General features: G+C 56.1%; 54 protein-coding genes (1 of these 54 running past the window's edge). 17 read left to right on the plus strand and 37 right to left on the minus strand.

Annotated features, from left to right (window positions below):
- Positions 1-955, plus strand: the 3' portion of a protein-coding gene (gene tyrS, locus GM298_RS13950; protein ID WP_025758350.1) for a tyrosine--tRNA ligase. Its footprint begins 320 nt before the window's first position; 955 of the gene's 1275 nt are visible here — the last part of the coding sequence; its start codon lies off the left edge, out of view; the stop codon is at positions 953-955.
- Between the two features lie 66 nt (positions 956-1021).
- Entirely contained in the window at positions 1022-1882 is an 861-nt protein-coding gene (gene pdxY, locus GM298_RS13955; RefSeq protein ID WP_266154285.1) for a pyridoxal kinase PdxY, read from the plus strand.
- A gap of 103 nt (positions 1883-1985) precedes the next feature.
- On the opposite strand, the gene gstA is transcribed toward pdxY, so the two are convergent.
- From gstA to blr, 12 genes are all read right to left on the minus strand, one after another.
- Complete coding sequence (gene gstA, locus GM298_RS13960; protein WP_025758353.1) at positions 1986-2591, minus strand: glutathione transferase GstA; 606 nt, start codon at positions 2589-2591, stop codon at positions 1986-1988.
- A gap of 98 nt (positions 2592-2689) precedes the next feature.
- Positions 2690-4198: a dipeptide/tripeptide permease DtpA gene (gene dtpA / locus GM298_RS13965; RefSeq protein ID WP_025758355.1), complete on the minus strand. Its 1509-nt coding sequence runs from the start codon at positions 4196-4198 to the stop codon at positions 2690-2692.
- A gap of 592 nt (positions 4199-4790) precedes the next feature.
- Complete coding sequence (nth, locus tag GM298_RS13970; RefSeq protein WP_008500570.1) at positions 4791-5426, minus strand: endonuclease III; 636 nt, start codon at positions 5424-5426, stop codon at positions 4791-4793.
- On the minus strand, positions 5423-6109 hold the full coding sequence (locus GM298_RS13975; protein WP_025758357.1) for an electron transport complex subunit E: 687 nt from the start codon (positions 6107-6109) through the stop codon (positions 5423-5425). Before GM298_RS13975 ends, nth begins: the two co-directional genes overlap by 4 nt.
- Positions 6110-6111: 2 nt before the next feature.
- Entirely contained in the window at positions 6112-6732 is a 621-nt protein-coding gene (rsxG, locus tag GM298_RS13980) for an electron transport complex subunit RsxG (protein ID WP_047958396.1), read from the minus strand.
- Positions 6733-6742: 10 nt separating this feature from the next.
- A complete protein-coding gene (gene rsxD, locus GM298_RS13985) occupies positions 6743-7795 on the minus strand; it encodes an electron transport complex subunit RsxD (protein ID WP_025758360.1) in 1053 nt (350 codons plus the stop codon).
- Positions 7796-9817, minus strand: coding sequence for an electron transport complex subunit RsxC (gene rsxC, locus GM298_RS13990; RefSeq protein ID WP_266154289.1), 2022 nt, complete (start codon positions 9815-9817; stop codon positions 7796-7798). It lies immediately after the preceding gene.
- Positions 9810-10388, minus strand: coding sequence for an electron transport complex subunit RsxB (gene rsxB, locus GM298_RS13995; RefSeq protein ID WP_025758363.1), 579 nt, complete (start codon positions 10386-10388; stop codon positions 9810-9812). The genes rsxC and rsxB overlap by 8 nt, the downstream gene beginning before the upstream one ends.
- Entirely contained in the window at positions 10388-10969 is a 582-nt protein-coding gene (gene rsxA / locus GM298_RS14000; protein WP_008500564.1) for an electron transport complex subunit RsxA, read from the minus strand. The genes rsxB and rsxA overlap by 1 nt, the downstream gene beginning before the upstream one ends.
- 76 nt (positions 10970-11045) lie before the next feature.
- A complete protein-coding gene (locus GM298_RS14005; protein WP_025758365.1) occupies positions 11046-11486 on the minus strand; it encodes a DUF2569 domain-containing protein in 441 nt (146 codons plus the stop codon).
- 86 nt (positions 11487-11572) lie between these two features.
- On the minus strand, positions 11573-11788 hold the full coding sequence (gene ydgT, locus GM298_RS14010; RefSeq protein ID WP_006174966.1) for a transcription modulator YdgT: 216 nt from the start codon (positions 11786-11788) through the stop codon (positions 11573-11575).
- 232 nt (positions 11789-12020) lie between these two features.
- Positions 12021-12146, minus strand: a complete 126-nt coding sequence (blr, locus tag GM298_RS14015; RefSeq protein ID WP_168112406.1) for a division septum protein Blr — start codon at positions 12144-12146, stop codon at positions 12021-12023.
- A 243-nt stretch (positions 12147-12389) separates the two neighbouring features.
- On the opposite strand from blr, the gene GM298_RS14020 reads away from it, so the two are divergent.
- Complete coding sequence (locus GM298_RS14020; protein WP_025758366.1) at positions 12390-13430, plus strand: oxidoreductase; 1041 nt, start codon at positions 12390-12392, stop codon at positions 13428-13430.
- A 52-nt stretch (positions 13431-13482) separates the two neighbouring features.
- Here GM298_RS14020 and add read toward each other — a convergent pair whose 3' ends face one another.
- From add to malX, 3 genes are all read right to left on the minus strand, one after another.
- The gene (add, locus tag GM298_RS14025; RefSeq protein WP_266154292.1) at positions 13483-14484 is read right to left on the minus strand and encodes an adenosine deaminase; all 1002 of its coding nucleotides are present in this window, start codon (positions 14482-14484) and stop codon (positions 13483-13485) included.
- 96 nt (positions 14485-14580) lie between these two features.
- On the minus strand, positions 14581-15753 hold the full coding sequence (locus tag GM298_RS14030; protein ID WP_266154293.1) for a MalY/PatB family protein: 1173 nt from the start codon (positions 15751-15753) through the stop codon (positions 14581-14583).
- 48 nt (positions 15754-15801) lie between these two features.
- Positions 15802-17394, minus strand: a complete 1593-nt coding sequence (gene malX, locus GM298_RS14035; RefSeq protein ID WP_095449759.1) for a maltose/glucose-specific PTS transporter subunit IIBC — start codon at positions 17392-17394, stop codon at positions 15802-15804.
- A gap of 177 nt (positions 17395-17571) precedes the next feature.
- Between malX and GM298_RS14040 the strand changes: the two genes are divergently transcribed.
- On the plus strand, positions 17572-18600 hold the full coding sequence (locus GM298_RS14040) for a Mal regulon transcriptional regulator MalI (RefSeq protein ID WP_266154295.1): 1029 nt from the start codon (positions 17572-17574) through the stop codon (positions 18598-18600).
- 125 nt (positions 18601-18725) lie between these two features.
- Here GM298_RS14040 and GM298_RS14045 read toward each other — a convergent pair whose 3' ends face one another.
- Both GM298_RS14045 and manA read right to left on the minus strand, forming a co-directional pair.
- On the minus strand, positions 18726-20258 hold the full coding sequence (locus GM298_RS14045) for a YdgA family protein (protein ID WP_266154296.1): 1533 nt from the start codon (positions 20256-20258) through the stop codon (positions 18726-18728).
- Positions 20259-20357: 99 nt separating this feature from the next.
- A complete protein-coding gene (gene manA, locus GM298_RS14050; protein ID WP_266154297.1) occupies positions 20358-21533 on the minus strand; it encodes a mannose-6-phosphate isomerase in 1176 nt (391 codons plus the stop codon).
- A gap of 197 nt (positions 21534-21730) precedes the next feature.
- Between manA and fumA the strand changes: the two genes are divergently transcribed.
- Together fumA and fumC are read left to right on the plus strand one after the other, a co-directional pair.
- Positions 21731-23377: a class I fumarate hydratase FumA gene (gene fumA / locus GM298_RS14055; protein ID WP_025758374.1), complete on the plus strand. Its 1647-nt coding sequence runs from the start codon at positions 21731-21733 to the stop codon at positions 23375-23377.
- Between the two features lie 183 nt (positions 23378-23560).
- Entirely contained in the window at positions 23561-24955 is a 1395-nt protein-coding gene (gene fumC, locus GM298_RS14060; protein ID WP_266154299.1) for a class II fumarate hydratase, read from the plus strand.
- Here fumC and tus read toward each other — a convergent pair whose 3' ends face one another.
- The 7 genes from tus to ydgH all read right to left on the minus strand — a co-directional run bounded on the left by tus (position 24956) and on the right by ydgH (position 31930).
- Complete coding sequence (tus, locus tag GM298_RS14065; protein ID WP_266154300.1) at positions 24956-25885, minus strand: DNA replication terminus site-binding protein; 930 nt, start codon at positions 25883-25885, stop codon at positions 24956-24958. It abuts the gene before it with no gap.
- 73 nt (positions 25886-25958) lie between these two features.
- Positions 25959-27257 (minus strand): two-component system sensor histidine kinase RstB, encoded by a 1299-nt coding sequence (gene rstB, locus GM298_RS14070; RefSeq protein ID WP_025758378.1) that lies wholly within the window; start codon positions 27255-27257, stop codon positions 25959-25961.
- 75 nt (positions 27258-27332) lie between these two features.
- Positions 27333-27593 carry a hypothetical protein gene (locus tag GM298_RS14075; protein ID WP_045284909.1) on the minus strand — a complete coding sequence of 87 codons (261 nt, stop codon included), beginning with the start codon at positions 27591-27593 and terminating at the stop codon, positions 27333-27335.
- A gap of 252 nt (positions 27594-27845) precedes the next feature.
- Complete coding sequence (gene rstA / locus GM298_RS14080) at positions 27846-28562, minus strand: two-component system response regulator RstA (protein WP_025758561.1); 717 nt, start codon at positions 28560-28562, stop codon at positions 27846-27848.
- Between the two features lie 94 nt (positions 28563-28656).
- On the minus strand, positions 28657-29379 hold the full coding sequence (gene folM, locus GM298_RS14085) for a dihydromonapterin reductase (protein ID WP_259564698.1): 723 nt from the start codon (positions 29377-29379) through the stop codon (positions 28657-28659).
- Between the two features lie 39 nt (positions 29380-29418).
- Positions 29419-30801 carry an amino acid permease gene (locus tag GM298_RS14090; RefSeq protein ID WP_025758565.1) on the minus strand — a complete coding sequence of 461 codons (1383 nt, stop codon included), beginning with the start codon at positions 30799-30801 and terminating at the stop codon, positions 29419-29421.
- Positions 30802-30985: 184 nt separating this feature from the next.
- The gene (ydgH, locus tag GM298_RS14095; RefSeq protein WP_025758566.1) at positions 30986-31930 is read right to left on the minus strand and encodes a DUF1471 family protein YdgH; all 945 of its coding nucleotides are present in this window, start codon (positions 31928-31930) and stop codon (positions 30986-30988) included.
- Positions 31931-32465: 535 nt separating this feature from the next.
- Here ydgH and pntA point away from each other — a divergent pair.
- Together pntA and pntB are read left to right on the plus strand one after the other, a co-directional pair.
- Positions 32466-33995 carry a Re/Si-specific NAD(P)(+) transhydrogenase subunit alpha gene (gene pntA, locus GM298_RS14100; protein WP_045284906.1) on the plus strand — a complete coding sequence of 510 codons (1530 nt, stop codon included), beginning with the start codon at positions 32466-32468 and terminating at the stop codon, positions 33993-33995.
- A gap of 10 nt (positions 33996-34005) precedes the next feature.
- Positions 34006-35394: a Re/Si-specific NAD(P)(+) transhydrogenase subunit beta gene (gene pntB, locus GM298_RS14105; RefSeq protein WP_025758569.1), complete on the plus strand. Its 1389-nt coding sequence runs from the start codon at positions 34006-34008 to the stop codon at positions 35392-35394.
- A gap of 120 nt (positions 35395-35514) precedes the next feature.
- Here pntB and uspE read toward each other — a convergent pair whose 3' ends face one another.
- From uspE to GM298_RS14140, 7 genes are all read right to left on the minus strand, one after another.
- Positions 35515-36465, minus strand: a complete 951-nt coding sequence (uspE, locus tag GM298_RS14110) for a universal stress protein UspE (protein ID WP_032640084.1) — start codon at positions 36463-36465, stop codon at positions 35515-35517.
- Positions 36466-36574: 109 nt separating this feature from the next.
- Entirely contained in the window at positions 36575-36757 is a 183-nt protein-coding gene (locus GM298_RS14115) for a hypothetical protein (protein ID WP_224752873.1), read from the minus strand.
- Between the two features lie 148 nt (positions 36758-36905).
- On the minus strand, positions 36906-37658 hold the full coding sequence (gene fnr, locus GM298_RS14120; RefSeq protein ID WP_006174991.1) for a fumarate/nitrate reduction transcriptional regulator Fnr: 753 nt from the start codon (positions 37656-37658) through the stop codon (positions 36906-36908).
- A 183-nt stretch (positions 37659-37841) separates the two neighbouring features.
- Positions 37842-38357 (minus strand): methylated-DNA--[protein]-cysteine S-methyltransferase, encoded by a 516-nt coding sequence (ogt, locus tag GM298_RS14125; protein ID WP_025758573.1) that lies wholly within the window; start codon positions 38355-38357, stop codon positions 37842-37844.
- Positions 38358-38367: 10 nt separating this feature from the next.
- Positions 38368-39894: a p-aminobenzoyl-glutamate transporter gene (gene abgT / locus GM298_RS14130; protein ID WP_266154304.1), complete on the minus strand. Its 1527-nt coding sequence runs from the start codon at positions 39892-39894 to the stop codon at positions 38368-38370.
- A 41-nt stretch (positions 39895-39935) separates the two neighbouring features.
- A complete protein-coding gene (locus tag GM298_RS14135; protein ID WP_262783840.1) occupies positions 39936-41381 on the minus strand; it encodes a M20 family metallopeptidase in 1446 nt (481 codons plus the stop codon).
- Positions 41381-42691 carry a M20 family metallo-hydrolase gene (locus GM298_RS14140; RefSeq protein WP_266154305.1) on the minus strand — a complete coding sequence of 437 codons (1311 nt, stop codon included), beginning with the start codon at positions 42689-42691 and terminating at the stop codon, positions 41381-41383. Before GM298_RS14140 ends, GM298_RS14135 begins: the two co-directional genes overlap by 1 nt.
- Positions 42692-42866: 175 nt before the next feature.
- Between GM298_RS14140 and GM298_RS14145 the strand changes: the two genes are divergently transcribed.
- Together GM298_RS14145 and smrA are read left to right on the plus strand one after the other, a co-directional pair.
- On the plus strand, positions 42867-43766 hold the full coding sequence (locus tag GM298_RS14145; RefSeq protein ID WP_266154306.1) for a LysR family transcriptional regulator: 900 nt from the start codon (positions 42867-42869) through the stop codon (positions 43764-43766).
- A 368-nt stretch (positions 43767-44134) separates the two neighbouring features.
- Positions 44135-44698, plus strand: a complete 564-nt coding sequence (gene smrA / locus GM298_RS14150) for a DNA endonuclease SmrA (protein WP_025758579.1) — start codon at positions 44135-44137, stop codon at positions 44696-44698.
- 33 nt (positions 44699-44731) lie between these two features.
- Here smrA and tcp read toward each other — a convergent pair whose 3' ends face one another.
- Positions 44732-46393, minus strand: a complete 1662-nt coding sequence (tcp, locus tag GM298_RS14155; protein WP_025758580.1) for a methyl-accepting chemotaxis citrate transducer — start codon at positions 46391-46393, stop codon at positions 44732-44734.
- A gap of 145 nt (positions 46394-46538) precedes the next feature.
- Here tcp and GM298_RS14160 point away from each other — a divergent pair, with 145 nt between their 5' ends.
- From GM298_RS14160 to umuC, 3 genes are all read left to right on the plus strand, one after another.
- On the plus strand, positions 46539-47405 hold the full coding sequence (locus GM298_RS14160) for an aldo/keto reductase family oxidoreductase (protein ID WP_266154307.1): 867 nt from the start codon (positions 46539-46541) through the stop codon (positions 47403-47405).
- Between the two features lie 159 nt (positions 47406-47564).
- Positions 47565-47999, plus strand: a complete 435-nt coding sequence (umuD, locus tag GM298_RS14165) for a translesion error-prone DNA polymerase V autoproteolytic subunit (RefSeq protein ID WP_025758584.1) — start codon at positions 47565-47567, stop codon at positions 47997-47999.
- Complete coding sequence (umuC, locus tag GM298_RS14170) at positions 47983-49245, plus strand: translesion error-prone DNA polymerase V subunit UmuC (protein ID WP_025758586.1); 1263 nt, start codon at positions 47983-47985, stop codon at positions 49243-49245. The genes umuD and umuC overlap by 17 nt, the downstream gene beginning before the upstream one ends.
- A gap of 7 nt (positions 49246-49252) precedes the next feature.
- Here umuC and GM298_RS14175 read toward each other — a convergent pair whose 3' ends face one another.
- Positions 49253-50149, minus strand: coding sequence for a LysR family transcriptional regulator (locus tag GM298_RS14175; RefSeq protein WP_266154308.1), 897 nt, complete (start codon positions 50147-50149; stop codon positions 49253-49255).
- 97 nt (positions 50150-50246) lie between these two features.
- On the opposite strand from GM298_RS14175, the gene GM298_RS14180 reads away from it, so the two are divergent.
- Complete coding sequence (locus tag GM298_RS14180; RefSeq protein WP_266154309.1) at positions 50247-51302, plus strand: SDR family oxidoreductase; 1056 nt, start codon at positions 50247-50249, stop codon at positions 51300-51302.
- A 75-nt stretch (positions 51303-51377) separates the two neighbouring features.
- Positions 51378-51824, plus strand: a complete 447-nt coding sequence (locus GM298_RS14185) for a hypothetical protein (RefSeq protein WP_045284898.1) — start codon at positions 51378-51380, stop codon at positions 51822-51824.
- Between the two features lie 66 nt (positions 51825-51890).
- Here the strand turns inward: GM298_RS14185 and GM298_RS14190 are convergent, their stop codons facing one another.
- Complete coding sequence (locus tag GM298_RS14190) at positions 51891-52871, minus strand: NAD(P)H-dependent flavin oxidoreductase (RefSeq protein ID WP_266154310.1); 981 nt, start codon at positions 52869-52871, stop codon at positions 51891-51893.
- A 135-nt stretch (positions 52872-53006) separates the two neighbouring features.
- Between GM298_RS14190 and GM298_RS14195 the strand changes: the two genes are divergently transcribed.
- On the plus strand, positions 53007-53891 hold the full coding sequence (locus GM298_RS14195) for a LysR family transcriptional regulator (RefSeq protein ID WP_128338850.1): 885 nt from the start codon (positions 53007-53009) through the stop codon (positions 53889-53891).
- Here GM298_RS14195 and GM298_RS14200 read toward each other — a convergent pair.
- Positions 53863-55308, minus strand: a complete 1446-nt coding sequence (locus tag GM298_RS14200) for a PLP-dependent aminotransferase family protein (protein WP_266154311.1) — start codon at positions 55306-55308, stop codon at positions 53863-53865. The genes GM298_RS14195 and GM298_RS14200 overlap by 29 nt on opposite strands.
- 96 nt (positions 55309-55404) lie before the next feature.
- On the opposite strand from GM298_RS14200, the gene GM298_RS14205 reads away from it, so the two are divergent.
- Positions 55405-56172, plus strand: a complete 768-nt coding sequence (locus GM298_RS14205) for an arylamine N-acetyltransferase family protein (protein ID WP_266154312.1) — start codon at positions 55405-55407, stop codon at positions 56170-56172.
- Positions 56173-56223: 51 nt separating this feature from the next.
- Here the strand turns inward: GM298_RS14205 and GM298_RS14210 are convergent, their stop codons facing one another.
- Positions 56224-56502 carry a hypothetical protein gene (locus tag GM298_RS14210; RefSeq protein ID WP_266154313.1) on the minus strand — a complete coding sequence of 93 codons (279 nt, stop codon included), beginning with the start codon at positions 56500-56502 and terminating at the stop codon, positions 56224-56226.
- 53 nt (positions 56503-56555) lie between these two features.
- Entirely contained in the window at positions 56556-56903 is a 348-nt protein-coding gene (gene yajD, locus GM298_RS14215) for an HNH nuclease YajD (RefSeq protein ID WP_003857471.1), read from the minus strand.
- Positions 56904-57051 lie beyond the last annotated feature (148 nt).

Below are 57051 nucleotides of genomic sequence, written 5' to 3' on the forward strand. Positions count from 1 at the left end.
GGTTGCACCGTTCCTCGACTTCGACTGTGGTGATAACGCCGCGATTGCCGCGAACAACTACGACTGGTTTGGCAGCATGAACGTGCTGACTTTCCTGCGTGACATCGGCAAACATTTCTCTGTTAACCAGATGATTAACAAAGAAGCCGTGAAACAGCGTCTGAACCGTGACGACCAGGGTATCTCCTTTACTGAGTTTTCGTACAACCTGCTGCAGGGCTATGACTTTGCCTGCCTGAACAAACTGCACGGCGTTTCCCTGCAGATTGGCGGTTCTGACCAGTGGGGTAACATCACCTCCGGTATCGATCTGACCCGTCGCCTGCATCAGAACCAGGTCTTCGGGCTGACCGTTCCACTGATCACCAAAGCCGACGGTACCAAATTCGGTAAAACGGAAGGCGGCGCGGTATGGCTCGATCCGAAGAAAACCAGCCCGTACAAATTCTACCAGTTCTGGATCAACACAGCGGATGCCGATGTTTACCGCTTCCTCAAGTTCTTCACCTTCATGGACATTGCTGAGATCAATGCACTGGAAGAAGAAGACAAAAACAGCGGTAAAGCGCCACGTGCCCAGTACGTGCTGGCGGATGAAGTGACCAAACTGGTGCACGGTGAAGAGGGTCTGGCCGCGGCAAAACGTATTACTGCCAGCCTGTTCAACGGTACACTGAGCGATCTGAGCGAAGCGGACTTCGAACAGCTGGCCCAGGACGGCGTGCCAATGGTTGAGATGGAGAAAGGGGCTGACCTGATGCAGGCGCTGGTGGACTCTGAGCTGCAGCCTTCACGCGGTCAGGCGCGTAAAACCATCGCCTCTAACGCGATCACCATCAACGGTGAGAAACAGGCCGACCCGGAATACACGTTCGTCGACGGTGACCGTCTGTATGGCCGCTACACGCTGCTGCGTCGCGGTAAGAAAAACTACTGTCTTGTCTGCTGGAAATAAGTCACAGTCTCCAGGGGCGTGGGAAACCACGCCCCTTTTGTTTTTTCAGGGTTTGGTAAGCATAAAATGAAGAACATCCTCGCCATTCAGTCCCACGTTGTTTTTGGACATGCTGGCAACAGCGCAGCGGAATTCCCGATGCGCCGCCTCGGCGTCAACGTCTGGCCCCTCAATACCGTTCAGTTCTCTAACCACACGCAATACGGCAAATGGACCGGCTGCGTGATGCCGCCTTCGCACCTCACCGACGTTGTGCAAGGCATTGCCGATATCGACCAGCTCAAGCGCTGTGACGCCGTACTGAGCGGTTATCTTGGTTCAGCGGAGCAGGGGGAACATATCCTCGGCATCGTGCGTCAGGTGAAAGCGGCAAACCCGGCGGCTAAATACTTCTGCGACCCGGTCATGGGGCATCCGGAGAAGGGCTGTATTGTGGCGCCAGGGGTGGCAGAGTTTCACGTCCGCCATGCGCTGCCCGCCAGCGATATCATTGCGCCAAACCTGGTTGAACTGGAGATCCTCTGCGAGCATCCGGTGAATAGCGTAGAAGAGGCAGTCAGCGCGTCCCGCGAGCTGATAGCCCAGGGGCCTGAAGTTGTGCTGGTAAAACACCTGGCGCGTGCAGGGCTAAGCCAGGACCGTTTTGAGATGCTGCTGGTCACGAAAGATGACGCCTGGCACATCAGCCGTCCGCTGGTGGATTTTGGTCAGCGCCAGCCGGTAGGGGTTGGAGATGTCACCAGCGGTCTGTTGTTGGTGAAATTGCTGCAGGGAGCCGCGCTGCAGGATGCGCTGGAGCATGTTACGGCGGCAGTGTACGAAATTATGATGGCGACGAAAGCGAGGCAGGAGTATGAACTGCAAGTAGTTGCCGCGCAGGATCGTATTGCGAAGCCGGAGCACTATTTCAGCGCGACGCGGCTCTGAACGATGCCGGGAGGCGCTGCGCTTGCACGGGTCTGAGAGGTATTGTGCAATTTATTGGTAGGCCGGGTAAGCGCAGCGCCACCCGGCAAAACAGACCGCTCGGTTAACTCAAACCTTCCGCTTTCAGCGCCGCAGCCACCGCAGGACGCTCCGCCACGCGTTTCATATACGATGCGATATGGTCTAACCCTTCCAGATTCAGCTTAACCGCGCGCGCCCAGCGCAGTACGGTAAAGAGATACGCATCGGCAATGGTGAAACGCGACCCGCCAATCCACTGTTCGTCTTTCAGCGATTCGTTGACGTACTGCAGCTTTTTCTCAAGAAGGGCGCGCAGGGTTGGTTTAAACTCTTCTGGCGTATCCGGGCGGAACAGGGGCGTAAAGCCTTTGTGCAGCTCGGTGGCAATGTAGTTCAGCCATTCCAGCGTCTTGTAGCGCGAAATGGTGCTGACCGGGGCCAGCAGCTGGCGATCGGGCACGCTGTCGGCCAGGAACTGCATAATCGCTACGCCTTCGGTCAGCAGAGTACCGTCATCCAGCAAGAGTGCCGGAACTTGTCCCTTCGGGTTAATGGCCAGAAAATCATCGCCGTTTTCCAGACGTTTTTTCATCAGATCCACACCATCCAGCGTGAAATCTTTGCCGCTCTCGCGCAGCGTGATATGCGAAGCAAGAGAGCACGCGCCCGGTTTGTAGAACAGTTTCATCGGTAACTCCTTTTTGCTGAGGTTTCAGCTATGTTAGTGCGCGAACAGATAAAAAAAAAGCCGCTAATAGATTAGCGGCTCATCGTTTCTCAATCACATTACGCGGTAGCGGTTTTGGTCGCTTCAGCGGTCTTATTGTCGTCCTGAGTCATACGATTCAGTTTCGGTGCGGTCAGCAGCATCAGCGCCGCAATCACCGCCGTCGCGATACCAATCTGCATGAATACGGTACCGTAGACGTTCAGAGAGACCAGTGGGTCCGTGACGTTATCAGGTACCGCCATCAGGTTCGCAATCTTACCTGCGATGATTGCCGCACCCGCGGTAGTCAGGAACCAGCTACCCATGATGAAGCCCATCAGGCGCTGTGGCACCAGTTGAGCAACCATTGCCAGACCCAGACCGGAGATCATCAGCTCACCGATAGACTGCAGCGCGTAGCTCAGGATCAGCCAGTTCACGGACACGATACCTGCGTCGGTGGCAAATTTGGTACCCAGTGGCAGCACCAGGAACGCGCCGGAGCACAGCACCATACCAATCGCAAACTTGTGCGGCATTGGCAGACGGTCACCCATCTTGTTATAGATAGCGGCCAGAATCGGGCTACCAATCATGATCCAGAACGGGTTCAGTGCCTGATACTGCTCCGGCTCAAACGCGATACCCAGAATAGAGTGCTCAACGTTACGAATCGCGAAGAAGTTCAGAGAAGTTGGCATCTGGCTGTACAGAACGAAGAAGATAATCGCTTCCAGCATCAGGATGAATGCCACGATCATCTTACGACGGGCAGCGCCCTGCATGGCAAACGCTTCTTTCGCAAAGATCACCACGATACCCAGTGCTACCACGCCCAGAACCGCACGCGCGATACCCTGGTTGTGCAGCAGCCAGGTGGCGATCGTGGCGAGGATCACCACGCCCACAATGGTCGCCAGCAGTTTGCCCATATGCACAGGTTCGAAGTCTGGTTTTGAACCGTAATCTTTAACCCAGCGCTGGCAGAAAGCAAAGTTCACCACGGTGATCAGCATACCGACCACGGAGAGGGAGAACGCCACGCTCCAGCCGAATTTAGCGGCCAGCCATGGGGTTGCCAGCATGGAGAAGAAGGAACCGATGTTGACGGACATGTAGTACATGGTAAATGCACCGTCCAGACGCGGGTCATCTTTGCTGTAGCAGGTAGAGAGCAGGGAGGATGGGTTCGCTTTGAACAGACCATTACCGACGGCAATCGTCGCCATACCCATATACACCACAGCGGCATCGTGCCCGGACCATGCAACCAGTGCATAGCCAATCGCCAGGACGATGGCGCCCAGCATGATGACACGTTTAGTACCGAGAACTTTATCACCCAGCCAGCCGCCGATAGCGACCAGGCCGTACACCAGAGCACTGAAAGAAGAGAACAGCGTGATGGAATCGGCTTCGGACATACCCAGCTGTTTTACCAGGTAAACCGCCATGATCCCTTGCAGGCCGTAATAACCAAAACGCTCCCATAACTCGATAGAGAAGATGAGATAGAACGCTTTAGGTTGTTTAAAAGCGTTAAGACTCACGCTTTCATCTGTTGGTTTATTGTTTGCAGTCGACACATATACCTCTTTTTTTACATCCCATATTAACGGGGGGGGGTGCATAGCGTGATGGCCTTAGGCCATCCGCCTTATAGTTATATTGGGAGGAGAAACGGCGGGTAATGTTCACTATCCTGACCCGTCTGGCAATATGTTTGTAATAATCTGTTACATATATCTGAGGTGGTATAATCTTCGGTTCATACAAATGTTATTTAGCGTTAAATTTCATACAGTGAGGAAAGGTAGTTTTTTCGACTGGCAATTACCGGCTCTGACGGGCTTTTGGCGATATCTTCTGCTATTTGCCGCTTGATGCAGTGATATAGCCCATATTCTGAAAAATAGCTGGTCTTATGTTCGGTTTAAGGCAAGAGATATCTTATGCCACAAAGGGTTTAGGCGGATTTTAACAACAAAAAATCAACATGAAGTTATCAGGGTGATCGTGATCACAGATGTATAGAAATTTTTGGCTATGAAAAAAGTATTAACCTGTTTGAGCGTTAAAGAACCGAATAAGTGACAGGTGAGGCAAAACAAAAGGCGGACAAAAAACGGCCAAAAGAAGAGCGTTTGATAGCCCTTCTTTTGCTAAGGGATTGAGTGCTCAGGGATAGACTTTTTCTTTGTATTCGCAGAGATCTTCAATAATGCAGGAGCCGCAGCGAGGCTTACGGGCAATACATGTGTAACGGCCGTGCAGGATCAGCCAGTGATGACAATCAACCTTAAATTCGGCAGGTACCACTTTTAACAGCTTCTCTTCGACCTGTTCGACGTTTTTACCCGGAGCAAAGTTGGTCCGGTTCGATACGCGGAAAATATGCGTATCCACGGCGATAGTAGGCCAGCCAAACGCGGTGTTCAGCACCACGTTCGCCGTTTTACGACCGACGCCCGGTAAGGCCTCCAGTGCGGCGCGGTCCTCAGGTACTTCACCACCGTGCTGTTCGAGCAGGATCCGGCAGGTCTTAATCACATTCTCGGCTTTGCTGTTAAACAGGCCGATGGTTTTGATATAGGATTTCACGCCTTCCACACCCAGCTCCAGCATGGCCTTCGGCGTATTGGCGACTGGATAGAGCAGGGCGGTGGCTTTATTGACGCTCACGTCGGTAGCCTGGGCAGAGAGCAGCACGGCGATCAGCAGCTCAAACGGGGAGGTAAAATTCAGCTCCGTCGTCGGGTGCGGGTTCTCGTCCCGCAGACGGGTCAGGATCGCAATGCGCTTTTCTTTATTCATGAGGCCTTCTCGGGTGTCCCTTCCAGAACGCTGCGCTCAGCCGCGCGGCGCTTACGTTTCTCATCAATCAGGTATTTTACCGCCAGCATCATGCCGAGGCCAATAAACGCGCCAGGCGGCAGCATCGCCAGCAGGAATGGCGTATCGGTGTGGAATACTTCAATGCGCAGCGCTTTGGCCCAGCCGCCCAGCAGCGCGTCCGCGCCGTCAAACAGCGTACCGTTGCCAAGGATCTCGCGCAGTGAGCCCAGCACGAACATGGCGCAGGTGGCGCCCATACCAATGGAAAAACCGTCCAGCGCCGACATGGCCGGGCTGTTTTTCACCGCGAAGGCTTCCGCACGCCCGACCACGATACAGTTGGTGACGATCAGGGGAATAAAGATCCCAAGCGACTGGTACAGACCGAACGCGTAAGCGTTAATCAGCATCTGGACGATACTGACCACCGACGCAATGATCATGACGTAGATCGGAATACGGATTTCCGACGGCGTCCAGCGGCGCAGGGCAGAGATGGAGAGGTTGGTCAGGGTCAGCACCAGCGTGGTCGCCAGACCCAGACCGAGCGCGTTGGTGGCGGTGGATGTCACCGCCAGCAGCGGACACATCCCCAGAAGCTGTACCAGCGCGGAGTTGTTCTTCCACAACCCCTGGACAATAACCTCTTTAACCTGGCTCATGATTACTCCTCACAGGCCGGAAGATTGTTGATTTGCGCGGGCAGCGTTTCAGCATACAGCCCGGCTCGTTTTACGGCGTTCACCACGGCGCGCGGCGTGATGGTCGCACCGGTGAACTGGTCAAACTCACCGCCATCTTTCTTCACCGCAAACGCGGTATCCTCTTCGCCATGGATCACTTTACCGGCAAAGTGCAAAATCCAGTCGCTCAGACGGGTTTCAATCTTATCGCCAAGACCCGGCGTTTCATGATGTTCCGTGACGCGGGTGCCCAGTATCGTACCGGAGAAATCGCTACCCACAAGCAGCTGAATGGCACCGGAATAGCCGTCAGGTGCCGTTGCTTCCATCACCGCGCCTACCGGTTTATCCCCTTTGCGGGCAATAAAGAGGCGGTGCGGGCCTTTCCCCAGCTGCGGCGCGTCTACCACAAAGCAGCTTTTTTGCAGGTCATTATCGTAGAAATCTGACGGGATCACCTGATCGAACAACGCTTTTTGCTGCTTCGATGCCTGCTCTTCAATCGTGGTTTTGGTCAGAGCGTTGACCAGCGCCGTCAGCCCTGTCAGGACCGCGGCGAAGACAGCCAGCGTGACGCCGTGTTTTTGCATCGTTTTTAACATGGCGAAACCCTTAGCGATGGCCGTACACGCGTGGACGCGTGTAATAATCTATAAGCGGAACGGTAATATTGGCGAGCAGGACAGCAAACGCCACGCCATCCGGGTAGCCGCCGAAGCTGCGGATGAGCCAGACCAGCAACCCCGCCAGCGCGCCGAAGATCAGACGCCCGCGGTTAGTCGTGGAGGCTGTCACCGGATCCGTCAGGATAAAGAAGGCACCGAGCATGGTCGCACCGGAGAGCAAGTGCATTTGCGGACTGGCCAGTGATTCAGGTGAGAAGACCCACCCCAGCGTGGCGCAGACCGCCAGCGTCACCAGGAAGCTGACCGGAATATGCCAGCGAATGGCTTTCTGCTGCAGCAGGAACAGGCCGCCAAGCAGATACGCCAGGTTGACCCACTGCCAGCCGGCCCCCGCCAGCATGCCGCGATAGATGGCGGATTGCATAATCTGCTCAACGCTGTGGCCGGCATGCAGGGAGGTTTTAAAGGTATCAAGCGGCGTTGCCTGGCTAATCCCGTCCACGCCCATACGCAGCGCGTTCATATCCGCTCCGAGCGCCGTATGGCCGGTAAAGATAACGTGCAGGGCATCCATAAAGCCCGGAACCGTGGCCGCAATGTCGTGCGGCGGCAGCCAGCTGGTCATCTGCACCGGGAAGGAGATCAGCAGCACCACGTAGCCAATCATCGCCGGGTTAAACGGGTTATGGCCCAGTCCGCCATAGAGCTGTTTCGCAATGATCACGGCAAACACGGTGCCGAGCACCACCATCCACCACGGGGCAAACGGCGGGATACTGATGGCCAGCAGCAGGCCGGTCAGCAACGCGGAGTTGTCAGCGAGAATACGGGAGACCGCTGCCTTACGCAGCTTAAGCACCAGGGCTTCTGCCGCTAAGGCGCTGACACAGCCGAGAAGTATCTGGAAGAGGGTTCCCCAGCCGAAAAACCAGCACTGAACGGCAATGCCCGGCAGGGCCGCCAGGCAAACCAGCATCATAATGCGCGATGTCTGACGCTGGTTATGGGTGTAGGGGGAACTTGCGATTCTGAAAACCATTTAATCCTCGTTAACTGCTTGTTGTGCGGCTTTCTTTGCCTGAACGCGCGCAATGGCGGCGGCGACGGCGGCTTTGCGCGGGTCATCGTTAGCGGCCTGCGGTTGCGTTTCCTGCTGCGCCGCCTTACGGGCTTTAGCACGCGCAATGGCCGCTTCGACGGCGGCTTTACGCGGGTCGACCGGAGTTTCCGCTTCTGCCGCAGGCGCCTGCTGCTCCGCTTTACGGGCTTTAGCACGCGCAATGGCCGCTTCGACGGCCGCTTTACGCGGATCGACCGGGTCCTGTTCTACCACCACCGGTTGCTCTCCGGCTTTGCGGGCCCTGGCGCGGGCGATTGCCGCTTCAACGGCCGCTTTGCGCGGATCGACCGCAGCATCCGCCGGGGGCGTTTGTGCTTTTTCTGCCTGACGGGCGCGAGCGGCGGCCTTGCGTGCTTCACGTGCGGCGATCGCTTCGCTGTTATCCGGCTTTTCACCCGCCGGGATCACCACAGGCTGCGCTGCATTGGCTTTTTTCTCGCGAACGCGGGCCAGTGCGGCGTTAATCGCATCCTGGTCTTTCTCTCCAGGCTGAACGGCAGCCTGTTTGTGGCGCTCCTGACGGGCGAGTTTTTCGCGTTCCAGTCGCGCCTGGCGCGCTTCAAAGCGTGCTTTGGCTTCTGCGGCCCGTTTCTCTTCCATGGAGATGGCATAAATTTCAGCCTTCTCCTGACGGAAATACTGCACCAGCGGAATGTTGCTTGGGCAGACCCAGGCGCAGGCACCGCATTCGATGCAGTCGGCCAGGTTATGGGCTTTCGCTTTGTCATGCAGCTGGCCTTTGCTGTACCAGTACAGCTGCTGCGGGAGCAGATCGGCAGGGCAGGCATCGGCACAGGCGCTGCAGCGGATACAGCCTTTCTCTTCCTGCTCCGCACCCATTTCGCTCGTTGAAGGCGCGAGCAGGCAGTTGGTAATTTTCACTACCGGAACGTCCAGCCACGGCAGGGTAAAGCCCATCAGGGGGCCGCCCATGATCACCATCTGGTCGCTACCCGGGCAAAATTCAGCCTGTTCCAGCAGGTGACGCACCGGCGTACCCAGACGCGCCCAGACGTTGCCCGGGCGAGAGACCGACTCCCCGGTCAGCGTCACGACGCGCTCCGTCAGCGGCTCGCCGTCAATCACCGCACGCTTCACGGCGTAAGCGGTGCCGACGTTCTGCATCAGCACGCCGATATCTGAAGAGCGTCCGCCGTGCGGTACCTGCTTGCCGGTGAGAATTTGCGTCAGCTGTTTAGCTCCGCCAGAGGGGTACTTGGTCGGGATCACGCGCAGGCTGATATCATGGCTACCCGCCAGCACGGCGCGCAGCATGGAAATAGCCTGCGGTTTGTTGTCTTCGATACCAATCAGCACTTCCCGCGGCTGCAGAATATGCGCGAGGATGCGGATGCCTTCCACTACCTGCGCGGCGCAGTCCTGCATCAGACGGTCGTCGGCGGTGATATAGGGTTCGCACTCGGCGGCGTTGATAATCAGCGTCTGGATCTTATCGCCACCGCCGCGCAGTTTGACCCCGGTCGGGAAGCCTGCGCCACCCAGACCAGCAACGCCGAACTGATGAATGCGTTCAATAAGCGCTTCACGGCTGCGGGCGCGGTAGTCGCTCCAGCCGTCACGTTCAATCCAGCGGTCTTCACCATCGGCTTCAATAATGACGCTCAGCTCAGAGAGCGCTGACGGATGCGCCACCGTATGGGGCGCAATGGCCACCACCTTACCGGAGGTGGGGGCGTGTACCGGCAGCATACGTCCGCGCCCAAAGGTCAGGGGCTGACCGCGAAGGACGGTATCGCCCTCTTTTACACACAGCTCACCCTCAGCGCCTATGTGCTGCTTCAGCGGCATGACGAAACGGGTCGCCAGCGGAATTTGACGCAGCGGGGTACCGCTGGACTGGGTTTTCATCTCCGGTGGATGGATCCCACCGTCAAAGTCCCAAATCTTCTCTTTTCTGAAAGCAGAAAATAACTTAAGCATGTTGTTCCACAGGAATGATGCGAACCGGAATGGTTTGAAGATCCCATTTCCAGCTTTCGGTAGTCGGTTCAACCGGGCGCAACTCAATACATTGCGTCGGGCAGGGGGCCACGCAGAGGTTACAGCCGGTGCACAGATCCGCCACCACGGTGTGCATGGCGCGGGTTGCGCCAACAATGGCGTCCACCGGGCAGGCCTGAATACATTTGGTGCAGCCGATGCAGTTTGCTTCGTCAATCACGGCCAGCGCACGTACCGGCTCCTGGACGTCCGCATCGCCATCCACAGGCTGCGGGTCAACGTTCAGCAGGGCCGCAATTTTCAGCATCACCGCTTCGCCACCGGGCGCACAGCGGTTAATTTTTTCACCCTGAACCCCTACCGCTTCGGCATAGGGGCGGCAGCCAGGGTAGCCACACTGCCCGCACTGGCTTTGTGGCAAAAGCTCGTCAATTTTCTCAACAACAGGATCGTCCTCTACCGCGAAACGGCGGGAGGCGTAGCCCAGGATAAGGCCAAACACCAGCCCCAGAACGCTGATAGAGGCGATGGCAATCCAGATAGCATTCATTACAACTTCACCAGACCACTAAAGCCCATAAAGGCCAGAGACATTAAACCGGCGGTCACCAGCGCGATCGCGTTACCGCGGAAGGGCGCAGGGATATCCGCTGCGGCCAGGCGCTCGCGAATGGAGGCGAACAGCACCATGACCAGAGAGAAACCGACTGCCGCAGAGAAACCATACAGCGCCGACTGCATAAAGTTGTGGCCAAGATTGATGTTCAGCAGCGCCACGCCGAGCACCGCGCAGTTGGTGGTGATCAGCGGCAGGAAGATACCCAGCAGGCGATAGAGCGCCGGGCTGGTTTTGCGCACCACCATTTCGGTAAACTGCACCACCACTGCGATAACCAGGATAAAGGCCAGCGTGCGAAGATAGGTTAACCCCAGCGGGATGAGGATCCACGTATCAATCCACCACGCGCAGATGGACGCCAGCGTCATCACGAAGGTCGTCGCCAGCCCCATCCCCATTGCCGTTTCCAGCTTTTTGGAAACGCCCATAAACGGGCACAGGCCAAGGAACTTCACCAGAACGAAGTTGTTAACCAGCACGGTGCCGACAAAGAGCAGTAAGTAATCGGTCATTATTTAGCCTGAAATAAAAAAGCCGCCTATTATCGGATAAACCCACGCAGGCGACAACAGGTTATCTGTAAGGTTATTACGGGTTCACAAAGGTGTTTTTCACCCGCGTTGAACGCTTGAAATAGGGCACCAGCAGCGCTGCGGCCAGTAGCGGGAAAAGCAGCTGACGGACGGCCAGGGCATCAGAAACGGGCGAAAACGCAAAGGCCTTCACCGCCAGCAGAACCGAAACCAGCAGCCAGATAATGTAGTGTTTAGGCACGCTTTTGCGGCGCTTAAAGAAGGCGATCGTCAGCCACAGCGTGTAGTACCACATCCCAATCGCGAAAACGAACGACACAAACCACATCGCAATATTAAGCACGCTTTGCGACATCAGCGTCTGAATGGCATGAGGGGTAATCAGTGCGGTGGTATAAAGCAACAGCGCAAGTGATGCGCTTAATAAGGCAACCAGCAGCCATGCCAGTGGGGCGATTAACCAGCCTCCAATGCGTTCTCCAGGCGTTGCGGTCATGAACTCTCCCATAATCTGCGCGAAATGTTGTACAGCCAGTTTGCAGGGCGGAGAGTATATAACATTTCGCGCGGATGGCTACTTTCTTATAAAACGTAACGCCAGACAGACTTCGGTACTTCACCCACGTTGAACAAACGGCCTCCGGACACCAGCTCCGCTCGACGATGATCGGCGGCGCGATACATATTGATGATCTCCTGATTATCCGACAGGGTGTAGTTCAGATGGTCAAACAGTTTTTCCAGGCTCTCAAGCGAATTGATCTTGCGAAATTTTAATAAATAGTCCTGAACTGTCATATTAATAAGTTTCCATATAAAAGATGTGTAATACCCGTTAAGGTAATTTGTTCGAATAATAAACGGATTAATAAAGACGTAAACAGCCCACTCAGGTAACGCGACGAAATTAGGAGTTTTCTTTGCTGAAATTCAGGCATCAGAAGATGCCTGGAAGAGAAGGTTAACCGTGTTCACCAGGGCTGGCAATACGTAACTGACATATTATGTCACTCTTTATTGCCGTAACCGGTTACTTAGGTTGGGCGACAGTGACAGGCTCCGGCGGCTGGTAGTTATCGATATGGCTGGCGACGCCAAGCAAAATGACCGATACCCCAAGAACAATCCATCCCGCTAATTCAATGATTCGATTAATAATTGACGTCATGATTCGTAATTGTACTTTATCCATAAAGACCGGGTGCAAATGTTACAGCGAGCTTTTCCCGACGGCAAGGGCTTTGGGAACGGTTCCCCTAAACAAAATCAGCAGGTTAATACTATGTAACAAAAACAACCGGTACAACCTGCTATTTTAAGTCATATGGCTCATTATTAATCTGTGGTAATGCCAGACTACCCAGTGTGAAATAAGAACGTCATAAAAGAGGATGGCACTATGAGTGATAATATCCGCGTCGGGCTTATTGGATACGGCTACGCGAGCAAAACGTTTCATGCGCCTCTGATAGCCGGAACGCCGGGGATGGCGCTGGCGGCAGTCTCCAGCAGCGATGCCGCTAAAGTTCATGCCGACTGGCCTTCCGTGCCGGTTGTCTCTGAGCCTAAACATCTTTTCAACGATCCGAACATTGATTTAATCGTCATCCCCACGCCGAACGATACCCACTTTCCGCTGGCAAAAGCCGCGCTGGAAGCCGGTAAACACGTGGTGGTGGATAAACCCTTCACCGTGACGTTGTCACAGGCTCGCGAGCTGGATGCGCTGGCGAAGAGTCTGGGCAGGTTGCTGTCGGTTTTCCATAACCGCCGCTGGGACAGCGATTTTCTGACGGTAAAAAGGCTTCTCGGTGAGGGTACGTTAGGGGAGATCCTCTTTTTTGAATCGCACTTTGACCGCTTCCGCCCACAGGTACGCAACCGCTGGCGCGAGCAGGCCGGGCCGGGCAGCGGCATCTGGTACGATTTAGCCCCGCATCTGCTGGATCAGGCCGTGAATCTTTTTGGCCTGCCGGTGAGCATGACGGTCGATCTGGCCCAGCTCAGGCCCGGGGCGCAGACCACGGATTACTTCCACGCCGTGTTAAGTTACCCGCAGCGACGGATAGTGCTGCACGGCACGATGGTCGCGGCCGCGGAATCCGCCCGTTATATTGTCCACGGCACGCGCGGAAGCTACGTGAAATTTGGCCTCGATCCCCAGGAGGACCGGCTGAAAAATGGCGAGCGTTTGCCGCAGGAAGACTGGGGCTACGATATGCGCGACGGCGTTGTTACGCGGGTCGAAGGTGAAGAGCTGGTCGAGGAAACCCTGCTGACAATACCGGGTAACTATCCGGCGTATTATGCGGCCATTCGCGATGCGCTGAACGGCTCGGGGGAGAACCCGGTGCCAGCCAGCCAGGCGATTCAGATTATGGAGCTGATTGAACTGGGGATTGAATCTGCCAAACATCGCGCCACGCTCTGTCTGGCATAAGTTTTAACTCTTTTGTCGGCCGGGTAAGCGTCAGCGCCACCCGGCAACGGTGTTAACCGCGGGCTACTTTATCTTTCAACGCCTGCTTCTCTGCAGGCGTCAGGAAGGCCATTTCCAGTCCGTTGATCTGCGCCTGACGGATCTGTTCGCGGCTCAGGCCCGCCTGCGGTGCGGCGATGTTGTACTCATGGATAATATCCACGCCCTGTACCGCCGGATCGTCCGTGTTCAGCGAGGCCAGTACGCCGTGCTCCAGGAACGTTTTCAGCGGGTGCTGGGCAAGCGTCGCCACGGTGCTGGTCTGAATATTGGACGTCAGACAGGACTCAATCCCGATACGCTGCTCTGCCAGGAAATCCATCAGGGCGCGATCTTCCACCGCCTTCACGCCGTGACCGATACGCTCGGCACCCAGCTCACGGATGGCCTGCCAGATGCTTTCCGGGCCTGCGGCTTCCCCGGCGTGAACGGTAACATGCCAGCCGGCATCGCGCGCGCGGTTGAAATGGGAGAGGAACAGACTGCCCGGGAAGCCCAGCTCATCACCGGCAAGATCGACGGCGGTGATGGCATCGCGATGGGCCAGCAGCGCCTCCAGCTCCTGCAGGCAGGCGGCTTCGCCGAACGTACGGCTCATAATGCCAATCAGGCGGGCCTGAACATCGAAGGCTTTACAGCCTTCACGCACGCCTTCAATGACGGCTTCCACCACGCCCGCAACGGGCAGGTTGTGGGTCATCGCCATATAGCCCGGCGAGAAGCGCAGTTCGACATAGTGCAGACCGTTGCGGGCCGCATCTTCAATGTTCTCGAACGCTACGCGATGGCAGGCATCCAGCGAGGCCAGCATCTTTACGCCCCAGTCGAGTTTGCTCAGGAAGCTGACCAGATCCGGTTCATTTGAGGTGACCTGTACGTGAGGGATCAGGGCATCAAGCGTTTGAGCGGGGAGCGTTAAATTGAACTGGCGGCCAAGATCGAGAATGGTTTGGGCACGAATGTTACCGTCAAGGTGACGATGAATATCAGTTAAAGGCAGGCGTGTATCAATCATGGTCGCACTCTTTTCTGGTTAAAGTGCGCCATATTATAAAAACAAAACGGGGTAAAAAGCTATTTGCGCAAGGGAATATTCCGTTGCGCAAACTGATTACCGCAGCGTGTCAATGCCCGCGATGAGGCGCTGAACCCCTTGCTCCAGCTTGCTGCGCGGGCAGCCCGCATTCAGACGTACGAAGCCGTTTCCTTCATTTCCGTAGATATATCCCGGCATGATGGCGACTTTTTGCTGCTCGATCAGCACCTTTTGCAGCGACCGATCGTCAAGGTTCAGCGGGCGCAGGTCAACCCAGGCCAGATAGGTCGCCTCTGGCGGCTGCCAGTTCAGTTCCGGAAAAGCGCCGTTTAATTCCTGTGCGATATACAACAAATTGTCTTCGAGATAATGGCGTAACGCGTCCAGCCAGGGGGCCCCCTGCTGATAGGCCGCGATATGGGCCGTCAGCGCCAGCACGGAGGGGGAAGAGAGCCCGTCGCGGCCTTTCAGGGCGCTGAGATAGTCGTTACGGCTCGCGTCATCGCCAATCAGGCCGTAAGCCCCGGTGAGCGCCGGAATATTAAAGCTTTTCGAGCCGGAGGTCAGAAGCGCCCATTTGCCGCGCGCCACCGCGCTCCATGGCGTGTGACGATGTTCGCCCCACACCATATCCATATGGATTTCATCACTGATCACCGCCACGTCATAGCGCGCGCACAGTTCCGCCATGTGCGTCAGTTCGTCCCGCGTCCAGACCTTGCCGGTGGGATTTTGCGGGCTGCACAGCAGCAAAATTTTGTTTTCCGGTTTCGCCAGGGCTGCTTCAAGGGCAGTCATATTTCCCTGCCAGCCTGTTGGCTGTTTTTGCATCTCAACGGTCACCATCTGACGCGCATTGCCCTCAATGGCTTTGTAAAACGCATCGTAGGCCGGGGTGTGAACCACCACGCCGTCGCCAGGGTTTGACCAGAGGCGTATCAGTTCGGAGACCATGTAGATAACGGAAGGGCCATAGACCACGCTTTCAGTATCAATCTGGCAGTTAAAGCGTTGCTCAAACCAGTGCGCGATGGCGGCGAGAAATTCATCATTTTTCCAGCGGCTGTAGCCGAACACGCCGTGATGAATACGCTCATGCAGCGCGTCGGTAATGCAGGGGGCGGTGGCGAAATCCATATCCGAGATGGTGAAGGGCAGTAAATCGGCCGCGCCAAAACGGTCGGCGACATAGTCCCACTGCGTACACCAGGTGCCGTGACGATCCACGACGGTTGAGAAATCAAACATGCTTTAATCCTTAACGTAAAACCCCCTCAAGGTGAGGGGGCTGAGGCATCAGGCTTCAACTGTTCGCATCAGGGTGGCCAGTTCATCTTTCACTGACTGCACCTGAGGGCCGATAACCACCTGCAAATTGTGCTGATTAAGTTGTACCACGCCGATGGCCCGGTTGGCTTTCAGGGCGTTGGTGTCCACTTTGGACATATCCGCTACTGACAGACGCAGGCGGGTAATACAGTTATCCAGAGAGGTAATGTTATCCGCACCGCCCAGCGCCGCCAGAATGGCCGGAGTGTTATAGCCGGATTTCCCCACGGTTCCTGCAACCGCCTGTTCCACGCTGGTGGCCGTATCGGTATCGCGGCCCGGCGTTTTCAGGTTAAAGCGGGTGATGGCGAAGCGGAAGATGCCGTAGTACACCGCGAACCAGATCGCCGCCACAACCGGCACCAGGTACCACTTGGTGGACAAGCCGTGCAGGATGCCGAACACCACGAAGTCGATCACGTTGCCGTCGGTGTTGCCGATGGTGACGCCGAGCACCGCCATCACGGTAAAGCCCAGACCGGTCAGCACCGCGTGGATGAGATACAGCACCGGCGCGACAAACAGGAACAGGAATTCGATGGGCTCAGTGGTACCGCCCACGACGCAGGCGATCACGCCGGAAATCAGCAGTCCTTTAATTTTATGGCGGTTTTCCGGGCGTGCACAGTGGTACATCGCCAGCGCGGCGCCAGGCAGACCGCCGAGGAAGGCCGGCATTTTACCCTGAGACAGGAAACGGGTTGCGCTTTCAGAGAACCCGTGGGTGGTCGGGCAGCTCAGCTGTGCCTGGAAAATGGTCAGCGCACCGCTCACATCGTGACCGCACACCTCCATGGTGCCGCCCGCTTCGGTAAAGCGAATCAGGGCCACCAGGATATGCTGCAGGCCAAACGGCAGCAGCAGACGTTCGCCAGTGCCGAAGATCATCGGACCAAAATCGCCCGCGCCGTTAATGATGCGGCCAATGCCGTTAATGCCCATCGCGAAGACCGGCCAGATCAGCGGAATGATCAAACCAAACAAGCCCATCACCACCAGGGTGATAATCGGCACAAAGCGGGTGCCGCCGAAGAAGGCCAGCGCATCCGGCAGACGGATATTGTGGAAACGCTCGTGCAGCATCCAGATAATCACCCCGGCGATCACCGCCCCGAGGATCCCGGTATCAATGGACTGGATACCAATCACGCTCTGAATATTGTTGGCTTTCAGTACCGCCGCGTCGGTGGTAGGCAGAATGCCTTTCGCGGTCAGCCAGAAGTTAACCGCAAGGTTCATTACGGCGTAACCCACAAATCCGGCGAACGCCGCGACGCCTTTGTTCTCGCGGGCCAGGCCCAGCGGGATAGCGATACAGAACATAACGGGGAGGAAGCTGAAGGCGAAGGAGCCGACTTTACTCATCCAGATAAAGATCGCCTGCAGCGCGGGCGCGCCGAGGAACGGGATCAGGGTGATGACGTCTTTACTGCTTAACGAGCTGCCGATGCCGAGCATGATCCCGCAGAACGAGAGGAGCGCCACGGGCAGCATAAAGGTTTTACCCAGTTGCTGGAAAAATTCCCACAGCGATATTTTTTGTGCTGCTTTCGCCGTCATAAAACGACTCCTTTATTGTTAAAATCAGTTTGCCTGCTTCAATGCTGCGAGAAGATAAAACGTTTTATCAAACTTTAGTGCGCTCTGTATCACATTCTCAGGCTTTGACTGGTAGTATAAAGATAACGTGTTGATAAAACGTTTTACCGATCTCATTTCAGGGAGTCACGCCGACATATGGCTGTAGCGAAAAAAATCACCATTAATGATGTCGCGCTGGCGGCGGGGGTTTCCGTCAGCACCGTTTCGCTGGTGCTGAGCGGAAAAGGACGTATCTCACCCGCAACCGGCCAGCGGGTTAACGAGGCGGTTGAGCAACTGGGCTTTGTGCGTAACCGCCAGGCATCGGCGCTGCGCGGCGGGCAGAGCGGGGTGATTGGCCTGATTGTCCGCGACCTGACGTCACCGTTCTATGCGGAGCTGACCGCAGGGCTAACGGAAGCCCTTGAAGCGCAGGGGCGAATGGTCTTTTTGCTACATGGCGGACGCGAGGCCGATCAGCTTCTCTCCCGTCTCGATATGCTGCTGACCCAGGGGGTGGACGGGGTGATCGTCGCCGGCGCGTCGGGCGTGGGCAGCGAGTTGTGCGAGCGTGCCGCCGAAAAAGGCGTGCCGCTGGTGTTTGCCTCCCGCGCCAGCTATCTCGACGAGGCCGACACGCTGCGCCCGGATAACATGCAGGCCGCGCAAATGTTGACCGAGCATCTGATTCTCCGCGGGCACCAGCGCATTGCCTGGCTGGGGGGCAAAAGCTCTTCCCTGACGCGGGCTGAGCGGGTAGGCGGCTACTGCGCAACGCTGATCAAGTATGGCCTGCCGTTCCACAGCGAATGGGTGGTGGAGTGTGAATCCAGCCAGAAGAAAGCGGCAGAAGCGATAGGTGCACTGCTGCGCAGCAGCCCGACGATCAGCGCCGTGATTTGCTATAACGACGTGATTGCCATGGGCGCCTGGTTTGGCCTGATCCGCGCCGGGCGTCAGAGCGGCGAGGGCGGAGTGGAAACGTTCTTCGGCCATCAGGTGGCGCTGGGGGCGTTCGCCGACGTCGGTGAAAACGCGCTCGACGATCTGCCGATCGTCTGGGCCACGACCCCAGCGCGGGAGATGGGCTACACCCTGGCGGACAGGATCATGCAGCGCATCGACAATACGGATGTCCAGGCCGGGCACCAGATTGTGGCGGCGCGGTTAGTGACGGTGAAATAGACACCTCGGCACATTGCCCGGCGGCGCTGCGCTTGCACGGGCCTACAACGGCCCGGAATCGTAGGCCGGGTAAGCGTCAGCGCCACCCGGCAATAAAAAACCCCTCGCATGAGGGGTTTTGACGTTTACTGCTGCGGCGCTGCTGGCTCGGCTGGCGCTGCGGGTTCAGCCGGTTCCGGCGCGCCCAGAGCAGGCATACCAAACATGCCGACAAAGTCATCCAGCGGCATTTTGTCGCCGTTGAGCGTCACCTGACCGTTGGCATACTGCAGGCTGGTGGAGATGGTGTTGTTATCCACCTTCGTGATGCGGAACATCTGGCCCATTGCCGCCAGACCTTTCACCTGCTGATTCGCCAGCTTGCCAGCGTCTTCATCGCCGTAGCCTTCCAGCTTCGCAATCTGGGTCATAAACTCGGTGGCCATATCCATCGGGATAGTCAGCTTGCTGTCGAGGGACTTCACGCTGCGATCCACTTCCTGTGCCAGCGTCTGAGGTTCGCCCGTGGCGGTTGCCGGATCTTTCAGGAACAGAGACAGGTTGAAGCTGGTTTCGCCTTTGCTGTTTTTCCAGCTCAGCGGCGCAACGGTGACCACCGGCTCGCCTTTCAGCAGGATTGGCAGGTTGTTGAACAGTACCGCCATAGCCTGCTGCTGGTACACCTCCGGGTTCTGCTGCAGCGCGGCATCGGTCAGCAGCGCCTGGCTCTCTTTGCTGTATTTCTGGCTAAACTCGTGCCACGCCTGCCCGTCGATATTGCCGATTTTCAGCGAAAACTTGCCGGTGCCCAGATCCTGATTCTGGACTTTCAGGCTCTTCAGCGTGTAATCCAGCTGGGTGTTGATGTTTTTGCCGTCTTTAGACACGTCGGATTTGCCGTCGATGTTCATGCCTTCCAGCACGGCCATCTCTTTACCTTCAATGGCAATCGCAATCTTGTCGACAGACAGTTTCTGATCGCCGATGCGCTCTTTAAAGTCGGTCATTCGGCTGTTGCCGTCGGCTTTCAGATTGTTAAAGGTGAGCTGAACTTTTTGGTTATATTCGTTTACGGCATCGACCAGGCCACTTTCCGCTTCCCCCGTCAGAGATAACACGTTCCCGTCGCGGTCAGTATCAACCTGGAAATTGCCGCCGCTAAAGGCAACTTTCTCATTCTCTTTCTCGTAGTTCAGCGCTTTAAGCGTGATATCAGAACGGGTATCACCGGAGTAGCTAATGCGGGTGTTAATATCGAAAGGTGATTCATTCTTCGCCAGATCAAACAGCGGTTTGGTCAGGTCGTTGTTCACCAGAACAGTGTGAACGGACGCCATCGACGGGATCAGGTTAAACGACTTTAACTGCGCCAGCGGGAATGGACCGTGGCTCACCACTTCATTCAGCACCACGCTCTGACCCGGCTTCAGCCAGCCGTTTTCATTACCGGCAACCGGCTTCACCACCAGCTGCATATGGCTGCTGAACACACCGCGCTGATAATTCTGGTAGCTCAGCTCTACGCCCGCTTCCGGTGCGCTGCCCTTAATTTCGCTGTTAGCCTGCGCCACCATCTCAGCCAGACGGCTTTCCAGCTGTTTCCCGGTATACCAGGAGGCACCCGTCCAGACCACGCCTAACGCTACAATCACTCCAACCGCTACGACCGATTTTTTCATTGCGACTATCCCTAAAATGAAACCAGGCGGTTGAAACCGCCCGGAGATATAAAGCCTGCCACTAGCTTAGCAAGAGTTGTTAAAAAATTCAGTAAGTGCCTATAGCTTATTAAAAACACGCGCCAGACGACCGGTGCCACTTACGCTTACCGGAGACTCATTCGCCGCAACAAACGCCGATTCACCCGGTTTCAGCACCAGACGCTCGCTATTTTTATGCAGAGTAGCTTCGCCCTCCACGCAGAAAAGGATCGCCGCGCTCTCCTGCGCGATGGTCGTTTCTGTCTGGCTCAGGTCATGCAGCGAGAAAGCAAAATCCTCAACCGGGATCGGGAAGTCCAGCTCTGCACCCTTTTTCACTGGCTGAGTCAGCAGCTCTGCGGCAGGTTTCGCCACGAACTTCACGTTAGCAACCAGTTCAGGGATGTCGATGTATTTCGGCGTCAGGCCCGCGCGCAGCACGTTGTCGGAGTTGGCCATCACTTCCAGCGCCACGCCCTGCAGGTAGGCGTGCGGGGTTTCCGCGAACAGGAACATTGCTTCGCCCGGGTTCAGCTTGACCACGTTCAGCAGCAGAGGAGAGAACAGGCCGCTGTCGTCCGGGTAGAACTCGGAAATCAGGCGAATGGTGTCCCACGGTTCACCTTGCTGTGTGGTCAGGGCTGCTTTCAGCACCGCCAGCGCGTGGGATTTCTCGTCACCCTGCATGTTAAGCAGGCTGGCAAACAGCTGGCTCAGGCCTTCAGCATTGGGGTTTTCGAGGAAGTGGGCGATCGCGTTATTGGCACCAGCGACCGGTTGCAGCAGGGAGATAATCTCTGAAAACTCGCGGAAGGCGTTCATCGCCAGGAACGGGGTCAGCGCGAACACCAGCTCCGGCTTATGGTTTGGATCTTTGTAGTTACGCTCGGCAGCGTCTAACGGAATACCGGCCGCATTCTCTTTCGCAAAGCCGATTTCAGAGGCTTTCTTGTTCGGGTGGACCTGGATGGAGAGCGGCTGGTCGGCGCACAGCACTTTAAACAGGAACGGCAGTTCGCCAAAGCGCTGAGCCACCTTGTCGCCCAGCAGCGCGGCTTTATCGGCATCAATGACGTCACGCAGGCTGTGCACCTGACCGCTGGTGTCTTCAATTTTTGAGCTGCTCTTCGGGTGCGCACCCATCCACAGTTCTGCCATCGGCAGGTTGTTTGGGTTCGCGATACCGTAGAGATCCGTTAACGCAGTTTTACTTCCCCAGGCGTAGTTTTGCACTGAGTTGATGAGTTTTTGCATTATCAAGCCCTGATTCAAATGTGGAATAAACTTCGGGTATTAAAGCAATAAACCACCGGGAAGTAACCTGTGGATGTAAAAAGTCGTACTAGTCTCAGTTTTTGTTAAAAAATTGTGTAGGATAAGCTGACTCGCTTTTAAGCGGGCAGCGGAACATCTGCCCAAATAATCAGACTGAAGCAGTAAGTGAGAGAACAATGTCGAACAAACCCTTCCATTATCAGGATCCTTTCCCGCTGAGTAAGGATCAGACCGAATACTATCTGTTAACCCGCGATCACGTCTCTGTCTCTGAGTTTGAAGGACAAGAGATCCTGAAGGTCGATCCGCAGGCGCTGACGCTGCTGGCGCAGCAGGCTTTTCACGACGCCTCGTTTATGCTCCGTCCTGCCCACCAGCAGCAGGTGGCCGATATCCTGAGCGATCCGGAGGCCAGCGAAAACGATAAATACGTTGCCCTGCAGTTCCTGCGTAACTCCGATATCGCGGCGAAAGGCATTCTGCCAACCTGCCAGGACACCGGCACGGCAATCATCGTTGGGAAAAAAGGCCAGCGCGTCTGGACCGGCGGCGGCGATGAGGCGGCGCTGGCGCACGGCGTTTACAACACCTACACCGAAGACAACCTGCGCTATTCGCAGAACGCGCCGCTGGACATGTACAAAGAGGTCAACACCGGCACCAACCTGCCTGCACAGATTGACCTCTACAGCGTGGACGGCGACGAGTACAAATTCCTCTGTATCGCCAAAGGCGGCGGTTCAGCTAACAAGACCTATCTCTACCAGGAAACCAAAGCGCTGCTCACCCCGGGCAAGCTGAAGAATTATCTGGTGGAAAAAATGCGCACCCTCGGCACCGCGGCGTGCCCGCCGTACCATATCGCGTTTGTGATTGGCGGTACGTCGGCCGAAAGCACGCTGAAAACCGTGAAGCTGGCCTCGACCAAATACTATGACGGCCTGCCGACAGAAGGTAACGAGCACGGCCAGGCGTTCCGCGACGTTCAGCTTGAACAGGAGCTGCTGGAAGAGGCGCGCAATCTGGGCCTCGGTGCGCAGTTTGGCGGTAAATACTTCGCCCACGACGTGCGCGTGATCCGTCTGCCGCGTCACGGTGCATCCTGTCCGGTCGGGATGGGTGTCTCCTGCTCCGCGGATCGTAACATCAAGGCGAAGATCAACCGTGAAGGCGTGTGGATCGAAAAACTGGAAAACAACCCGGGTAAATACATCCCGGAAGAACTGCGTAAAGCGGGTGAGGGCGAAGCGGTTCGCGTTGATCTGAACCGTCCGATGAAAGAGATCCTGGCGCAGCTTTCACAGTATCCGGTCTCGACCCGTCTCTCCCTCAACGGCACCATTATCGTGGGCCGCGACATCGCACACGCGAAGCTGAAAGAGCGTCTGGACAACGGCGAAGGGCTGCCTCAGTACATTAAAGATCACCCGATCTACTACGCGGGTCCGGCGAAAACGCCTGAGGGCTATGCTTCTGGCTCGTTAGGCCCCACCACGGCCGGGCGTATGGACTCGTACGTTGACCAGCTGCAGGCTAACGGCGGCAGCATGATTATGCTGGCAAAAGGCAACCGTAGTCAGCAGGTGACGGACGCGTGCCACAAGCATGGCGGCTTCTACCTCGGCAGCATCGGTGGCCCGGCTGCGGTGCTGGCGCAGGGCAGCATCAAGAGTCTGGAGTGTGTGGAATACCCGGAACTGGGTATGGAAGCTATCTGGAAAATCGAAGTGGAAGACTTCCCGGCGTTTATCCTCGTGGATGACAAAGGCAACGACTTCTTCAAACAGATCCAGTCCTCTCAGTGTTCGGCCTGTGTGAAGTAATTCTGTAAATTGCCGGGTGGCGGCTATGCCTTACCCGGCCTACGTGTCTGGTAGGTCGGGTAAGCGTCAGCGCCACCCGACACCAAAAAGAGCGCACAAAGCGCCATAACGTTTCTCAGAAGTCATCAATACTTATCCCTTAAGCATGTGAGCAATCCCTCTTTTGTTATCAAGGAGAAAGTAATGACAACGGTACGCCGTGAGAAAGATTCTATGGGCACCATTGAGGTTCCGGCCGACAAGCTATGGGGCGCGCAAACCCAGCGTTCGCTGGAGCATTTCCGTATTTCGACCGAGAAAATGCCCGTCTCGCTGATTCAGGCGCTGGCTCTCACCAAACGGGCCGCCGCGAAAGTTAACCAGGATTTAGGCCTGCTGGCGGCCGACAAAGCCACCGCCATCATGAATGCCGCCGACGAAGTGCTGGCGGGCAAGCACCCCGACGAATTCCCCCTTGCCATCTGGCAGACCGGTTCCGGCACGCAAAGCAATATGAACATGAACGAAGTGCTGGCAAACCGGGCCAGTGAACTGCTGGGCGGCGTGCGTGGCATGGAGCGTAAGGTTCATCCAAACGATGACGTCAACAAAAGCCAAAGTTCTAATGACGTCTTCCCCACGGCGATGCACGTGGCGGCGGTGATTGCTCTTCGCGAACAGCTTATCCCGCAGCTCAACGTCCTCAAGTCCACGCTTAATGACAAGGCGCAGGCCTTCCGCGATATCGTTAAAATTGGCCGTACGCACCTGCAGGACGCCACGCCGCTGACGCTCGGCCAGGAGATTTCCGGCTGGGTGGCGATGCTGGAACACAATCTGAAGCATATTGAGAACAGCCTGCCGCATCTGTCGGAGCTGGCGCTCGGCGGCACGGCGGTGGGGACCGGGTTAAATACCCATCCGGAGTACGCGGTGCGCGTGGCGAAGGAGCTTGCTGCCATTACCGGTCAGCCGTTTGTCACGGCGCCCAATAAGTTCGAAGCGCTGGCGACCTGCGATGCGCTGGTTCACACCCACGGAGCCCTGAAAGGGCTGGCTGCCTCGCTGATGAAAATTGCCAACGACGTGCGCTGGCTGGCCTCAGGCCCGCGCTGCGGCATTGGTGAAATCAGCATTCCGGAAAACGAGCCGGGCAGTTCTATCATGCCGGGTAAAGTGAACCCGACCCAGTGCGAAGCCATGACCATGCTCTGCTGTCAGGTGATGGGCAACGACGTGGCCGTCAACATGGGCGGTGCATCCGGCAACTTCGAGCTGAACGTCTTTCGCCCGATGGTGATCCACAACGTTCTGCAATCGATTCGTCTGCTGGCGGATGGGATGGAGAGCTTTAACGAGCACTGCGCGGTGGGCATTGAGCCAAACCGCGAGCGCATCAGCCAGCTATTGAATGAGTCTCTGATGCTGGTGACGGCACTTAATACCCATATCGGCTACGACAAGGCCGCCGAGATCGCCAAAAAAGCGCATAAGGAGGGGCTGACGCTGAAAGCCTCCGCCCTGGCGCTGGGCTATCTGACGGAGGCGGAATTTGACGCCTGGGTACGCCCGGAAGCGATGGTCGGCAGTCTGAAATAATCATTCCGCCACATACAGGTGCAACCGCGGAATAATCAGCTGAAGCGGTTGCGCCTGGGGTCTGTAACGGTGCTGGACATTTTCAGCATCGTAATTCAGCAGCTCACCAATGTCCGGCACGATGGCACCCTGATCGGCATCATAAAGCGCAATCAAAGGCGTCGGGCAGGCATACTGCACCTGTTTTTGCTGACCGGAATACCAGACGCGGGCGATAGGCTGAACTTTCACCGGGCGCTTGATCTTGAGGCGCGTCTTTGCCGGTAGCGACGCGATGCTGTGATATTCCTGCTCCAGGCGCTCAATCCACTGCTCGCGCGACCACGGTGCGACGGTGCGTGGCGTCTTCAGACTTTTTTCCAGCTGGGCCAGAATTTCATCCCGGGTGAAATTCTTAATGATGTGCTTATTCGCCCAGCCGAAACGCAGCGTGGCGGGGTGACGCAGTACCGTCAGGGTGCGGTAGGCATTAAGGGTTATCAGGCCCGGAAGCTGGCGGTGCACCCACTCAAACCGGGCGGCAGGGGCCAGGCCCGACTCTTCGGTGATGATTTTTTCAAAGGTCGCTTTCAGGGTGTTGATGTGGGCAATCTGGGTTTCCAGCGCTTCACGCGCTGGGGCATCGGTTTGCAGGCAGATCACACCCGGCAGACGCACGGCCGCCTTACTGCTGCGCTGTTCTGACTGCTGCTGGATAAAGAGATGGCGGTAGTGCTTCATCGCCAGCTCACAGGCGGCGTTACCGAGGTGCTGTTTCACCTCGATGGTATCCAGCGGATCGTGCTCGGCCCCTTTGGCCACATCGGGCAGGGTAAAGACGCGCGCGGCCAGCAGACGGCAGGCCTGCAAACGTTCTGTCAGGATCAGTAGCTCGTGTTCTATTTCGCGAAAGGTGCTGTTCAGCCTTTCGATGAGATCGTAGGATGCCATAAACACTCTCATTAGTTACAACATACTTATCATATAGCACAGCACGCCGGGTCAGGCCAGCGTGCGGTTTAGGTCAGGCAGGAACGGGAAGGGCGATGTTATGGTACACGGGCCAGCTAAAGCAGAAGCGCGCGCCGCCGAGTTCGCTCTCCTCGCAATGCACGGTGCCGCCCATGGCCTGGGCGATAGAGTAAACAATCGCCAGCCCCAGACCACATCCACCGGTGGCGCGATCGCGGCTGGGGTCTAAACGTACAAACGGTTCAAACACGGTTTCGCGTGCTTCCGGGGCAATTCCCGGGCCGTCATCCTCAACCGTCAGGCTGGCCAGATTGCCCTGCACATCCAGGCCAATCTGGAGCGTACTTTCGCTGTAGCGCAGGGCGTTGTTGATCAGATTGTCCAGCACGCGTTCCATCAGGCGCATATCGAGCGCGCCGTAATCACCCGGCGTGACGCGCGTGCGCAGCGTGCGCTGCGGGTTCACGCTCTGGACATCATCAATGTGGGTTTGCAGCCAGTCAGGCAGGTCCGGCGTGCTGAGGTTGAGTTCGTTCTGCGGGCGGTCGAGGCGCGCGTAAGTAAGCAGCTCCTCAATCAGCGCTTCAAGCTGACCAATATCGCGGTTAAGCGCCTGAGACTCTGATTCCGTCAGATTCTCGCTCATCTCCAGACGGTAGCGCAGGCGAACCAGCGGCGTACGCAGCTCGTGCGCAATCCCGTCAATCAATTGCTTCTTGCTGGCGATAAGGGCATTGATATTATCGGCCATCTGGTTGAAGGCCACGCCCAGTCGTTCAAAGCTGGAACCGCTGTCGAAGTGGATACGCTCGGTAAAATGCCCCTCGCCAAAACGCTGCGCGGCGGATTCGAGTTTCAGCATGTCCTGCCAGTGTGGGCGCATCCAGATAAAGACCGGAAACGCCAGTGAAATGGCAATAAAGGCCATCAGCGCCATGTCCAGCAGACGCATCTGGTGCAGATAATAGAGATAGGGCACCGGCCCGACGGCCAGCACGTAGTGGCTGCGAGGAATACGCTGGATAAAGGTATATTTCTCATCCAGCGCGACGATATCGCCCTCGCGCAGACGCTGCATGGCGGGCGGATCGAGTTCGAAATCTTTCAACGGCTCGATGCGTAAATCGAACGACAGATTCAGATCCAGCTCTTTCAGGGTTTTCGCCCAGTCGTGTGGCGGGATCTCTCTCAGCTCGCTGCGCATCAGATAGAGCGAGCTTTTCATCAGGTCATCCAGCGACTGTCTGCCCGCACGTTCGGCGGTAAACTTATAAACCAGTCCGACCAGCATGGTCATCACGAGGAAGCAGACAAACAGTAAAAGATAAAACTGCACAAACAGCTTTTTCATTGGATCTCACCGCAAAAACGCTATGTGCAGAATATACATGAAAACCCTTCAGGTTTTTCATGTCTGTCTAGCGTGTTAAATGGCTTTCGCGCTGTTTTTTACCTTGGCGATGAGTTTTTCTGTCATGGCCAGGCCTTCCGCAATGTGCATATCAATCACATCAGTCCCGAATTCGTGAATAAGATCCAGGAGTATTTCATATGACTGGATCAGTTCCAGCAGGTCAAAGAGCGCTTTTTGATCGGTGCGTGAGGGGGAGGCGTGGTTAAGGGTAGCCTGATTCACAATCCACTCAAGATTGGTTTTGATGGCTTCTACCTGATTGTAGCTATACATAATTCATGGTCTTAAATCCTCATTTCAAGATTTTATGGGAGAGATGTCGTGAAAGCTTCACGGCGAAAATGAGTAAAACGGTCGCCGGTGCGGGGCGAGCTGAAGAGAAGAGAGATGAGAAGGTAATTATGGAATAGTTCGCGGGCTTAGCAAGTTAATTGTTGCGCAAACGGGGGAATAAACGCGCGAAAGAAAGGCGAACGTCGTGTAATGCCTTCATTTCGCGCAGAATATCTTGTACGGATAAGACGATCAGGTTTCCCAGGCGTGGGGGGCAAACAGGTAGCCCTTGTTACGCACGGTTTTGATGCGGTAGGGCTCGGTGGCATTATCTTGCAGTTTCTTGCGCAGTCGCGAAATCGCAACGTCCACGCTGCGGTCCATTCCGTCATAGCTTACTCCCCGCAGGTTTTTCAGCAGCGCGTCACGGTCCATGATCTGCCCGGCATGGGTTGCCAGCTCCCACAGCAGGTCAAAGTCTGCGGTAGAGAGGGCTATAAGTTCCCCGGACAGCAACACCTGACGGTTAATCGGATCAATCGACAGCGTACCAAACCGCATGGCTTTATGCGGTGTCAGAGACGGCGCCGGTGCTTCGCGTTCGATGCTGGCGTGCTGGCGTAAATGGAGGCGCAGGCGGGCAAGCAGGACGGCAGGCGGTGTGGTTTTCAGAATGTAGTCATTGGCCCCCATCTCCAGCGACAGAATATGGTTCATATCGCTGTCCAGAGAGGTGAGAAGTACGATAGGGCCGTCCCAGCGGGCGCGCAGGTCACGGCAGAGCGTCATGCCGTCCTTTCCTGGCAACATGATATCCAGCAACACCAGATCGGGGTTTTCACGGACCACCACCTCTTCGGCACAATCGCCGCGAGGCTCAACAATGACGTCCATATCATGTTTACCCAGATAGGCGGCAATCAGTTGCCCGACTTCGGGTTCGTCTTCAACATAAACAATCTTATTCATACAACGTCTGTTTTCGTGAAAAAAGCCAACATACACCGCGGAACCTTAACCTTCCATTAATCTTTCAACATTAACGCCGGTTCCGATATTTTCACTAGCGCAGCGGCCGGCCGCCGTCCACGGCAAAGGTTCTGCCGGTGACATAGCAACTGGTGAGCAGGTAATCCACCAGGTCGATCACCTCTTTTTCGCCCGGCGCAATTTTCATGAGCGACTTATTCAGCGCCTGCTGACGGTACTCTGCATCATCGTTTTCGTTGAACAAAATCATCGCCGGGGCGATGGCGTTGACCTTCACTTCCGGGGCGAGTTTACGGGCAAACGAGCGCGTCATGTTATCCAGTGCGGCTTTACTGGCCGCATAGGCGATGTGCTTGTCGCTTCCACGCTCTACCACATAATCGGTGAAGTGAATGATATCGCCCGCAGCATGTCCATGCCCGCGCAGCAGATCCTGTAGCGCATGGTTAAGCAGATAAGGCGCGTTGACGTGGATTTGCAGCATGGCGGAGAGCGTTGCGCTGAGTGATGTGCCGGACTTTTCGGCCTGCCATGCGCTGGCGTTATGGATAATCGCACGCAGAGCCGTGGTGGTGGATTTCACCTTTTCCGCAAAGGCCAGAATGCCGTCATCGGTTGAAAAATCAGCCTGAATGCAGACCGCTCCTGCTTTGCGCAGTCCTTCAATTGACGGATATTCGGTACGGTAGCTGACAATGACCGGCTGGCGAAGGTTAAGAAAATGATGGGCGAGGGCGAGGCCGATTCGACGGCCTCCACCGGTGATCAGTATTGGACGAAGCTGTGCATTTCCCATCGTATTCTCCTTTGCAGTTCAACAATGGGAAAGGCGATGCTATCCCATCAACATCCAGGTTGCCGGTACGGCAGCAACCAGTAACAGTCCAATTAATGCCATTTCACGGCGTTTCAGCGCATTCTCCAGCTGATGCGTGTGGCGGGCGTAGATAAACACCAGCAGCCCCGGCGCGTACAACACCACCGACAGCAGCAGATGCATAGGCCCGGAAGCATACAACAACCACAGGCCGTAAATACAGGCTCCGACACCCACGACATAATGCACCGGGCGTGTGGCAATTTTTAACAAATAGGCGCCCACTAAGAAATAGGGTACCAGAATCATTTCCGAGGCGATGGTCAACAGGGTGTTATAGTCTGAACCTGTGAGCCAGATCAGAACAAGGCAGACCTGAACGCTGATGTTGGTCAGCCACAGTGACGCGGCAGGCGCATTGTTTTTGTTCTGACGCGCAAACAGGCGAGGAAATGCTTTGTGCGTAGAGGCCAGGAATGGCACTTCCGCCGCCATGATGGTCCAGCTCAGGTAAGCCCCGCAGACGGAGATAATCAGGCCCGCAGCAATCACCACATCGCCCCAGGGACCGAGCATTTTCACCATCAGTCCGGCCATTGACGGATTACGCATTTCGGCCAGCTCAGGACGCGCCACCACGCCCAGCGACAGCAGCGTGACCAGCAGATACACCCCCAGCGCCGCCAGCACGGCCAGCAGCGTGGCACGGCCAACGTCACGTTTATTGCGGGCACGGGCTGACACCACGACCGCGCCTTCAACCCCGATAAACACCCACAGGGTGATCAGCATCGTATTTTTCACCTGCTCCCAGACCGGGACGCCAAGCGCCATGCCGCTGAAATCGAGCGTAAACACGTCGAGACGAAACGCGATAAAGGCCAAAACGATAAACAGGCCAAGCGGAACCAGCTTCGCGAGGGTCGCGACCAGGTTAATGCTGGCGGCGGTTTGTACGCCACGCAGCACCAGCCAGTGGACGAACCACAGCAACACCGAGGCGCCGACAATAGACTGCCAGGTATTGCCGTCGCCAAAGAGGCGTAGCGCTGGGGTATCGGTAAAGAAACTGAGCGCCGAAAAGACAATAACCAGATAAGAGACATTGGCGATAACTGCACACAGCCAGTATCCCCACGCGGAACAGAAGCCAATCAGCTCGCCGAAACCTTCACGGGCATAGGTGAAAATCCCGCCGTCCAGATCGGGGCGAATGCGGGTGAGCAGCAGCATAGCGAAGGCCAGCAGCATTATTCCAACGCCCGTAATGCCCCAGCCAATGAGCAGTGCGGCAGGGCTTGCGACGGCCGCCATGTTTTGCGGCAAACTGAATACGCCCGCACCCAGCATCGAGCTTAAAACGAGTGCAGTCAGAGCACTCAGGCCAAGTTTCTTTTCCATTGGCTTCCTGTTATGAAAGGTCCAAATCCAGAATAATTATTTCGCACAGGCGCATAAAAATGGTGGATCACACTAAGGCGCGGGATTTTACGGAGTGTAACGAAAGCATGCAATGACGTGTGGCAGAAATTCAAAAAAAGTAACAAAAAAGGCGGCATTGCGCCGCCTTTCGTAAATGGTTTTGTTACTTGTACAGATCGGCGCTGATGGTCACGTTGTTACCACGTTCCTGCCACTGGCGGGTGATATGGTAGTACTTCGCCCCTTTCTTCGCCGCACGCTTCGCGACCTGATAAGAGACTTCCGTCATGTTGCCGTAGTTGCCGGTAAACTTGATGCTGTCGAACGGCACCATCTGCGCAGCAGTGGCTTTGTTCAGCTCTTCAATTTTGGTGCCGTCTGGCAGCGTCACGGAATAACGGCCACCTTTTGTGGATTGCGTTTCAAAGAAACGGCCCACTTCAGCACTGGGTGCAGCAGAGGTTGCTACGCCAGGGATTTCAACTTTCTTCGCTTCTTCGCCGCCTTTCGCCAGCGCTGCGCGACCCGCTTCTGAATCAGCCGGGATCGCATCCGGGCTTTGCAGAACACGTTTTTTCGCATCTTCTTTATAGATGAATGCGGTAATACGCTGGTTGCCGCCCTGGTTGGCATCGACCTGACGCACGATGTAGAAAGAGTATGCACCTTTCGCTTTCGCGGCTTTGGTGATGGCATCGTTCACTTCAGGCTGGCTGCGGTAGAAGCCCTGAACGGTAACCGTGTCGTAAGGTTCCAGCTCAATCGCCTGATCTTTCGGCAACTCAACGACACCGTTGATCACGCGGTTTTTTGGTGCGTCAGCTTTTGGCGCATTGTCTTTGTACAGCGCAATGGTCACACGCTGGTTACCGCTGTTGCCATAGTCAGACTGGTCAACAACGTAAAACGAGGCCGCCCCGTTTTTATCAGCGGCTTTTGATGCAGCGGCGACGGCATCGCCAATAGAATTATAACGACCCACAATGACCGTATGGTCAAAAGGTTTTAACGCTGCCGCTTGCTCCGGCGTTAACTCTGTTGCGGCATTCGCAGACAGGGCGGTCCCACAAAGAAGTGCGGACGCCAGGAGTGTGTTCTTAAGCTTCATAAAAATAATCCTTCGCCTTGCGCAAACCATGTACTGGTATTGTTGTTAATTTGAGACGGTCCCGATTATTGCATTTAAAACCTGTCGCTGTCTGCGCCATTTTTCACAGCCTGTGCTCACTGAATCACCGAATTCGATAACATTTAGTGATATGTTGAAAAAACAGGCGTTTGACAAGTAAAACTGATAAAGCTTATGACTTTTACAAGTTAATTTAATGTTAATAAGTTGTTCTCTTATGGCGCTATATCATGTTTTTACCGCTTCGCTTGCGCGATTTATCGGTTCCGGCGAAGAATTTAAGGTAAATATCACTGTCAGTGACGCCGATCGCTTATTTTTCACAGATAAAGTAAGAAATAGTGTTTTCTGGCGGTAGATCACGGGCGCTATTTTCAGTAGGTTATAGACAGTTTGTTACTGTTTTATTTTCCGGGGTTAATCATCTCGCGTCGCGCGTGCGTTGGCGAAAATTGATACAAACCGCGGTCATTTATCGATAAACCATCATCAAAAACCGATGGAAGGGAAAACTATGCGTATTGGGGTACCAAAAGAACGGTTAGCCAATGAAACCCGCGTAGCGGCAACACCGAAAACGGTGGAGCAACTGCTGAAACTGGGTTTTACCGTCGCGGTTGAAAGCGGCGCAGGCAAACTGGCGAGTTTCGATGACGACGCTTTTATCCAGGCTGGTGCGGAGGTGGTCGACGGTGCTGACGTCTGGCAGTCGCCGGTTATTCTGAAGGTCAACGCACCGGAAGAGAGTGAGATTGCACTGTTGAATCCAGGGACGACGCTGGTGAGCTTTATCTGGCCTGCGCAAAATCCTGAACTGATGGAGAAGCTGGCGGCCCGTGGCGTGACGGTGATGGCGATGGACTCCGTGCCGCGTATTTCGCGTGCGCAGTCGCTGGATGCCTTAAGCTCCATGGCAAACATTGCCGGTTACCGCGCTATTGTGGAAGCCGCCCACGAATTTGGTCGCTTCTTTACCGGTCAAATCACCGCTGCGGGTAAAGTCCCGCCGGCAAAAGTCATGGTGATTGGCGCGGGCGTGGCGGGTCTTGCCGCCATCGGTGCGGCAAACAGTCTGGGCGCTATCGTACGCGCATTTGACACCCGTCCTGAAGTGAAGGAACAGGTCCAGAGTATGGGCGCCGAATTCCTTGAGCTGGACTTTAAGGAAGAAGCGGGGAGCGGTGATGGTTACGCGAAGGTGATGTCCGAAGCCTTTATCAAAGCCGAAATGGCACTCTTCGCCGCGCAGGCGAAAGATGTCGATATTATTGTTACCACCGCGCTGATTCCGGGTAAACCGGCACCAAAGCTGATCACCCGTGAAATGGTGGATTCCATGAAGCCGGGCAGCGTCATTGTCGACCTGGCCGCGCAAAACGGCGGTAACTGTGAATATACCGTACCGAATCAGGTGACCACGACCGCTAACGGCGTGAAGGTGATCGGTTATACCGACCTGCCAGGCCGCCTGCCAACCCAGTCTTCTCAGCTGTACGGTACTAACCTCGTCAACCTGCTGAAGCTGCTCTGTAAAGAGAAAGACGGCAACATCGCCATTGATTTTGACGATGTGGTGGTGCGCGGCGTCACCGTGGTCCGTGAAGGTGAAATCACCTGGCCTGCGCCACCGATTCAGGTCTCGGCCCAGCCTCAGGCAGCGCCAAAAGCGGCGCCTGAGCCTAAAGAGCCTGCCAAACCTGCGTCACCGTGGCGCAAATACGCGCTCATGGCGCTGGCGATTATTCTGTTCGGCTGGCTGGCTGACGTTGCCCCGAAAGAGTTCCTCGGCCACTTTACCGTCTTCGCGCTCTCCTGTGTCGTAGGGTACTACGTGGTGTGGAACGTCTCCCATGCGCTGCATACGCCGCTGATGTCGGTGACCAACGCCATTTCCGGGATCATCGTGGTGGGGGCATTACTGCAGATTGGTCACGGCGGCTGGATCAGCTTCCTGAGCTTTATCGCAGTGCTGATCGCCAGTATCAATATTTTCGGTGGTTTCACCGTGACTCAGCGCATGCTGAAAATGTTTCGTAAAGGCTAAGGGGTAGCATATGTCTGGAGGATTAGTGACAGCCGCATACATTGTTGCTGCAATCCTGTTTATTTTCAGTCTGGCGGGGCTTTCCAAACACGAAACGTCTCAGCAGGGAAATAACTTTGGTATCGCCGGGATGGCGATTGCGCTGATTGCCACCATCTTCGGGCCGGATACCGGCAACGTGGCGTGGATCCTGGTGGCGATGATCATCGGTGGGGCGATTGGTATTCGTCTGGCGAAACGCGTTGAAATGACCGAGATGCCGGAGCTGGTTGCGATTCTTCACAGCTTCGTGGGCCTGGCTGCGGTGCTGGTGGGCTTCAACAGCTACCTGTACCACACGCCGGGTCTGGAACCGATTCTGGTGAACATCCACCTGACGGAAGTGTTCCTCGGTATCTTCATCGGTGCGGTCACCTTCACCGGCTCCATTGTCGCCTTCGGCAAACTGCGCGGGAAGATCTCCTCAAAACCGCTGATGCTGCCAAACCGTCATAAGCTGAATCTGGCGGCGCTGGTGGTCTCGTTTGTGCTGCTGGTGGTCTTCGTGCGTACCGAAAGCGTGGGCCTGCAGGTACTGGCGTTACTGGTGATGACGATCATTGCGCTGGCGTTTGGCTGGCACCTGGTGGCCTCCATTGGTGGTGCGGATATGCCAGTGGTGGTCTCCATGCTGAACTCCTACTCCGGTTGGGCAGCGGCGGCAGCGGGTTTCATGCTGAGCAACGACCTGCTGATTGTTACCGGTGCGCTGGTAGGTTCTTCGGGTGCGATTCTGTCTTACATCATGTGTAAGGCGATGAACCGTTCGTTCATCAGCGTTATCGCCGGGGGTTTTGGTTCCGACGGCTCTTCAACCGGCGCTGACGAAGAAGTGGGTGAGCACCGTGAGATCAGCGCGGAAGATACCGCCGAGATGCTGAAAAACTCGCACTCGGTCATCATTACCCCGGGCTACGGCATGGCAGTGGCGCAGGCGCAGTATCCGGTTGCCGAGATCACTGAGAAGCTGCGCGCGCGCGGCATCAAGGTTCGCTTTGGTATTCACCCGGTGGCAGGGCGTCTGCCAGGCCACATGAACGTGCTGCTGGCGGAAGCGAAAGTGCCTTACGATATCGTGCTGGAGATGGACGAGATCAACGATGATTTCTCGGACACCGATACCGTGCTGGTCATTGGCGCTAACGACACCGTTAACCCGGCAGCGCAGGACGATCCTCGTAGCCCAATCGCCGGGATGCCGGTTCTGGAAGTGTGGAAGGCGCAGAACGTTATTGTGTTTAAACGCTCCATGAATACTGGTTATGCCGGGGTGCAGAACCCGCTGTTCTTCAAAGAGAACACCCACATGCTGTTTGGCGATGCCAAAGCCAGTGTGGATGCGATTTTGAAAGCGTTGTAAGTTGCGTTGAAACGAAAAAACCGCCGAATTCGGCGGTTTTTTTATTGCCGGGTGGCGCTGACGCTTACCCGGCCTACGGTTTTGTAGGCCCGGAAAGCCTGCGCCGCCGGGCGTTAGGGGTTAATCGTCTTCCGGATCGTCCAGCTCAACCGGCGTCTGGTACTCATCCGGCTTGATCACCAGCAGGTCACAGCGCAGATGATCGATTACCTGTTCAGCGGTATTGCCGAGGAACGCGGCAGAGATCCCGGTTCGTCCAATGGTGCCCAGCACCACAATCCCGGCCTGCAGATGTTCGGCTAAATCCGGGATCACCTCTTCAGGCAAGCCTTTCTCCACGTGGGTCATTTTTTCATCAATGCTGAATTTCTGGCGCAGCGCTTTCATTGCGAGCAGGTGCTGGCCACGGATCGCGTCGTTGTACACGCTCGGGTCAAATTCAGGCAGCTCAATGGCGATATTGATCGGGGTAACCGGGTAGGCTCCCACCAGATGCACTTCGGTGTGGTTAACCTGGTCAGCCAGCTGGATGGTCTCCTTGACCAGCTTTTCGTTCAGCGAATTGTGATAATCCTCTTCGCTGGCGAGATTCACTGCCACAACGGCTTTCCCGCCTTCAGGCCACGGCTGGTCTTTCACCATCCAGACCGGGCAAGGGCATTTACGCAGCAGATGCCAGTCGGTTGGTGTGAAGATCACGGATTCCAGCTTGTCATGTTGATGCGCCATCTTCAGCAGCAGGTCGTGTCCACCGGCAACGACTTCCTGGATGATGGCTTCGAAAGGCCGGTTATGCCACACCACTTTAATATCAATGGGCACACCCGCTTCCAGGTAATATTTAGCCTGTTCGCGGATCCACGCGGTACGCTGGCTGATCACGCCCTGACGCATCGCGGTGCGCTCGTCAGGCGACAGAAGGGTGGTCATCTCATACGAGAAGTCATAGATCGGCAAAAACGCTTTGATTTTGCCACCAATCCGTTGATGTAAATACACAGCACGTCGTAATGCCGGCTGATCGTCCTGATTCGGATCGATAGCTACCAGCATGTTTTGATACTTTGCCATACAGGTCTCCTTACTACTGTCACCACAGTCTGTAATTAAAAGAGTAACCTATATATCCTGAATGAAACAGAGGGGAAGTTTTGCCAGATCAATAATTCATGAAAATTTATCAGAGGAAAAGCACCGTCGCGGTGACTGCGATAAACGCAATAAACAGCAGTACCATCACCACTATCGCAAACGTCGTGGAATCCTGAACATAGGTTTTTTCTTCCCCCTTCATTGGGCCGACAAGCATGATCCAGATGAAGATAAAGGTCACTGAGGCGATCACGACTGAAACGAAAAACAAACTTTCTCTCAATTCATAACCTCAACGAGAACCTTCCAGGTTACTGTGTGGTGACGTACTGCGGTGAAACTGTCAGTGAACGGACGTGTTACAGGCCAGACCCATAAATCATGGAAATTTAGGGGTCTGGCAGGTTATCTGCGGGGCGTTATGCCACGTTGCGGGCATGCCCGGCAAGAACGGCCAGCGCTTCACCGTTTTCGATGGTGATGTATTTACCTTTAACGGCCAGCATTCCGCTTTTCTGGAAACGGCCCAGCAGACGGCTAATGGTTTCCACGGTCAGGCCCAGGTAGTTACCGATATCGCCACGGGTCATGGTCAGACGGAATTCACGCGGAGAGAAACCACGCTCGGCAAAGCGGCGGGAGAGGTTATAGATAAACGCCGCCAGACGCTCTTCTGCATTCTTTTTGGAAAGCAGCAGGATCATGTCCTGATCGCCTTTGATCTCACCGCTCATCAGACGCATCATCTGCTGACGCAGGTTAGGCATCTTGCCGGACAGGTCGTCCAGGGTTTCAAACGGGATCTCGCAAACCATTGAGGTTTCAAGGGCCTGAGCAAAGCTCGGATGGTGACCCGTGCCAATGGCATCAAAGCCCACCAGGTCGCCTGCCAGATGGAAGCCGGTGATCTGCTCGTCACCCTGTTCGGTGATGGTGTAGCTCTTGATGGTGCCAGAACGGATAGCATAGAGCGATTTCAGTTCGTCTCCGGCTTTAAACAGCGTCTGCCCTTTCTGAATCGGCTTTTTACGCTCGATGATATTATCAAGCTGATCAAGTTCGTGTTCATTCAGGGTAAACGGGATACAGAGCTGGCTGATGCTGCAATCCTGGCAATGGATAGCACAACCGCCAGACTGAATGCGTCGTATAATTCGCTTTTCCGGGATCATAGGTTTGCTCAAGCCTTAATTGATATTGGTCAATTTTAACATCTTTTTGGTAAGTACGTAAGCCTGACAAACCCTCAATAAGGACAAGAGACGGCATCATGTCGCCATCTTCTTGAAATTCCACAGCTTGATTATGGATTTTTAGCCTAACCGGAAGAAAATTAAGCACAAAAAGCCTGGGAATTACAGCAAGAGATACCCTTCGTGACGCAGTAACCACTCTTTTCGCTGCACCCCGCCGGCATAGCCGGTGAGGGTACCGTTGCGGCCAATCACGCGATGGCAGGGCACCACAATGCTGACCGGGTTAGCGCCATTCGCGGCCCCCACTGCGCGTGCGGCCCCGGCGCGACCGAGTTGCTCCGCGAGCTGCCCATAATGCATGACCTGTCCGCAGGGAATAGCCCGCAGCGCCTGCCACACTTCGCGCTGGAAAGGCGTGCCGGCCGTGGCAGTTGGCAGGCTGTCAATGATGCTGAGATCGCCTTCGAAGTACGCTGTAAGCTTGTCGCTCAGTCCGCCCGGATTGGTGGCGCGGATACGTTCATACCCCTGTACGCGGTAGTGGATATCGAGCAGTTCTTCCATGCGGTCGCTGTGCTCTTCCCACTCAACCGCGCGCAGACAACCCTGCTCGTCGGCGATCACCCACAGCGGCCCAAGCGGCGTCGCAATCTTATCTTCGAGTAATCTCAGCATCTTCATTCCTTTAGTTCAGCCTCGGGTAGATCCCCGGTCCAATCGGCAGGCCGACAAGATACCACGCCACTAACATCACCAGCCATACCCCTAAAAAGATAAGCGGATAGGGTAAAACCAGCGAATAGTAGGTACCCAGTTTCGCCTCGGGTTTATAGCGCTGCAGGAAGCCTAAAAACAGCGGAACAAATGGCGAAACCGGCGCAAGGGGAATGACTGAGGAGTCTGCGATGCGGAACAGGATTTGCGCGAAGGCCGGGTGGAACCCAAGCATCATAAACATCGGTACGAAGATCGGCGCCAGAATCGACCAGATGGCGGAGCCGCTGGCGATAAACATGCACAGCAGCGACGAGAGCAGCGCCAGACCGACAAACGCCGGTACGCCGCTTAGCCCGGCAGCTTCCAGCGCGTCGGTCAGGCCAACGGCCATAAACTTGCCCATGTTGCTCCAGTTAAACATGGCCACAAACTGCGCCAGCGGGAACACCATCACGATAAAGCCAGCCATCTCTTTCATCGGCTCGATCATCAGCTGCGGCAGATCGCCCTGGCGGCGGATTCTGCCAGTGGCGATACCGTAGGCGAGCGATACGACAAAGAAAAACAGGATAATCAACGGCACAATGCCCTGAATAAACGGCGAGGGCAGGACGGTATGTTTAACGGGATCGCGCAATATCCCGTTTTCCGGCACCACCATCAACGCCACCAGCGCGATAAAGGCCAGCGAGACAACGCCCGCCACGCGCAGGCCGAAGCGCTGTTCTTTACTCAGTGTCTCCAGTTTTTCATCGCTACGGCCTTCCCATTTCCCCAGGCGCGGCTCAATGATTTTATCGGTAATCAGCCCGCCGACAATCGTCAGGACAATGACCGAGCTTGCCATAAAGTACCAGTTGTCGATCACGCTGACGTGCATGGCCGCATCGAGGGTTTTCGCCGCCTCGGTACTGATGCCGGACAGCAGAACATCGGTAGTCACAATCAGCAAATTGGCGGTAAAACCGCATCCGACGCCGGCAATCGCCGACAGCAGTCCTGCCACCGGGTGACGCCCGACGGCGAGGAAGATCAGCGCCCCCATCGGCGGCATGATCACCAGCGCGGCGTCGGAAGAGATATGGCTGAAGAAGGCGATAAACAGCACCATGTAGCTGGCGTAACGCGCGCTGACGTGAGAGGCCATTTTCACCATCAGAGCCGGTAACAGGCCCACGCGCTCCGCGAGCCCGGCCCCCAGCACCAGTGCCAGAATGGCACCCAGCGGAGCGAAGCCGCTGAAGTTTTTAATCACATTGGGTAAAAACCAGTGCAACCCCTCAATGCTCAGCAGATTTTTCACCGCCACCAGGCTGCCGTCGGCCGGGCTGCGCACGCTAACGTCAAAGGCGGAGAGCACGGCGGTGGCAACCATCAATATCACAATCAGATAGATAAAAAGCAGGAAAGGGTGTGGCACTTTATTGCCGATCCTTTCAACCCAGCCATAGAGCTTACCGGATGGGGAATGCGAAGGTATGGATGACATACTCATGGGCGTTCCTCGGGAGTGTTGTGTTGTTGTGTTGTGTTTTTTTATTTTAAAGGTGACGGTGTCACGCCCGGTGGGATCGGACACACGTACGGTTTTTCTTGTTTGTGTTGTTCAAACTCTTCACGGCATTTTTTCAGCAGCGCTGCATCCTGCAGCAGATTCAGCGCGGTTGCGCCCATCACTTTCCCGGCCAGCAGCATCCCTTTGTGAGCAATCGAGGTTCGTCCCTGCGCCACCAGCTGCCAGGTGTGCAGCGGCGTGCCGACGGTAAAGCAGGGGCTGAAGCACTGGGCAACCGGCATTTTCCAGCTGACGTCACCCACGTCGGTTGAACCCGCCAGCACGTTATCGGTGACGGCATAAGGCGCGACTTCATCCACCAGCAGCGTCGCCTGATGACGACGGGCAAAGGCTTTACCCGCTTCGCCACCCGTGGCGGCAATATTTTTCAGGCTGTTTTGCAGATCGTTGGGCGTCAGCGTGGCGCGGATCTCGCGGGCAAAGGCGTGTTCTTCCTCCGTCCAGTCCGGCGTGCCGTAGTGCTGCAGGGCGCGATACATCGCCGCCTCAAGCGTGCGGTTTGGCAGGTAACTGGAGCAGGCTTTATCAAAGCGGCACTCGACGGTGGTTTCGGTCATCAGCGCCGCGCCCTGGGCGATTTTTTCGATACGTTCGTAGATTTGCTGTGCATCGGCCATCTCCGGGGCGCGGATCAGGTACAGCACTTCGGCCTGCGCCTGCACCACGTTAGGCGAAATCCCGCCGGTATCGGTAATGGCGTAATGGACGCGCGCTTTCTCAATAATGTGTTCGTTGAGGAAGTTGGTGCCGGTAGTCATCAGCGTCACCGCATCCAGCGCGCTGCGCCCCAGATGCGGAGAGTTGGCCGCATGTGCCGCCACCCCCTTAAAACGCCAGGCGGCCTGAATATTGGCCAGCGTGCTGACGTTAAACATCCCGGCAAAGGCCTCCGGGTGCCAGGTTACGGCGGCATCGACGTCGTCAAACAGCCCTTCGCGCACCATAAAGGTTTTCCCGGAGCCGCCTTCCTCACCGGGACAGCCGTAAAAACGCACTGTCCCGCCGCCGCCGTGCTGCTCCAGCCAGCTTTTTACCGCGACCGCCGCGGCAAGGGCTGCGGTGCCCAGCAGGTTATGCCCGCAGCCGTGGCCGTTAGCCCCCGGCGTGGCGGATTGTGGGGTCGCACAGTGTGCCTGCTGGCTTAACCCGGCCAGCGCATCGTATTCACCCAGCAGGGCGATAACCGGTTTTCCGCTGCCGAAGCTGGCAATAAAGGCGTTGGGAATGCCGCCCGCCTCGCGCGTGAGGGTGAAACCTTCGGCTTCCAGCGCGCTGGCGAGCCGTTCGGCGGACCAGAACTCTTCAAAGCGGGTTTCAGGATGATCCCAGATCGCGTCGGCGATGTCAGTTAACGTGCGACATCGCGTGTCGATCGCATCGGCAATAAAAGCGTAGTTGTCCTGCATTACACACCTCGCGTCCACGGGAAATTGAGCGCCGTCCGCGCCAGCGTTTCGATGGCGACCGTCATGACCTGCTCATCGAAGTCGAATTTTTCATTGTGATGTCCGGCGCTCAACTCCGTGCCAAACACCATATAGGACGCCATGCCGCCGTTTTGCTGCACGCGGGCCATCATCAGCGTGGCATCTTCGGAGCCTGCTGGCGCTTTGACCTTGTCGATAGCGTGAACCACCCCCGGAACCTGGCTGGCCTGTTCGCGCAGATAATCAACCCAGGCGGGTGTCGGCGAGCTGGCGGTGGCAGCACCCATCAGGCGCATCTCTGCCTTAACGCCGTAGAGCGCCGCCGCGCCGGTAATGACCGCCTGCGCCCGTTCAAAGACATACTGGTTAATCGCTTCGTTTTCGCCGCGCGTTTCAACCTTTATCAGGGCATTGGCGGGCACCACGTTGCGCCCGCTGCCTGCCTGCATCACCCCGACGTTCACCCGGGATGCGCCTTCGCTGTGTGGGGCGATGCTGTGTAACGCGATGGCGGCCTGCGCGGCGGCGAGCAGGGCATTACGCCCGTCCTCCGGTTTACCGCCGGCGTGTGCGGCCACGCCGGTAAAGTTCACGTCGAATTTGGTGGTCGCCATAAAATTATCGCTGCCGCAGATCACCGTCCCGGCAGGCACGCCGGTGCCAATATGGATGGCGGTGAAATAGTCCACGTCATCCAGCGCTCCGGCGGCCACCATGGCACGCGCGCCGCGCGTCCCTTCTTCGGCAGGCTGGAAGATCAGCTTGAGGGTGCCGCTGAGCTGCGCGTCATTCTGCTTAAGTACCTGCGCCAGCCCCAGACCAATCGTAGTGTGGCCGTCGTGTGCGCAGGCGTGCATTATCCCGGGATTGCAGGAGGCAAACCCGTCGCGGAACGGGCGGTGGCTTTGATCGTGTGCTTCGCTTAAATCCAGGGCATCCATGTCCACGCGAAATGCCAGGGTTGGGCCCGGGCGGCCGGTATTCAGGGTCGCGACAATCCCGGTAAACCCGCCCTCAAACGGCGCCAGCCATTTCTCCGGCGCGCCCTGCGCACGGGCGCGGGCAAATTCTCGCGCCAGGGTGGCCTCATCGGGCAGGCCCATTCGGCTTTCGGCATCCACCACGTCGCGACCCATCGCCAGCTCATAACCCAGCGAGTCCAGGGTTTCTGCGACCTTCGCCGCGGTACGAAACTCCACCCAGCCGGATTCAGCAAACTGGTGAAAATCGCGACGCCATGCGCTCAGCTGCGGGGTTAGGGTCTGGATGTACTGCGTCAGTGTGTCCATGTCTGTTCCTGTCATCATTAAAATATGTGAACTGCTTCACGCTGTGATAGTTTTTACTTATCACTAACCGTTTTTTCACAGTTTTAACCGTTCAGGAATTACCCTCGCACATCCCTTTCCATTAAAGTAGATGACAGTTTCTTTACTCTGATAAACAACGGTTATCGGTCGGGCTATGTCATTTCAGATTAAATTTCATCAAATCCGGGCGTTTGTCGAAGTCGCTCGTCAGGGCAGCATTCGCGGTGCCAGCAGGACGCTGAATCTTTCGCAGCCGGCGCTGACCAAATCCATCAAAGAGCTGGAGGAGGGCATGGCGGCGCAGCTTTTCGTGCGCAGAAGTAAGGGCGTTGCGTTGACCGAATGTGGGGAGGGCTTCTACCAGCGCGCGAAGTTGATTCTGGAAGAGCTGCGCGCGGCGCAGGATGACATCCGTCAGCGGCAGGGTGAGCTGGCCGGGCAGATCAATATCGGGATGGGGGCCAGCGTTTCACGCAGCCTGATGCCCGCGGTGATCTCCCGCTTTCACGCGCAGCACCCGCAGGTCAAGGTGCGGATTATGGAAGGGCAGCTGGTGTCGATGATCAATGAATTACGCCAGGGTGAGCTCGATTTCACCATCAACACCTATTATCAGGGGCCTTATGACCACGAGTTTACGTTTGAAAAACTCTTCGAAAAGTCGTTTGCGGTATTTTGCCGGGAAGGGCATCCGGCGACCAAAGCAACCTCAATTAATGAACTGCTGCATTATAACTGGACAATGCCGACGCCGCGGGGAAGTTATTATAAGCAACTGGAAGAGGTATTTAGCCATCGCGCGCAAATACCGCGAATAGGGGTTGTCTGCGAAACATTCTCCTCCTGTATTAGCCTGGTGGCGCAAAGTGATTTTTTAAGCATTCTGCCGCAGGAACTAGGCTGTGACCCGCTGCTGGCGCATCGCCTGGTGATGTTGCCGGTTGTCGAATCGCTTCCAAAAGCGGCATATTATTTAATTCAGCGCCGTGATTCCCGTCAAACACCCCTGGCCGAATCTTTAATTACGCAATTCCGAAGAGAAGCACGAAAATAGTCGCGGCATGAGAAAGACAACGTAAAAAAAACAGGGTCTGTCCGACATCTGACAGACCCTCCAGTACACACAGCAGTGCGTCCTTTCGCCAGTCCTGAGTATTATATCCATGAAGCAGGTATATTTAGGTATAACACCTTTCCCGAAAAAGGGAAGAGGGTTGAGTATTTGATTTTACGAATTTTTAACACAAATCACTTATTTTACGTTTGCTGAAATTTAAGTTAAGTCAGATTAAAGCGTGTTTTATAAATACTATATATATTCATCGGGTTAATATTTATGTCGCGCGACGGCGGTTAACGGTGATTGAGGCCTCTTCCCGGCGCAGGTATAGTACCCTCCTTAGTTGTAGCCGGAGGATGTCCATGAACCCTGACGACAAATCTTATTTTCTTGACGCCATGGAGGATGTCCAGCCCCTGAAGCGCGGCCCGGATATTCACTGGCAGCCGAGCCGCAATACGCGGGTGCGCGAGAAGGTAGATAGTGAACAGCTGGATAACTTCCTGACGCTGGGTTTTCTTGAACTGGTGCCCCTTGACGAGCCTCTGGCGTTCCGGCGCGATGGGGTACAGCAGGGCGTTATCGATAAGCTGCGATCGGGTAAATACCCCCGCCAGGCCAGCTTAAATCTCCTGCGCCAGCCTGCCGAACGCTGCCGTCAGATGCTGTTTTCGTTTATTCGCCAGGCCGGGCGCGACGGGTTACGTAACCTGATTATCATTCATGGGAAAGGGCGCGAGCAGAGCTCACATGCGAATGTCGTGCGCAGCTATCTGGCGCGCTGGTTGACCGAGTTCGGGGAAGTGCAGGCTTTCTGCGAGGCGCTGCCGCATCACGGCGGCAGCGGGGCATGCTATGTCTCGCTGCGCAAATCCGATGAAGCGAAACAGGAGAACTGGGAGCGGCACGCCAAGCGCAGCCGCTAATGAGAGCGGGCGAGACACTCGCCCGCCGGTGACTCAGAAGGTTTCCCAGTTGCTGTCGGCAGACGCGCTTGTCGTTGCCGGTCGCAACAGCTGTGGCGTTTTCACATTCGTCGGGCGCGGGGCGACCGCTTTCTCTTTTCCGTTCAGACGAAACGCGGCGACGGCCTGACGCAGCTGTTCGGACTGATCTTCCAGCGCCGCCGCCGCCGTGGCGGATTGCTGCACCAGCGCGGCGTTTTGCTGCGTCACGCTGTCCATCTGCGAAACGGCCAGACTTACCTGCTCAATTCCCCGGCTCTGCTCGTCAGACGCAGAGGAAATCTCACCCATAATATCGGTCACGCGGGTGACGGCGGCGACAATCTCTTTCATGGTGGAGCCGGCCTCGCTGACCTGCTCAGAACCGGTATTTACCCGGCTGACAGAGTTTTCGATAAGCCCTTTGATCTCTTTCGCCGCCTGCGCGCTGCGGCTTGCCAGCGTACGGACTTCACCTGCGACCACCGCAAAACCGCGACCCTGTTCCCCGGCGCGGGCGGCTTCCACCGCTGCGTTAAGTGCCAGAATGTTGGTCTGGAATGCGATACTGTCAATCACGCCGGTAATATGCGCAATTTGCTGCGAACTGTCGGCAATTTCGGTCATGGTGCGAACCACGTTATCCACCACATGACCGCCGCGCGCAGCTGTTTCTGAAGCATTCTTCGCCAGCAGGGTCGCCTGACGGGCGTTATCGGAGTTCTGTTTAACCGTCGCCGTCAGCTCTTCCATGCTGGCGGCGGTCTCTTCGAGCGAGGCTGCCTGCTGCTCGGTACGGGCGGAAAGATCGTTACTTCCTGCGGCAATTTCGCCTGCACCGGTGTAGATGGAATCGGTGCTGCCGCGTACGGCGCTGACGGTGGTCACCAGCGACTGCTGCATTTCATGCAGACCGGCGGCCAGTTGGCCCATCTCATTGCGGCCAGAGAGGGTGATTTCCTGCGTCAGGTCGCCCCCGGCAATCGCGCGAATATGGTTCATAATGGTGTTGAGTGGTTTTAACAACAGGTGTTGTAAACCCTGCCAGATGACCACCAGTACCGCGATAACGGCCAGCAAGATAGCCGCCAGTGTCCATTGCATCTGCGTGAAGCTGCTCTGATTCTCTTCGGCGGCTGCTTTCAGCAGAGTGTTGTTTTCGGCGCGCCAGCGGTTATAGACCGCTTCCATATCGTCCTGCGCCTGTTGCGCGTCCAGATCGCCATAGGCCTGGTAGTTGTCGGCACGCAGATACTCAATCGACAAACGCATCACTTCGTGCATCTGGTTCCAGGACTTCTGCATCTCGTCGGTCAATGCCGCGTTCTGGCCGTTAACCTGCGGCAGTTTTTGCCACGCTTTGTTATAGGCTTCGGCTTTTGCCAGCGAGTCACCTGCGGTGCCGAGCAGTTTATTGATCGCTGCAAGGGATGCCGGATCGCGCTGATTTTTCAGGTAGCGGATCGCCACGCGGGTCACGGTGACGCGTGTTTTCACCAGCGTGTTCACGCTGTCGCTCAGGCTTTCCTGCTGAGCGTTGAGCACACCGGAATTCTGGAAGTTATGGCGATCGTTACTGACGGCAGAGTAGAACAACCCTCCCGTGACAACTTGCAACAGACAGAATATGGTGAGGGCAAAGATAATACCGGTAATCACGTGCAGATTTTTCAGCATAGCGGTCGTCCGTTAGAGAAGATGCAGGGTTTCTTCAATACTATCGTCGTAGAGAATTTAAACTTTAATTTAACTCGCGCTTAACTCAGAGGCCCGTGAGGGAACCTGTTGTAAACCCGGATCATTTTTTATGAGGAAGGTCAACATGAGCAGTATTGATAAAAGCGGGACGTACGCGCTCGGAACGCGGACGGTTAAACGACTGGGCTATGGTGCGATGCAGCTGGCCGGGCCGGGCGTCTTTGGGCCGCCGAAGGATAAAAATGCCGCGCTGGAGGTGTTACGTGAAGCCGTGGCGGCGGGAGTAAACCACATTGATACCAGTGATTTTTATGGCCCTCATGTGACTAACCAGCTGATCCGCGAGGCGCTTCATCCGTACCGGGACGATCTGACGATTGTGACCAAAATTGGCGCCCGTCGCGACAGCAAAGGCGCCTGGCTACCGGCCTTTTCCGCACAGGAGCTGACGCAGGCGGTGCATGACAACCTGCGTAATCTGCAGCTGGATGTGCTGGACGTGGTGAATCTGCGGATCATGTTTAGCGCGCACGGGCCGGCGGAAGGATCGATTGCTGAACCGCTTTCCACCCTGGCAGAGCTCCAGCAGCAGGGGCTGGTGCGCCATATTGGCCTGAGCAACGTCACGGCCACTCAGGTTGCGGAAGCGCAGAAGATGGTGCCGGTAGTGTGCGTGCAGAATATGTACAACATTGTGAACCGCGGGGACGATGCGCTGGTGGATCTGCTGGCGCAGCAGGGGATTGCGTATGTGCCATTCTTCCCGTTAGGCGGCTTTACGCCACTGCAATCTTCCGGGCTGCAGGCGGTCGCCGACTCGCTGGGCGCAACGCCAATGCAGGTTGCGCTGGCATGGCTGCTGCAACGTTCCCCGAATATCCTGCTGATCCCGGGCACCTCTTCCGTGGCGCATCTGCGGCAAAACCTCGCGGCGGGCGAACTGGAGCTGCCGCCTGACGCACTGGAAACATTGACTACGCTGATGGACTGATCGTCACAGGCGCGAAGCCCGACATGTGCTTTTGGGCTTTGCGCCTTTTAAATCTTCTGACACTTCAACGCGTTTGGGGTCGCTTCCGGAAATGACCTTGATCCCTGGCCATAATCCGTAATACTGTATTTATATACAGTATCTGGCGAGAAAGGCATTATGGACACTCTCTTTTCTTATCATCCAAACCAATACATTGAATTACCTTTATTTTTAGAGCGTGTAGCCTGTGGTTTCCCCAGTCCGGCGCAGGATTATGTGGAGGATCGTCTCGATCTTAACCGGCTGGCAGTGAGACACCCCAGTGCGACCTATTTTATCAAGGTGAGTGGAGACTCCATGATTGGCGCAGGGATTGGCGACGGCGATCTGCTGGTTGTCGACCGTTCGCTAACTGCCGGGCATGGGGATATCGTTGTGGCCTCGGTCGCCGGAGAGTTTACGGTGAAGGAGTTACAGACCCGTCCGGTTCTGCGGCTGCTGCCACATAACGTTCGCTATCAGCCGATTACCTTTCAGTCCGAAGAGGAGCTGCAGATCTTCGGCGTCGTCACCCACACCCTCAAAACGCATAAACATGTTCGCGCTGGTTGATGTAAATAGCTTTTATGCCTCCTGCGAAAGGGTGTTCCGCCCCGATCTGGAGGGGAAGCCCATCGTGGTGGTTTCCAATAACGACGGCTGCATTATTTCACTGTCGCGGGAGGCAAAGCAGTTCGGCATAAAAATGGGTGAGCCGTATTTTAAATTCAAAGAGAAGCGTTTTCCGTCACGGGTTTACGTGTTTAGTTCAAACTATGCGCTGTATGCCGATCTCAGCAGTCGGGTGATGCAGACGCTGACCGATCTCGCCCCGGCAATAGAAATCTACTCCATCGATGAGGCGTTCGTGAACGTTTCAGGGGTCAGTAACTGCCTGGCGCTGGAAGCATTCGGTCACCAGATGCGCACGCAGGTCTTTAAAAATACGGGCTTAACCGTTGGCGTCGGTATTGCCCCGACGAAAACGCTGGCAAAGCTGGCCAACTATGCAGCGAAGCGGTGGTCCGGCACTGGCGGCGTGGTCGATCTGTCGGATCGCGAGCGGCAGCGGAAACTGCTGGCAAAGGTTCCGGTTGAAGAGGTGTGGGGTGTAGGGCGGCGCATCACGAAAAAGCTTAACGCGATGGGAATAACCACGGCGCTGGAGCTGGCGGAAGCATCCTCCTGGGTCATTCGCAAACATTTTAACGTGGTGCTGGAACGTACGGCGCGCGAGCTTCGCGGGGAGCCCTGTCTTGATCTGGAGGAGTACACCCCCACGAAGCAGCAAATTATCTGTAGCCGTTCGTTTGGCCACCGTATAACCCAATACGAAGAGATGCACCAGGCGATTTGCGCCTATGCGGAACGTGCCGCAGAGAAACTGCGCGGCGAGCATCAGTATTGTCGTTTTATCAGCGTGTTTGTGCGGACCAGTCCGCATGCGGACAACGAAATTTATTATGGCAATCAGGCCTCTGTCACCCTGATGACGCCCACCAATGACTCGCGGGATATTATCCGTGCCGCCACGGAGGCGCTGGGGCGAATCTGGCTCGACGGGTATCGCTATATGAAAGCCGGGGTGATGCTGGCGGACTTTTTCAGCAGCGGCGTCGCTCAGCTTAATTTGTTTGACGATAACCGTCTGCGCGCCAACAGTGCGGCGCTGATGGAGATGATCGACAGCGTAAATCACTCCGGCAAAGGGAAGATCTGGTTTGCGGGGCAGGGTATTGAGAAAGCCTGGGCAATGAAGCGCGAGATGCTGTCACCGGCTTATACAACGCGGTACGCGGATTTGCCGGTGGCGAAGTAACAGGCGTTTATTTTGTGGTTTCGTGCGTCGCGATCCCTGGCAGTAATTGCTCAATCACGCCCACGACGCTGCGGACGCGTTGTGGAATAAAGCGCGCGTCGGGGTAGACGGCATAGAGAACGCGGTCGGGTAACCGCCAGCCGGGCAATACCGGCACCAGCGTGCCGACCTGCAGTGCGCGGGCCGCAAGCGGGCGCTGCATGCCGCCGATCCCGATGCCTGCCTCCAGCGCCTGTAACAGCGCGTCGCTGGTATTGGCCCGGAAAACGGTATTCACCTTCACCTCGAGGGTTTCCTCAGCAGCAATCAGCCTGAGCGGAACATCCGGCGGGATGCCGCTAAACCGTACGTGCGGCAGCGTCGCGAGTTCGCTGACGTCGTCCACCGCCGGAAAACCGGGGGCGGCAAACAGAGCCGTTTCAATACGCGCCAGCACGCGAGCCGCATGCGCCTGCGGGGGCTCGCTGCTCAGCCGTATCGCCACATCCACACCCTCCGTCACCAGATCGGCAATCCGGTCATCAAGAGAAATCATCAGATGCAGTTCGGGATGCAGGCGTTGCAGCGTCAGTAAATGGGGCAACACAATCTGCCCCAGGCCGCTCGGCAGCTGGACGTGCACGCTGCCCTGAAACTGGTGGTCGACGGGATTGAGCCGCCTCTCCGCTTCCCGCATGGCGTCCAGCAGCAGCTGCATGTCGCGGCGGTAACGTTCTCCCTGCTCGGTCAGCTTCATGGTGCGCGTTGTACGATGCAGTAACACCACGCCGAGCTCCTGCTCAAGGGCGGCGATCTGCTGGCTAACGGCAGATTGTTTCATTCCGCTCTGGCGGGCGGCTGCAGAAAAGGATCCTGCCTGCGCGACACAGAGAAAAGTAGAAATGGCGTTGAGCTTGTTATTCATTTAATGGTTTTTCTGATAAGTTCCATCGGAATGAGGGGGTATCCGCTAAAAAAATAATATATGACACTGCATCTGTCACCCATTCTGGAGAAACACCATGAACAAAAGAGAGCAACACAACGTCGCGTTGATCGCGGGGGCCAGCGGCATTGTCGGCAGACAGCTTGTCAGGACGCTCCTGCATCACAAGTGGGAGGTGATCGGCCTCAGTCGCCACGGCGTCACCCATCCGGACGGCATTCCGATGGTGAACGTCGATTTACTGGATGCGCAGGACAGCGCCCGGGCGCTGCGCGTCCTGGATGGCATCACTCATCTCTTTTACAGCGCCTGGGCGAATGCGCCGAGCTGGGAGGCGATGGTCGAGCCGAACGTCACGATGCTGCGTAATCTGGTCAGCACGCTTGAAAAAACGGCGCCTTTGCAGAGGGTAAGCCTGATGCAGGGGTACAAAGTTTACGGTGCACATCTGGGGCCGTTTAAAACCCCGGCGCGGGAAAGCGATCCCGGCGTGCCGGGGGCGGAATTTAACGCCGCGCAGCTCACCTGGCTCAGCCAGTTTCATCGCGGGAAACGCTGGCACTGGAACGCCATCAGGCCGGGCGTGGTGGGAAGTTCAGTGCCGGGCAATACCATGAACCTTGCGCTGAGCATTGCCCTGTACGCTTCGCTGTGCAAGGCTCAGGGGTTACCGCTGCGTTTTCCCGGTTCGGAACAGACCTGGCACAGTATTGTTGACCATACCGACGCCGGGCTGCTGGCCGAAGCCACCCTATGGGCCGCCACGTCACCTGCGGCACAGAATCAGGCATTCAACGTGAATAATGGCGATATCTGGCGCTGGAGCGAGCTGTGGCCGTGCATCGCTCGCTGGTTTGAGCTGGACACTGCGCCGCCAGTGAGGTTGTCATTTCGCCAGCTGTTTACGGATTATCGCGACGTCTGGCGCGAGCTTGCCGGGGAACGGCTGGTGGAAGCGGATATTCTGCAGCTGAGCGACGGGCAGTTTGCCGATTTCGTCTTTAGCTGGCATTACGACATGTTCGGTGACGGGAGCAAACTCCGGCGGTCGGGCTTCACGCAAATGCAGGCGACCGATGAGATGTTTTTCAGCCTGTTCGCGCAGCTGAGAGCCGCGCGGATTATTCCCTGACGCTAAGGGTTGTTGTCATCAACGATCGGCGCGTTATACTCACGTCTTGAGAATCATGTAGGGTGGGGCAGGGATATGCACGAGAGCCTAAAAATAATATCAGTCGCGCTGCCCCTCATTGCGCTTTTCATATTGTCCGGATTTTTTGTCAGACGTATTCGTCAGGCAAAACGCATCATTACAGACCGCAACGGGATGAAAAAAATATCCGCTAACCCGTCAATATTTGGCGGGAATGCAGGTAAAACCTGGTTTTATGATGACCAGTTTTTATATGAGGTTAAAAATAACGCCACCCGTAAAATTGCGCTGGCGAATATCATTAAGATCGGGCCGGGGAATACCGAGATAAATAGCAGACGGGTCTGGATTGTTATTTATCGTGACGGTGCTAATGAAAAGCAGGTGCAGTTTTATAACAATCTTACCCTCTGGAATCATAACTTCACGGCTTTTCTGGCAGCGGTAAAAAGAGCCAATCCTGACGCTGTCGTGAAAGAACGCTCATTGCTCAATTTATGAAAAGCAACCGCAGACGGTTTGCGGACGCCGCCCGTGGGGAGCGTCCGGAGCATCAGGGTTAAGGGCTTACTCAACCGTTAACGCATTAACCACCTCGGCCACGCTTTTCACGCTGTGAATATTCCCAATTCCCGTGCCGAGCGCGATATAGCCCTCATCGGTGTTATTTTCCAGCATGCCCAGGCGCAGGCCCCGTAAACCTCCCATCGCTTTGCCCAGCGCTTCGTTGCTTGCGCCAGCTTTATCCATCGCTGCCAGTTTTTCCGCCAGCCTGCCGGGAAGAGAGCGGTAGTAATGGGGGACTGTGCGGAAAAGCAGTAAATCGAGACCGTTGGCGGCAACAATTTTATCTTTGACCCCCTGCGGCACGCGGCTTTCTTCCGTACTGATAAACACCGAGCCGGCAAATACGCCTTCAGCGCCTAAGGTGTGCGCCGCTCTGGCGGTGCGATTATCGGTAATGCCGCCCGCCGCCATCACCGGAATATGCTTCACGGCATCGGCAATCAGCGGCACGATGGAAAAGGTGCCAAGCGCCGTGGCGGGTAACGTTCCGCCCTCATCAAAACCGGTGGCAACGATAATGTCTGCCCCCGCGTCTTCTGCGAGGCGGGTGTTTTCCGGGGTGGGGTTGATGTCGCGGTAGATAATGGCGATACCCGCCTCTTTTAGCTCGCTGAACAGCGCCGGAATAATGCTGCCTTCCCCATAGCCCGTATACACAACGGCCCTGACGCCTTCCTCTTTCACCACCTGAAGGATAGGGCCTGTCCAGACGTCGTTAACGGCCGTGGGGATCAGGTTCACGCCAAAGGGCTTTTCGGTCAGTCGCTTCGTTTTACGAATTTCTTCCCGCATTTTTTCGGCGGTCTCTTCCGGCGTGGAGACCGCGGTGTCGGCGGTTAAGCCGGCGTTGGGCCCCAGCACGCCAAGCCCGCCGGCATTGCTGACTGCAGCGACTAAGCGGGCGTCAGTGAGCCAGGATAGCGGTCCCTGAATAACAGGTTTTTCGATGCCCAGGACCTGACAGATACGGTTATTTTTCACAGCAGACTCTCCCTTACGTTTGAATGGAAGAGAGTGTAGGGCGCAAGATTGTTAGGAAAAATAGCCAAAAATATTCATCACTGTTATAAAATTAATAACAATAATCTTATCCTGCTTACGGCAAAAGCATCCCTTATGCAAATAAACCTCTTTGAATCCATAAGAATTTTTATTGAGATTGTCGAATCAGGGAGCCTTACCCAGGCGGCGGAGAATTTGCGGGTCCATCGCCCGGCCGTCACCAAAGCGTTGCAGCTACTGGAGCAGCACAGCGGCACGCGGCTACTGCAACGTACCACGCGTCGGATTAGCCTGACCCCGGATGGAGAAGCATTTTATCGCCGGAGTAAACCCCTGCTGGCGCAGGCGGACGAATTACTGGAATCGTTTGGCGCCGATCGGCCGATACACGGCCAGCTGCGAATCGATATGCCCATCTCGTTTGCGGCGTTGCGGGTGATACCCAACCTGCCTGATTTTTATCGCCAGCATCCCGAGATTGACATCATTCTGAGCAGCTCGGACCGCCGTCGGGATATGCTGCGGGATGGGCTGGACTGCGTGCTGCGGGTGGGCGAGCTGGACGACGGCGATTATATCGCGCGTAAAATCGGGAACATTAAAATTACGACCTGTGCCAGCCCGGCCTGGCTGGCACAACACGGTACGCCAGAAACGCTGGATGATTTGCGAAAGCATCAGGCCATCAACTGGATTAATAACAGCAGCAGACACATTCAGCCGTGGACGTTTACCACGCCAGAAGGCGTCGCGGAGATCGCGCTACCCGGTAAGCTTGTGGTGGATAACTCCGAGGCCTACATCGCGGCAGGCCTGGCCGGGCTGGGGTTAATGCAGGGGATGAACCTCTTTCTCCAGCCTTACCTTGACCGCGGCCTTCTGGTTGAAGTCCTGCCAGACTATCGCTCCCCGGATCGCAAGCTGTCACTGCTCTACCCACACCGCCATCTCTCCCGCAAGGTGCGGGTCTTTACCGAGTGGCTGGAGAGTCTGGTGTGAAAACAGCCAGCGCGTGACACAGCGCGCCAATCTGTTCGACGGCGTTCAGCAGGCGGGGTGTCGGTTCGTTTGCGCAGTTCAGCCGCAGAAAATGCGTTAATTCTGCCCCAGGGGAAAACAGGGGGCCAGGGCTGACGCCGATGCCCAGCGCCAGCGCGCGGCGATGCACCTCCAGCGCGTTGACCTGCTGAGGGAGTTCTACCCACAGCAGAAAACCGGCTGCGGGTACGTTAAGGCGCGTACCGGGTGGGAAACTGGCTTCGACCCGCGCCACGACGGCACGTATTCCCGCTGCGATCCGGCGCTTTAGCCGGCGCAGGTGACGATCGTAGTCGCCGCTTGCCAGCACCTCACTCGTCGCGGCTTCCAGCAGCGGCGTGCCTGCCCAGTCTCCGGCCATGCGGGTCTGTAAGACCTGAGTGTGGTAGCGTCCGGCGGCAATCCAGCCGATTCGCCAGCCCGGGGCAAGCGTTTTAGACAGGGAACTGCAGTAAATCACATTTCCGCTCTGGTCGAACGCCTTACAGGCAGGCGGACGCTGCCCTTCGCCGACCAGGTCTCCGTAGACATCGTCCTCAATCAAAGGAATCCCTGCGCCTTCAAGCAGGGCAACCAGTTCCTGCTTGCGCGCGACGGGCATACTGGCGCCCAGCGGATTTTGCACGGTGGGTGAGGCCAGAACGGCTGCGGGACGGTGGCAGCGTATGGCGTCTGCCAGCGGTTCCAGTAACAGACCTTCAACAGGATCGGTAGGGATTTCTAAGGCCTTCAGGCCTAAATCTTCCAGCAGCAGGAGCGTGCCAAAGTAGGCTGGCTGTTCAATCGCCACAACATCCCCAGGCTGACACACTGCCCGCAGGGCCAGGCGTAACGCCTGCGTCGCGCCCGCGGTGATAATGAGATCGTCCGCGCCGAACCGGGCTCCCCACTGCGCAGCCCGCGCGGCAATCTTACTTCGCAAATCTCCCCTTCCCGGAGGCAGGCTATAGCTCTGCCCGTGCGCGTCCAGACGACGCCCCGCGGAGTGCAACGCCCGTTGCAGCGCATCACCCGGCAGCCACGCAGGATCGGGCAGGGCGGCGCCCAGCGGTATCAGACGAGCCTCTGCACTGCTGAACAGCGATTGGGCCACGGCGGACATAGTGACAGGGACCGGGCCTGACGGGGAACGGGAGGGTTCCACGCGCGGAGGGAGACGGGTCTGATGGACGTAATAACCTGAACGTGGCCGCGCAACAATCAGCCCTTCCGCCTCGAGACAGCGAAGGGCTTCCAGCGCCGTCGGGAGGCTAACGCACTCGCGTTCGGCCAGTTTACGTGCGGAGATCATGCGGTCACCGACTTGCAATGCGCCAGAAGAGAGCGTGAGGCGCAACATCTCAGCAATACGGCGATAGTGTGGGGACGGGGCAGACATGGGTATCTGTTCAGGCTAATTTTCGATAAAACTGACTATACAGTCAATGATGTGCGCCATCTATAGTGTCCGACATGTTCATGACAAGGAGGCATTATGCACAGCGAAAATTTCGACATTTCTTCCTATTTCAAACGCATAAACTACAGCGGACCGGCGGCTGCCGATACGGCTACCCTGCATGCCCTTATGCGTCATCAGCTCTTTTCAGTCCCGTTTGAAAATCTGGACGTGCAGGCGGGCAAAATTGTCTCGCTGGCGCCAGACGACATTGCCGATAAAGTGTTAAAGAAAGGGCGCGGTGGCTACTGCTATGAGGTGAACGGGCTTTTTGCCATGGCGCTGGCGGCGTTAGGTATCCCTTACCGTTTCGTGGCGGCGCGCCCGATGTTCTACCCCGTGCGGAGGCCGAAAACCCATATGGCGTTAATTGCCGAAGTGGAGAACCGACAGTGGCTTTGCGATCTCGGCTTCGGCAGCTATGGCATTCGTGCGCCGATGGCGCTGGACACGCTTGACGTGGATATCTCGCAGGATTTCGACACGTTTCGCCTGAGTCGCAGCGCGGAGGGCGAATATCTTCTTCAGGCGAAGGTTGAGGGTGAGTGGGCCCGTCAGTACGGCTTCGACCTTACCCCTCAGGAGTGGATTGATTTCGTTCCGGCTAACTACCTTAACTCCACGCATCCTGACGCTATTTTTGTGCAGAAACTGGTGGTGGTGCAGCATCGCCCGGAAGGACGCCAGATTTTACTGGGCGATATGCTGAAAACCATCACGGCGATCGGCACTGAAACGCGGCAGCTGGCGGAGGAGGACATACGCCATGTCCTGAAAGACCGTTTTGCACTGACCGCCGCGTAATCTGTAGGAGCAACCGCCGCAATCACCTGGACATTTTAACCAGGGAAAGGGTCAGGCAAAGAGTTCCTTAATAAGCATCCAGAAAAGAGAGAGCAGGCAGAGGATTTGTACCGTCCGCAATGACCATAGTTGAAAACGCCATTGATACCGCTCCCGGGCATCGGCTTCTGCGATCGGGCCAGCGGCGTCGGCGGCGTCCGCGGCGTTTTTCCTTATGCGGCGCAGAAAATCATGACACAGCCAGACCAGAAGTATGAGGCTAATTATTCTCGTGAAAAGTAAACCGTAGGCGGTATAAAACGTATCCCAGTAGCAGTGGAGGGTATCCAAGGCTTATATCCTTTTCCTGAGCCGCCCATACGGCAGGTATGGGCGGTGAATGATTACTTCTTCTTATCCATCATCGCCTTTAAATCAGCAAAGGGGTTAAACGTGGCGACGCCCACGTCTTTTTGCGCGTCTTCCCCGGCAACCACGGTAGTACCGTACTGATCCGCTTCGGTGTATTTCGAATGTTCGTGATCGTGGCAAAACAGGCACAGCAGCTCCCAGTTGCTGCCATCTTCCGGGTTATTGGTATGGTCGTGATCGATATGGTGAACCGTGAGTTCACGCAGATTGGAATAGACAAACTCGCGCGAGCAGCGTCCACACACCCAGGGATAGATTTTTAATGCTTTTTCGCGATAGCCGCTTTCCAGCCGCGCGTAGTTTTTGGGGATCAAAGCCATTGCCGGTTTTACCTGCCATGAAAAAAGTGGGTGATATTATATCCTATTATGTGGCGAAATGACGAACCACGCTATTCAGTCAATTTATTTGATGCTTTCCGTTAAATAAACGGCATTTATTCTTAGCGGGTAATGCGTAAAGTGGACA

The sequence above is a fragment of the Enterobacter sp. HSTU-ASh6 genome (genome assembly GCF_026319105.1).
Lineage (GTDB): Bacteria > Pseudomonadota > Gammaproteobacteria > Enterobacterales > Enterobacteriaceae > Enterobacter > Enterobacter sichuanensis.

Excerpts from the sequence above, each read along its gene's own strand:
- manA (WP_266154297.1), bottom strand. The coding sequence starts at position 21,533 with ATGCAAAAACTCATCAACTCAGTGCAAAACTACGCCTGGGGAAGTAAA.
- GM298_RS14005 (WP_025758365.1), bottom strand. The coding sequence starts at position 11,486 with ATGACCGCAACGCCTGGAGAACGCATTGGAGGCTGGTTAATCGCCCCA.
- uspE (WP_032640084.1), bottom strand. The coding sequence starts at position 36,465 with ATGGCAAAGTATCAAAACATGCTGGTAGCTATCGATCCGAATCAGGAC.
- GM298_RS14205 (WP_266154312.1), top strand. The coding sequence starts at position 55,405 with ATGCACAGCGAAAATTTCGACATTTCTTCCTATTTCAAACGCATAAAC.
- GM298_RS14020 (WP_025758366.1), top strand. The coding sequence starts at position 12,390 with ATGAGTGATAATATCCGCGTCGGGCTTATTGGATACGGCTACGCGAGC.
- ogt (WP_025758573.1), bottom strand. The coding sequence starts at position 38,357 with ATGCTGAGATTACTCGAAGATAAGATTGCGACGCCGCTTGGGCCGCTG.
- GM298_RS14160 (WP_266154307.1), top strand. The coding sequence starts at position 46,539 with ATGAGCAGTATTGATAAAAGCGGGACGTACGCGCTCGGAACGCGGACG.
- malX (WP_095449759.1), bottom strand. The coding sequence starts at position 17,394 with ATGACGGCGAAAGCAGCACAAAAAATATCGCTGTGGGAATTTTTCCAG.
- rsxB (WP_025758363.1), bottom strand. The coding sequence starts at position 10,388 with ATGAATGCTATCTGGATTGCCATCGCCTCTATCAGCGTTCTGGGGCTG.
- GM298_RS14175 (WP_266154308.1), bottom strand. The coding sequence starts at position 50,149 with ATGAATAACAAGCTCAACGCCATTTCTACTTTTCTCTGTGTCGCGCAG.
- add (WP_266154292.1), bottom strand. The coding sequence starts at position 14,484 with ATGATTGATACACGCCTGCCTTTAACTGATATTCATCGTCACCTTGAC.
- fumC (WP_266154299.1), top strand. The coding sequence starts at position 23,561 with ATGACAACGGTACGCCGTGAGAAAGATTCTATGGGCACCATTGAGGTT.
- GM298_RS14145 (WP_266154306.1), top strand. The coding sequence starts at position 42,867 with ATGTCATTTCAGATTAAATTTCATCAAATCCGGGCGTTTGTCGAAGTC.
- GM298_RS13975 (WP_025758357.1), bottom strand. The coding sequence starts at position 6,109 with ATGAGCCAGGTTAAAGAGGTTATTGTCCAGGGGTTGTGGAAGAACAAC.
- pntA (WP_045284906.1), top strand. The coding sequence starts at position 32,466 with ATGCGTATTGGGGTACCAAAAGAACGGTTAGCCAATGAAACCCGCGTA.
- ydgH (WP_025758566.1), bottom strand. The coding sequence starts at position 31,930 with ATGAAGCTTAAGAACACACTCCTGGCGTCCGCACTTCTTTGTGGGACC.
- GM298_RS14075 (WP_045284909.1), bottom strand. The coding sequence starts at position 27,593 with ATGTATAGCTACAATCAGGTAGAAGCCATCAAAACCAATCTTGAGTGG.
- nth (WP_008500570.1), bottom strand. The coding sequence starts at position 5,426 with ATGAATAAAGAAAAGCGCATTGCGATCCTGACCCGTCTGCGGGACGAG.
- smrA (WP_025758579.1), top strand. The coding sequence starts at position 44,135 with ATGAACCCTGACGACAAATCTTATTTTCTTGACGCCATGGAGGATGTC.
- GM298_RS14090 (WP_025758565.1), bottom strand. The coding sequence starts at position 30,801 with ATGGAAAAGAAACTTGGCCTGAGTGCTCTGACTGCACTCGTTTTAAGC.
- umuC (WP_025758586.1), top strand. The coding sequence starts at position 47,983 with ATGTTCGCGCTGGTTGATGTAAATAGCTTTTATGCCTCCTGCGAAAGG.
- folM (WP_259564698.1), bottom strand. The coding sequence starts at position 29,379 with ATGGGAAATGCACAGCTTCGTCCAATACTGATCACCGGTGGAGGCCGT.
- ydgT (WP_006174966.1), bottom strand. The coding sequence starts at position 11,788 with ATGACAGTTCAGGACTATTTATTAAAATTTCGCAAGATCAATTCGCTT.
- rsxD (WP_025758360.1), bottom strand. The coding sequence starts at position 7,795 with ATGGTTTTCAGAATCGCAAGTTCCCCCTACACCCATAACCAGCGTCAG.
- GM298_RS14180 (WP_266154309.1), top strand. The coding sequence starts at position 50,247 with ATGAACAAAAGAGAGCAACACAACGTCGCGTTGATCGCGGGGGCCAGC.
- fumA (WP_025758374.1), top strand. The coding sequence starts at position 21,731 with ATGTCGAACAAACCCTTCCATTATCAGGATCCTTTCCCGCTGAGTAAG.
- GM298_RS14030 (WP_266154293.1), bottom strand. The coding sequence starts at position 15,753 with ATGTTTGATTTCTCAACCGTCGTGGATCGTCACGGCACCTGGTGTACG.
- yajD (WP_003857471.1), bottom strand. The coding sequence starts at position 56,903 with ATGGCTTTGATCCCCAAAAACTACGCGCGGCTGGAAAGCGGCTATCGC.
- rsxC (WP_266154289.1), bottom strand. The coding sequence starts at position 9,817 with ATGCTTAAGTTATTTTCTGCTTTCAGAAAAGAGAAGATTTGGGACTTT.
- rstB (WP_025758378.1), bottom strand. The coding sequence starts at position 27,257 with ATGAAAAAGCTGTTTGTGCAGTTTTATCTTTTACTGTTTGTCTGCTTC.
- abgT (WP_266154304.1), bottom strand. The coding sequence starts at position 39,894 with ATGAGTATGTCATCCATACCTTCGCATTCCCCATCCGGTAAGCTCTAT.
- tus (WP_266154300.1), bottom strand. The coding sequence starts at position 25,885 with ATGGCATCCTACGATCTCATCGAAAGGCTGAACAGCACCTTTCGCGAA.
- umuD (WP_025758584.1), top strand. The coding sequence starts at position 47,565 with ATGGACACTCTCTTTTCTTATCATCCAAACCAATACATTGAATTACCT.
- GM298_RS14140 (WP_266154305.1), bottom strand. The coding sequence starts at position 42,691 with ATGGACACACTGACGCAGTACATCCAGACCCTAACCCCGCAGCTGAGC.
- GM298_RS14200 (WP_266154311.1), bottom strand. The coding sequence starts at position 55,308 with ATGTCTGCCCCGTCCCCACACTATCGCCGTATTGCTGAGATGTTGCGC.
- rstA (WP_025758561.1), bottom strand. The coding sequence starts at position 28,562 with ATGAATAAGATTGTTTATGTTGAAGACGAACCCGAAGTCGGGCAACTG.
- fnr (WP_006174991.1), bottom strand. The coding sequence starts at position 37,658 with ATGATCCCGGAAAAGCGAATTATACGACGCATTCAGTCTGGCGGTTGT.
- rsxA (WP_008500564.1), bottom strand. The coding sequence starts at position 10,969 with ATGACCGATTACTTACTGCTCTTTGTCGGCACCGTGCTGGTTAACAAC.
- GM298_RS14040 (WP_266154295.1), top strand. The coding sequence starts at position 17,572 with ATGGCTGTAGCGAAAAAAATCACCATTAATGATGTCGCGCTGGCGGCG.
- GM298_RS14135 (WP_262783840.1), bottom strand. The coding sequence starts at position 41,381 with ATGCAGGACAACTACGCTTTTATTGCCGATGCGATCGACACGCGATGT.
- tcp (WP_025758580.1), bottom strand. The coding sequence starts at position 46,393 with ATGCTGAAAAATCTGCACGTGATTACCGGTATTATCTTTGCCCTCACC.
- pdxY (WP_266154285.1), top strand. The coding sequence starts at position 1,022 with ATGAAGAACATCCTCGCCATTCAGTCCCACGTTGTTTTTGGACATGCT.
- GM298_RS14045 (WP_266154296.1), bottom strand. The coding sequence starts at position 20,258 with ATGAAAAAATCGGTCGTAGCGGTTGGAGTGATTGTAGCGTTAGGCGTG.
- rsxG (WP_047958396.1), bottom strand. The coding sequence starts at position 6,732 with ATGTTAAAAACGATGCAAAAACACGGCGTCACGCTGGCTGTCTTCGCC.
- GM298_RS14185 (WP_045284898.1), top strand. The coding sequence starts at position 51,378 with ATGCACGAGAGCCTAAAAATAATATCAGTCGCGCTGCCCCTCATTGCG.
- pntB (WP_025758569.1), top strand. The coding sequence starts at position 34,006 with ATGTCTGGAGGATTAGTGACAGCCGCATACATTGTTGCTGCAATCCTG.
- GM298_RS14195 (WP_128338850.1), top strand. The coding sequence starts at position 53,007 with ATGCAAATAAACCTCTTTGAATCCATAAGAATTTTTATTGAGATTGTC.
- gstA (WP_025758353.1), bottom strand. The coding sequence starts at position 2,591 with ATGAAACTGTTCTACAAACCGGGCGCGTGCTCTCTTGCTTCGCATATC.